Annotated in this window: 49 protein-coding genes and 1 riboswitch; of the genes, 41 read left to right on the top strand and 8 right to left on the bottom strand. The window is 42.1% G+C overall.

Going from position 1 to position 45,744, the window contains the following annotated elements; genetic code table 11:
• Window positions 1–223 precede the first annotated feature (223 nt).
• From ADH49_RS01320 to ADH49_RS01315, 3 genes are all read right to left on the bottom strand, one after another.
• Window positions 224–1,441 carry a transporter gene (locus ADH49_RS01320; protein ID WP_048688376.1) on the bottom strand — a complete coding sequence of 406 codons (1,218 nt, stop codon included), beginning with the start codon at window positions 1,439–1,441 and terminating at the stop codon, window positions 224–226.
• The gene (locus tag ADH49_RS10245; RefSeq protein WP_172605101.1) at window positions 1,438–1,614 is read right to left on the bottom strand and encodes a hypothetical protein; all 177 of its coding nucleotides are present in this window, start codon (window positions 1,612–1,614) and stop codon (window positions 1,438–1,440) included. Before ADH49_RS10245 ends, ADH49_RS01320 begins: the two co-directional genes overlap by 4 nt.
• Before the next feature lie 110 nt (window positions 1,615–1,724).
• Window positions 1,725–2,585 carry a helix-turn-helix domain-containing protein gene (locus tag ADH49_RS01315; protein ID WP_048688373.1) on the bottom strand — a complete coding sequence of 287 codons (861 nt, stop codon included), beginning with the start codon at window positions 2,583–2,585 and terminating at the stop codon, window positions 1,725–1,727.
• Between the two features lie 203 nt (window positions 2,586–2,788).
• Between ADH49_RS01315 and ADH49_RS01310 the strand changes: the two genes are divergently transcribed.
• The 18 genes from ADH49_RS01310 (at window position 2,789) to greA (ending at window position 23,045) form a co-directional block, all read left to right on the top strand.
• A complete protein-coding gene (locus tag ADH49_RS01310) occupies window positions 2,789–3,331 on the top strand; it encodes a YceD family protein (protein WP_048688370.1) in 543 nt (180 codons plus the stop codon).
• 325 nt (window positions 3,332–3,656) lie between these two features.
• Window positions 3,657–5,081: an NADP-dependent phosphogluconate dehydrogenase gene (gene gndA / locus ADH49_RS01305; RefSeq protein WP_048688367.1), complete on the top strand. Its 1,425-nt coding sequence runs from the start codon at window positions 3,657–3,659 to the stop codon at window positions 5,079–5,081.
• A 9-nt stretch (window positions 5,082–5,090) separates the two neighbouring features.
• Window positions 5,091–5,780 (top strand): response regulator transcription factor, encoded by a 690-nt coding sequence (locus ADH49_RS01300; RefSeq protein WP_048688364.1) that lies wholly within the window; start codon window positions 5,091–5,093, stop codon window positions 5,778–5,780.
• Between the two features lie 291 nt (window positions 5,781–6,071).
• A complete protein-coding gene (locus ADH49_RS01295; protein ID WP_048688382.1) occupies window positions 6,072–8,255 on the top strand; it encodes a PTS transporter subunit IIBC in 2,184 nt (727 codons plus the stop codon).
• Between the two features lie 63 nt (window positions 8,256–8,318).
• Window positions 8,319–9,134: an endonuclease/exonuclease/phosphatase family protein gene (locus ADH49_RS01290; RefSeq protein WP_048688360.1), complete on the top strand. Its 816-nt coding sequence runs from the start codon at window positions 8,319–8,321 to the stop codon at window positions 9,132–9,134.
• Between the two features lie 113 nt (window positions 9,135–9,247).
• On the top strand, window positions 9,248–9,721 hold the full coding sequence (nrdR, locus tag ADH49_RS01285; RefSeq protein WP_006595763.1) for a transcriptional regulator NrdR: 474 nt from the start codon (window positions 9,248–9,250) through the stop codon (window positions 9,719–9,721).
• Window positions 9,722–10,894: a DnaD domain protein gene (locus tag ADH49_RS01280; RefSeq protein ID WP_048688357.1), complete on the top strand. Its 1,173-nt coding sequence runs from the start codon at window positions 9,722–9,724 to the stop codon at window positions 10,892–10,894. It abuts the gene before it with no gap.
• Window positions 10,895–11,794, top strand: a complete 900-nt coding sequence (dnaI, locus tag ADH49_RS01275) for a primosomal protein DnaI (RefSeq protein ID WP_048688354.1) — start codon at window positions 10,895–10,897, stop codon at window positions 11,792–11,794. It begins immediately after the preceding gene.
• On the top strand, window positions 11,791–12,507 hold the full coding sequence (locus ADH49_RS01270; protein ID WP_048688351.1) for an NADPH-dependent oxidoreductase: 717 nt from the start codon (window positions 11,791–11,793) through the stop codon (window positions 12,505–12,507). The genes dnaI and ADH49_RS01270 overlap by 4 nt, the downstream gene beginning before the upstream one ends.
• Window positions 12,508–12,523: 16 nt before the next feature.
• A complete protein-coding gene (gene der / locus ADH49_RS01265) occupies window positions 12,524–13,834 on the top strand; it encodes a ribosome biogenesis GTPase Der (RefSeq protein ID WP_006595767.1) in 1,311 nt (436 codons plus the stop codon).
• 6 nt (window positions 13,835–13,840) lie between these two features.
• Window positions 13,841–14,287 (top strand): hypothetical protein, encoded by a 447-nt coding sequence (locus ADH49_RS01260; RefSeq protein ID WP_048688348.1) that lies wholly within the window; start codon window positions 13,841–13,843, stop codon window positions 14,285–14,287.
• Window positions 14,288–14,707: 420 nt separating this feature from the next.
• Complete coding sequence (locus tag ADH49_RS01255) at window positions 14,708–17,803, top strand: DEAD/DEAH box helicase (RefSeq protein ID WP_048688345.1); 3,096 nt, start codon at window positions 14,708–14,710, stop codon at window positions 17,801–17,803.
• A 57-nt stretch (window positions 17,804–17,860) separates the two neighbouring features.
• On the top strand, window positions 17,861–18,529 hold the full coding sequence (locus ADH49_RS01250; protein ID WP_048688342.1) for a hypothetical protein: 669 nt from the start codon (window positions 17,861–17,863) through the stop codon (window positions 18,527–18,529).
• Between the two features lie 14 nt (window positions 18,530–18,543).
• A complete protein-coding gene (gene murC / locus ADH49_RS01245; RefSeq protein ID WP_048688340.1) occupies window positions 18,544–19,878 on the top strand; it encodes a UDP-N-acetylmuramate--L-alanine ligase in 1,335 nt (444 codons plus the stop codon).
• Between the two features lie 9 nt (window positions 19,879–19,887).
• Window positions 19,888–20,316 (top strand): GNAT family N-acetyltransferase, encoded by a 429-nt coding sequence (locus ADH49_RS01240; protein ID WP_048688336.1) that lies wholly within the window; start codon window positions 19,888–19,890, stop codon window positions 20,314–20,316.
• A gap of 12 nt (window positions 20,317–20,328) precedes the next feature.
• Window positions 20,329–20,829: a GNAT family N-acetyltransferase gene (locus ADH49_RS01235; protein WP_048688333.1), complete on the top strand. Its 501-nt coding sequence runs from the start codon at window positions 20,329–20,331 to the stop codon at window positions 20,827–20,829.
• Window positions 20,830–20,903: 74 nt separating this feature from the next.
• Entirely contained in the window at window positions 20,904–22,502 is a 1,599-nt protein-coding gene (mltG, locus tag ADH49_RS01230; protein WP_048688329.1) for an endolytic transglycosylase MltG, read from the top strand.
• Window positions 22,503–22,562: 60 nt separating this feature from the next.
• A complete protein-coding gene (greA, locus tag ADH49_RS01225; protein ID WP_048688326.1) occupies window positions 22,563–23,045 on the top strand; it encodes a transcription elongation factor GreA in 483 nt (160 codons plus the stop codon).
• 76 nt (window positions 23,046–23,121) lie between these two features.
• On the opposite strand, the gene yidC is transcribed toward greA, so the two are convergent.
• Together yidC and ADH49_RS01215 are read right to left on the bottom strand one after the other, a co-directional pair.
• Window positions 23,122–24,060: a membrane protein insertase YidC gene (yidC, locus tag ADH49_RS01220; RefSeq protein ID WP_048688323.1), complete on the bottom strand. Its 939-nt coding sequence runs from the start codon at window positions 24,058–24,060 to the stop codon at window positions 23,122–23,124.
• A 78-nt stretch (window positions 24,061–24,138) separates the two neighbouring features.
• Window positions 24,139–24,417, bottom strand: coding sequence for an acylphosphatase (locus tag ADH49_RS01215; protein WP_023024118.1), 279 nt, complete (start codon window positions 24,415–24,417; stop codon window positions 24,139–24,141).
• Between the two features lie 73 nt (window positions 24,418–24,490).
• On the opposite strand from ADH49_RS01215, the gene ADH49_RS01210 reads away from it, so the two are divergent.
• From ADH49_RS01210 to yidD, 14 genes are all read left to right on the top strand, one after another.
• Complete coding sequence (locus ADH49_RS01210; RefSeq protein WP_048688321.1) at window positions 24,491–25,237, top strand: TrmH family RNA methyltransferase; 747 nt, start codon at window positions 24,491–24,493, stop codon at window positions 25,235–25,237.
• 30 nt (window positions 25,238–25,267) lie between these two features.
• Window positions 25,268–25,756 carry an HDIG domain-containing metalloprotein gene (locus tag ADH49_RS01205; RefSeq protein WP_048688318.1) on the top strand — a complete coding sequence of 163 codons (489 nt, stop codon included), beginning with the start codon at window positions 25,268–25,270 and terminating at the stop codon, window positions 25,754–25,756.
• Window positions 25,757–25,785: 29 nt separating this feature from the next.
• A complete protein-coding gene (locus ADH49_RS01200; RefSeq protein WP_048688379.1) occupies window positions 25,786–26,472 on the top strand; it encodes a Bax inhibitor-1/YccA family protein in 687 nt (228 codons plus the stop codon).
• A gap of 82 nt (window positions 26,473–26,554) precedes the next feature.
• Window positions 26,555–27,805 carry a diaminopimelate decarboxylase gene (locus tag ADH49_RS01195; RefSeq protein WP_048688317.1) on the top strand — a complete coding sequence of 417 codons (1,251 nt, stop codon included), beginning with the start codon at window positions 26,555–26,557 and terminating at the stop codon, window positions 27,803–27,805.
• 56 nt (window positions 27,806–27,861) lie between these two features.
• Window positions 27,862–28,104: a YneF family protein gene (locus ADH49_RS01190; RefSeq protein WP_006595782.1), complete on the top strand. Its 243-nt coding sequence runs from the start codon at window positions 27,862–27,864 to the stop codon at window positions 28,102–28,104.
• Window positions 28,105–28,183: 79 nt separating this feature from the next.
• Window positions 28,184–28,978 carry a glutamate racemase gene (gene racE / locus ADH49_RS01185; RefSeq protein ID WP_048688314.1) on the top strand — a complete coding sequence of 265 codons (795 nt, stop codon included), beginning with the start codon at window positions 28,184–28,186 and terminating at the stop codon, window positions 28,976–28,978.
• The gene (locus ADH49_RS01180) at window positions 28,975–29,943 is read left to right on the top strand and encodes a nucleoside-triphosphate diphosphatase (RefSeq protein ID WP_048688311.1); all 969 of its coding nucleotides are present in this window, start codon (window positions 28,975–28,977) and stop codon (window positions 29,941–29,943) included. Before racE ends, ADH49_RS01180 begins: the two co-directional genes overlap by 4 nt.
• A complete protein-coding gene (locus tag ADH49_RS01175) occupies window positions 29,928–30,449 on the top strand; it encodes a metallophosphoesterase (protein ID WP_048688308.1) in 522 nt (173 codons plus the stop codon). The genes ADH49_RS01180 and ADH49_RS01175 overlap by 16 nt, the downstream gene beginning before the upstream one ends.
• Entirely contained in the window at window positions 30,446–30,907 is a 462-nt protein-coding gene (gene cbpB / locus ADH49_RS01170) for a cyclic-di-AMP-binding protein CbpB (protein ID WP_048688305.1), read from the top strand. The genes ADH49_RS01175 and cbpB overlap by 4 nt, the downstream gene beginning before the upstream one ends.
• Complete coding sequence (gene xerD, locus ADH49_RS01165; RefSeq protein WP_048688302.1) at window positions 30,904–31,635, top strand: site-specific tyrosine recombinase XerD; 732 nt, start codon at window positions 30,904–30,906, stop codon at window positions 31,633–31,635. The genes cbpB and xerD overlap by 4 nt, the downstream gene beginning before the upstream one ends.
• The gene (locus ADH49_RS01160) at window positions 31,635–32,345 is read left to right on the top strand and encodes a segregation/condensation protein A (RefSeq protein WP_048688298.1); all 711 of its coding nucleotides are present in this window, start codon (window positions 31,635–31,637) and stop codon (window positions 32,343–32,345) included. The genes xerD and ADH49_RS01160 overlap by 1 nt, the downstream gene beginning before the upstream one ends.
• Window positions 32,338–32,907: an SMC-Scp complex subunit ScpB gene (gene scpB / locus ADH49_RS01155; protein ID WP_023024095.1), complete on the top strand. Its 570-nt coding sequence runs from the start codon at window positions 32,338–32,340 to the stop codon at window positions 32,905–32,907. The genes ADH49_RS01160 and scpB overlap by 8 nt, the downstream gene beginning before the upstream one ends.
• Window positions 32,897–33,625 carry a pseudouridine synthase gene (locus ADH49_RS01150; RefSeq protein WP_023024093.1) on the top strand — a complete coding sequence of 243 codons (729 nt, stop codon included), beginning with the start codon at window positions 32,897–32,899 and terminating at the stop codon, window positions 33,623–33,625. The genes scpB and ADH49_RS01150 overlap by 11 nt, the downstream gene beginning before the upstream one ends.
• Window positions 33,625–33,879, top strand: a complete 255-nt coding sequence (gene yidD, locus ADH49_RS01145; RefSeq protein WP_048688293.1) for a membrane protein insertion efficiency factor YidD — start codon at window positions 33,625–33,627, stop codon at window positions 33,877–33,879. Before ADH49_RS01150 ends, yidD begins: the two co-directional genes overlap by 1 nt.
• 77 nt (window positions 33,880–33,956) lie before the next feature.
• Here the strand turns inward: yidD and ADH49_RS01140 are convergent, their stop codons facing one another.
• The gene (locus tag ADH49_RS01140; protein WP_048688288.1) at window positions 33,957–35,417 is read right to left on the bottom strand and encodes a TrkH family potassium uptake protein; all 1,461 of its coding nucleotides are present in this window, start codon (window positions 35,415–35,417) and stop codon (window positions 33,957–33,959) included.
• A 3-nt stretch (window positions 35,418–35,420) separates the two neighbouring features.
• The gene (gene trkA, locus ADH49_RS01135) at window positions 35,421–36,776 is read right to left on the bottom strand and encodes a Trk system potassium transporter TrkA (protein WP_048688284.1); all 1,356 of its coding nucleotides are present in this window, start codon (window positions 36,774–36,776) and stop codon (window positions 35,421–35,423) included.
• 300 nt (window positions 36,777–37,076) lie between these two features.
• Between trkA and ADH49_RS01130 the strand changes: the two genes are divergently transcribed.
• The 8 genes from ADH49_RS01130 to ADH49_RS01095 all read left to right on the top strand — a co-directional run bounded on the left by ADH49_RS01130 (window position 37,077) and on the right by ADH49_RS01095 (window position 43,506).
• A complete protein-coding gene (locus ADH49_RS01130) occupies window positions 37,077–37,619 on the top strand; it encodes a tRNA (cytidine(34)-2'-O)-methyltransferase (protein WP_048688281.1) in 543 nt (180 codons plus the stop codon).
• An 85-nt stretch (window positions 37,620–37,704) separates the two neighbouring features.
• Window positions 37,705–37,939, top strand: a riboswitch (FMN riboswitch).
• Window positions 37,940–38,155: 216 nt separating this feature from the next.
• Entirely contained in the window at window positions 38,156–38,713 is a 558-nt protein-coding gene (locus ADH49_RS01125) for an ECF transporter S component (protein WP_048688279.1), read from the top strand.
• Window positions 38,703–39,353: a phosphatase PAP2 family protein gene (locus ADH49_RS01120; protein WP_048688274.1), complete on the top strand. Its 651-nt coding sequence runs from the start codon at window positions 38,703–38,705 to the stop codon at window positions 39,351–39,353. The genes ADH49_RS01125 and ADH49_RS01120 overlap by 11 nt, the downstream gene beginning before the upstream one ends.
• Window positions 39,354–39,356: 3 nt before the next feature.
• Entirely contained in the window at window positions 39,357–39,668 is a 312-nt protein-coding gene (locus ADH49_RS01115) for an MGMT family protein (protein ID WP_048688271.1), read from the top strand.
• A 23-nt stretch (window positions 39,669–39,691) separates the two neighbouring features.
• A complete protein-coding gene (locus ADH49_RS01110; RefSeq protein ID WP_048688267.1) occupies window positions 39,692–40,624 on the top strand; it encodes a TIGR01212 family radical SAM protein in 933 nt (310 codons plus the stop codon).
• 10 nt (window positions 40,625–40,634) lie between these two features.
• Window positions 40,635–41,192, top strand: a complete 558-nt coding sequence (locus tag ADH49_RS01105; RefSeq protein WP_048688264.1) for a class I SAM-dependent methyltransferase — start codon at window positions 40,635–40,637, stop codon at window positions 41,190–41,192.
• Entirely contained in the window at window positions 41,185–41,448 is a 264-nt protein-coding gene (locus ADH49_RS01100; RefSeq protein ID WP_006595800.1) for a hypothetical protein, read from the top strand. Before ADH49_RS01105 ends, ADH49_RS01100 begins: the two co-directional genes overlap by 8 nt.
• A 3-nt stretch (window positions 41,449–41,451) precedes the next feature.
• Window positions 41,452–43,506: a cation:proton antiporter gene (locus tag ADH49_RS01095; RefSeq protein WP_048688260.1), complete on the top strand. Its 2,055-nt coding sequence runs from the start codon at window positions 41,452–41,454 to the stop codon at window positions 43,504–43,506.
• Window positions 43,507–43,589: 83 nt separating this feature from the next.
• Here the strand turns inward: ADH49_RS01095 and ADH49_RS01090 are convergent, their stop codons facing one another.
• Entirely contained in the window at window positions 43,590–44,393 is an 804-nt protein-coding gene (locus ADH49_RS01090; protein WP_048688256.1) for an ABC transporter ATP-binding protein, read from the bottom strand.
• Window positions 44,394–44,449: 56 nt separating this feature from the next.
• Here ADH49_RS01090 and ADH49_RS01085 point away from each other — a divergent pair, with 56 nt between their 5' ends.
• Window positions 44,450–45,577, top strand: a complete 1,128-nt coding sequence (locus ADH49_RS01085; protein ID WP_048688254.1) for an AI-2E family transporter — start codon at window positions 44,450–44,452, stop codon at window positions 45,575–45,577.
• The last annotated feature ends 167 nt before the right edge of the window (window positions 45,578–45,744 follow it).

Genomic DNA, 45,744 nt, shown 5'->3' with positions numbered 1-45,744 from the left:
AGCGAACTTCGAAGAAGTTCCATGACTTAGTTTTGGACCTAAGGTTCCAAAACTCCCGAGTGCTAGAAACAACCTTGTTTCTAGCACTTTTCTCACGGCGGAAAGTTTCAGTAGATGATTGAATAACTATAAAGATAAAAAAGTATTTATCTTTATAGAAGTTAATAGAATTGTATAAAAGATAACTTTGTCTTTACGCTCAATCCACCCAATGGTGGTTTTTTTATTTAGTTGTTAAGAGGAGGGTAGTGAAACCAAGGATGGCATAGATCCCCCAAGCTAGGGGAAGGCTCCAGATAGCTAGACTAGAAAAGAGAGCTGTTCCAATGGGCATGGCAAAGCTGACCATCAGTCCCAAAAAGCTAGAGGTAGACGCTAATTTTTCAGCGGGTAATTTACTCATTAAGAGACTGGAAACTTTTGGGTTGATTTTTGCAACAAGATAACCAAGGAAAGTGATGAGTAGAAGGGAAAGGAAATCCCAGTGCACCAGAATATTTGTGAGCCCAAGCATGGTCAGCCCACCTGCTATCCACAGGAGGATATGGTGGAGTGATTGCTTGGAAAAATAATCATGGGGTGTCAGGCTAGCCCAGACCATGCTTAAAATAGTCACAGCCTCTAAGATCAAGAGCGACTGGCTAAAGCTCAACTGAAAGAAGGGGGAGTGAAGCAGTTGCAAATTGTAGATGCCAGAGATGGATCCCCCTAAAGCATTGATGAGAACCAATGAGAAGAGCAACTTGCCAAAGTGGTGGACCTCCTCATCTGCAAAAATACTTTTGGCGTTCTGGTACATCTCTTGGCATTCGTGTACCAAAGAATTCTTACTTTTGGGCTCAATAACGGGATCATGTGTCAGCTGTTTGTTTCTCATCAGGAGACAGGTAGAAGACAGGAGAAAAGTCACGGCATTGATCGAAGCGACCAGAGCAAAATGTTGATGGCTGATGGCTAGTAACCAAACTCCTAGGGCTTGTCCAGAAATCGAACAGACCATACTAAGTAGTTGGTTGAAGGAATAGGCCTCCATCAAATCCTCGTCGGGGATGTTCTTTTTCATGATGGGGAGTTGTAGGCCCCCGCGATAATCGCTCAAACAATCTGAAACAATGTTTAAGAAGCAAACAATCGAAAAGGCTAGGTAACCCGGAATCTTGGTCATGAGAGCAATAAGGATGAAGAGCATCGCTTGGAGATAGCCGATGCGAATCAACCAGTTAGCTTTTTTCTTCGTGTGGTCAGCCTTCATGCCGACAAAAATGGTAAAGAGGCTGGGAATAAATACAATGAGATTGGCAATGCCAACAGCCAGACTAGGCTGAGGCATGCTGGCAGCAAAGACCACAAAGACCAGATTGTAGATGGCGGCACCAAGGGTATTCAAAAAGCGAGAAAGACTGAGTAAGGCAAAAATTTTATTACGAGCTAAGAGTTTCATAAGCCTTCCTCCTTCACGTGATCAGTTGCTAGGACTTGTTTGATAGATCGAACGATCTGTTTGAAGAGGTCTAGTTTCTCATCATCAGAGAGAAGAAGTTCCTGATCCTTCAGATAAACGCTGGTATGTGAGAGAAGAAAGCGGAGGAAGTAGTTTTTTAGTTTGGTCATCATGGGAAGAACCTTCTTTCTTTGCTTGATGATCCTATTGTAAACCTAAAAAGCAAGAAAAAATTAATGTTGCATATTTTCAACAAAAACTCACGGAGTAGATCTGTGAGTTTTTAGGATTTATTGATCAGTTCTTGCAGGCCCTGTTTGTAGTAGTTGGCACTGTCCTTACAATCCAGAATAGAGAGAACCTGGATGGCCTGTTCCATCTTTTCAAGACCGATTTCTTTTTCTCCCTTTCGATAGAGAAATTCTCCTTTGGCGTAGAGATAAACCGTCCGAAGGTAGGCTTCGTTCTCAGAGTAAAAGTGGTTGTTAATCAGGTGATCAAAATAGGTTGCATCTTCAAATTCATTTGAACTAATGGCGAGAAAAAAGCCATTAAGGAAAATAGAATTGATGGCAGGACGAGAGGAATCTAGGAGAAGCTTGAAGTCCTCCCGTTGGACCAACTCCTCTGTGTATTGTCGATAGAGCTGACTAGAGAAAAGAGGAGAGGTCAGTGAAAATAGGCTTAACTCAAAATTTCCCCAGACCATGACAGAGAAGAGGTAGTCATAGAGGAATTCTAGTTCCTCTTGGCTAGCAGCAAACTCTACCTCAGGATAGTTGCCAAGCATTTGGGCCTTGAGAATAATGCTGGCTAATAAGTCTTCTTTTTTGTGATCTTTCTGATAGGCTAGCTGGTAGCTTTGGTACAAGGCTTGATCATGTTCCAAGCTCATGTTTTCATAGTGCTCTTTCAACAATTTGGGAATAAAAGAGTGCTGATCGATTCCAGCTAGATGGGAAAACTCACTGAGGCTGGTTTTGATTTGTTGAAGGGCCTGAAAAAACCGTTGCGTCGTCAGGTCATTTTCCCCTCTTTCAAATCGAGATAGCATGGAGCGCGAAAATTCGCCACCCGTAGCCTCCTCTAAAGAGATGTGGCGACTTTCACGTATTTGCCGAAAAACTGTTCCGATTTCTTTCATGAATTCTCCTCTATCTAACATTGATCAATGCACTAGCAAGTGACCATCTTTTGTTCAAGAGATGTGGGACCATTGTGTACAACACCAATTTGCCTAGTCTCTGTATTTTTTTATGATTATAACAAATTTTTGAGGAGACATCTTGGTTGAAGGGACAGCTTCATGATATACTAGTAATATCTAGAAGATTTGAGGACAACAGAATGAACTTATTTACACAAGAAATCCGTAAAAATCCTGAAGGACTTGCATTTGATCAAGAGTTGGATTTGTTAAAAGAATTGCAAAAGCGTAATCCAGAAATTCTTGATTTGAAACATGTGACAGCGACAGGTCGAGTAGCTCATGATACAGGTCTTTATGTCTTGGATTACCAGTTGAACTACACCATCGTTTTGGCATCTAGTCGAAGCATGGAACCTGTTGAACTCCAAGAAAGCTACCCTGTGACAGAGGTGTTCGCTGAGGATGTACAGTCTGATGCAGATATCGAAGCTCTTGAGGAAGATCTGATTCTTCCCATTGAAGGGGGCAAGATTGACCTAAGTGAGAGTGTGGCAGACAATATCCTGCTCAATATTCCTCTCAAGGTTCTCACTCCAGAAGAAGAGGCTGGTAAAGGCTTTATCGAAGGCAATGATTGGAAGATCATGACAGAGGAAGAGTACCAAGAAGCTCAAGCGATCAAGAAAGAAGAAAACAGTCCCTTTGCTGGTCTCCAAGGTTTATTTGATGAAGAAAAGTAATCTTTGACAAGAGGCTCGCTGAAGGAAGGTGAAGATAGGTTTCTGGAACAGAAATTGAATGTCCTTTTCTGGCAGTAAGTCAAAGGTAGAAATGATGCAGATCAACAAGTAGTGAAAATTCTTGAAGCCAATGAATGAACTTCTAAAGCAGATGAGTAGAATCGATTGGAAAGTGTCTGAGGATTGTAACTCAGGCACTTTTTGTTTTTTGCTTCAAAGTAGATAGGAGCTATCTTTCTACATGAAGGGGCAGGAGATGATTTTCTACTTTCATTTGATGTCAAAAAATGGTAGAATATAGGCAAACTATAAAGAGGAGTGTCACATGACAAAAGCAAACTTTGGTGTTGTTGGTATGGCCGTAATGGGTCGTAACCTTGCCCTTAATATTGAATCTCGTGGATACACAGTTGCTATCTATAACCGTAGTAAAGAAAAAACAGAAGATGTTGTTGCTTGCCATCCTGAAAAGAACTTCGTGCCAAGCTATGATATCGAGAGTTTCGTAAACTCAATCGAAAAACCACGTCGGATCATGCTCATGGTTCAAGCAGGACCTGGTACTGACGCAACTATCCAAGCCCTTCTTCCACATTTGGACAAAGGCGATATCTTGATCGACGGAGGAAATACGTTCTACAAAGATACAATCCGTCGTAATGAAGAGTTGGCGAACTCAGGTATCAACTTTATCGGTACAGGTGTTTCTGGTGGTGAAAAAGGTGCCCTTGAAGGTCCTTCTATCATGCCTGGTGGACAAAAAGAAGCTTATGAATTGGTAGCAGATGTTCTTGAAGAAATCTCTGCAAAAGCACCAGAAGATGGTAAACCATGTGTGACTTACATCGGTCCTGATGGAGCTGGTCACTACGTGAAAATGGTCCACAACGGTATCGAGTATGGGGACATGCAATTGATCGCAGAAAGCTATGATTTGATGCAACACTTGCTTGGCCTTTCAGCTCAAGACATGGCTGAAATCTTCACTGAGTGGAACAAGGGTGAATTGGACAGCTACTTGATCGAAATCACTGCGGATATCCTTGGACGCAAAGACGACGAAGGTCAAGATGGCCCAATCGTTGACTACATCTTGGATGCTGCAGGAAATAAAGGAACTGGTAAATGGACTAGCCAATCAGCGCTTGACCTTGGTGTGCCATTGTCACTCATTACTGAGTCAGTATTTGCACGTTACATCTCCACTTACAAAGAAGAACGTGTACACGCTAGCAAGGTGCTTCCAAAACCAGCTGCTTTCAAATTTGAAGGAGACAAGGGTGAGTTGATCGAAAAGATCCGCCAAGCCCTTTACTTCTCAAAAATCATCTCATACGCACAAGGTTTTGCGCAGTTGCGTGTCGCTTCTAAAGAAAACAACTGGAACTTGCCATTTGCAGACATCGCATCTATCTGGCGCGATGGCTGTATCATCCGTTCTCGTTTCTTGCAAAAGATCACAGATGCATACAACCGTGATGCAGATCTTGCTAACCTTCTTTTGGACGAGTACTTCTTGGATGTAACAGCTAAGTACCAACAGTCTGTTCGTGACATTGTAGCTCTTGCTGTACAAGCAGGTGTACCAGTACCAACCTTCTCAGCAGCCATCACTTACTTTGATAGCTACCGTTCAGCGGATCTTCCAGCGAACTTGATCCAAGCGCAACGTGACTACTTTGGTGCTCACACATACCAACGTAAGGACAAAGAAGGTACCTTCCACTATTCTTGGTACGACGAAAAATAATTGTAGGTTATGACAAAGCGGATATTACTAGTAGAAAATGAAAAGAATTTAGCGCGCTTTATTGATTTAGAACTTCAAAAAGCAGGATATGTAGTTGATTTGGTAGAACAAGGGGAAATCGCCTTGAAACTCCTGCAGGCTACAGAATATGATTTAATTCTTCTCAATTACGAACTAGAAGATATGAGTGGGGAAGATTTTGCTCAACGCCTGAGTAAGATTCGTCCTGCAGCAGTCTTGATTGTCTTAGATAGTCGTGAGAAAATTTCTGAGCATATGGAGAGTATCCAACGATTTGCAGTGTCTTATGTTATCAAACCATTCGTGATCAGTGATTTAGTTGAGAAAATCATCGCTATTTTTAGAGGCCGTGATTTTATTGACCAACATTGTAATCAGATGAAAGTTCCTACTTCTTATCGGAATTTACGAATTGATTTCGAGAATCATATGGTGTATCGGGGAGAGGAAGTAATTGACTTGACACGTCGTGAGTATGATTTGTTAGCGACTTTGATGGGAAGTAAGCATGTCCTTAGTCGGGAGCAATTGCTGGAGCGTGTCTGGAAGTATGAGAGTACAGCAGAAACCAATATCGTTGATGTCTATATTCGCTATCTTCGTGGAAAAATAGATCTCCCAGGACAAAAGAGCTATATCAAAACTGTCCGAGGTGTCGGCTACCAAATGCAAGAATAACAACATTCCCTTTGATGAGAAATCTCAAAGGGATTTTTTGTTTGTCAAAAAGGAAAAGGAAGGAAGAAGAAATTTTTAAAAATTTTTTTAAAAAAATTTTTAAAAAAATTGTGAAAGAAGCAAACGTTTGCTTATATTATAGGCTTTTCAAGGCCTTTATCTATAAAGATTGTGAATTAAAAATATAGATGTAAGGGCTTTACAAATGAAAAAAAAGTGGTATAATAGTAATCGTGATATGCAAACGTTTTCTTATATTCGGGCATTTCAATTTTATAAGGAGGTCGAATGATGAATAAACAATCATTCAAAAGTCTATTTAGCTTTGAATTTTGGCAAAAATTCGGTAAAGCGTTGATGGTGGTCGTTGCAGTTATGCCGGCGGCAGGTCTGATGATCAGTCTTGGTAAAACGATTGCAATGATTAATCCAGAACTTGGTTTCTTGGTAACTACTGGTGGTGTTCTTGAACAAATCGGTTGGGGAGTTATCGTTAACCTTCACATTCTCTTTGCATTGGCTATCGGTGGTAGCTGGGCAAAAGAACGTGCTGGTGGTGCCTTTGCAGCAGGTCTATCCTTTATCCTGATTAACCGTATCACTGGTGTGATGTTCGGTGTAACAGGAGATATGCTTAAAGATCCAAAAGCACAAGTTCATACTCTTCTTGGTGGATCTATCAAGGTTGCTGATTACTTTACGAGTGTTTTAGAATCACCTGCCTTGAATATGGGAGTTTTCGTTGGTATTATTGCCGGTTTTGTAGGAGCAACAGCCTTTAATAAATACTACAACTACCGCAAGTTACCAGATGCCCTATCATTCTTTAATGGGAAACGGTTTGTTCCATTTGTCGTTATCCTTCGTTCTGTAATTGTGGCTCTTGTCTTGTCATTCTTATGGCCAGTAGTCCAAACAGGAATTAACAACTTTGGTATCTGGATCGCTAACTCAAAAGAGTCAGCACCAATTATTGCACCATTTGCCTTTGGTACTCTAGAACGTCTTTTGCTTCCATTTGGTCTTCACCACATGTTGACCATTCCAATCAACTATACACAATTGGGTGGTACTTATGAAGTGCTTTCTGGTATCTCAAAAGGTTCGACTGTATTCGGTCAAGACCCACTTTGGTTAGCTTGGGTGACTGACTTAGGAAATACAAAAGTTTCTGATCCTGCTACTTACCAATACTTGTTAGATACCTTCACACCTGCTCGTTTCAAAGTGGGACAAATGATCGGTTCATTTGGTATCTTGATGGGGGTTGCTCTTGCTATCTATCGTAATGTAGACCCTGATAAGAAACACAAATACAAAGGGATGATGATTGCGACTGCTCTTGCAACCTTCCTTACAGGGGTTACAGAACCAATCGAGTACATGTTTATGTTTGTAGCTATGCCTCTTTACCTCGTATATGCAGTGGTACAAGGTGCAGCCTTCGCGATGGCAGATATCGTCAATCTACGTGTCCATTCATTTGGATCAATTGAGTTCTTAACTCGTACACCAATGACCATTAAAGCGGGTATTGGTATGGATATCATTAACTTCATCTGGGTAACTGTTCTCTTTGCAGTGATCATGTACTTCATTGCAAACTTCATGATCCAGAAATTTAACTACGCAACTCCTGGACGTAACGGAAACTACGAACAAGCTGAAGGAGATTCAGAAGCATCTGAAACTTCAGGTAAAGTAGCCGCTGCTTCACAAGCAGTTAACGTTATCAACCTTCTTGGTGGACGTGCCAACATCGTAGATGTGGATGCATGTATGACTCGCCTTCGTGTGACTGTTAAAGACGAAACTAAAGTTGGAACAGAAGAACAGTGGAAGGCTGAAGGTGCGATGGGACTTGTCATGAAAGGACAAGGGGTTCAAGCGATTTACGGTCCAAAAGCGGACGTATTGAAATCAGATATCCAAGATTTGTTAGACTCAGGTGAAGTGATTCCTGAAACTCTCCCAAGTCAAAAAGCATCTTCTCAACAAGCAGAAGTCAGCTTTAAAGGGGTGACAGAAGAAGTTCACTCAGTTGCTGAAGGACAAGTCATTGAATTAGAAAAAGTTCAAGATCCAGTCTTCTCACAAAAAATGATGGGTGACGGATTTGCAGTTGAACCAGCAAATGGTCAGATCGTTTCACCAGTAGCTGGTAAGGTGACAAGCGTCTTCCCTACCAAACACGCACTTGGTTTGGTAACAGAATCTGGTCTTGAAGTTCTCGTTCATATCGGTCTTGATACTGTAAGTTTGGAAGGAAAACCTTTCACAGTGAAGGTAGAAGAAGGCCAAACAGTGGCAGCGGGAGATTTATTAGTAGAAGCAGATTTGGATGCTATTCGTGAAGCTGGACGTGCAACGTCAACAGTTGTAGTCTTCACAAATGCTGCAGCTATTCAATCTGTCACTCTTACACAAACTGGTCAACTTCCAGCAGATGCTGTGGTTGCCAAGGTTGAATTATAATCTATGAGAGTCATTCCTTGTATCCATCGGATACAGGGAATTCTCTATTAGGAGAGTAGGATCATGAAATTTTTGACTTTGAACACTCATAGTTGGATGGAAGAAAATCCCCAACAAAAATTTGAGGACTTAGTAGCAGACATTATTGAAAAGCAATACGATCTGATTTGTTTCCAAGAAATCAATCAGGCCATCGAAAGTCCAGCTGTTCCAGTTAATGACTTATATCATCCAACTCCTTCTGCGGAGCCGATCCATCAGGATCACTATGTTCGTTGTTTAGTTGAAAAATTAGAAGAAGAAGGATTAAGCTATCACTGGACTTGGGCTTACAACCATATCGGCTATGACCGTTATCATGAAGGCGTGGCGGTTCTATCACGTACCCCAATCCAGGCAAGCGAACTCTTGGTTTCAGATGTGAATGATCCAACAGATTATCATACACGACGGATTGCCATTGCAGAAACCCAAGTTGATGGGAAAGAAATTGCGGTTGCCAGTGCCCATCTATCTTGGTGGGACAAAGGTTTCCAACAAGAGTGGGCACGTTTAGAAGAGCGTTTCAGCCAATTGCAGAAACCCTTAATCTTAGCCGGAGATTTTAATAATCCAGCTGGTCAAGAGGGTTATGAGGCAATACTAGCGAGTCCGCTAGCTCTTCAAGATAGCTTTATTGAAGCCCGTCAGACCAAGGGGACTTACACAGTAGGTCCTGGAATTGATGGATGGGATGATAATCAGGTACCTTTGCGGATTGATTATGTTTTCACTTCAAAAGAATGGGTTATCGAACGACTAGAAGTTGTGTTTGATGGTTCCAACCAACCTCTTGTCAGCGACCATTATGGTTTGTCAGCTGACTTGTATTTACCATAAGATTCAAATCCCTATGCCTTTAGGAGGCTAGGGATTTTCTTTGTTTCGCTTGCTTTCACTTTAGCCCTAAATATGATAGAATAAAGTATTAAGAAACGATAAGGAGGGTGTCCATGCGGTGTCCAAAATGTGGCGGAAACAAGTCTAGTGTTGTAGATAGTCGCCAGGCAGAAGATGGGAAAACGATTCGTAGAAGAAGAGAATGTGATGAATGTCATCATCGCTTCACCACTTATGAACGAGTAGAAGAGCGGACTCTTGTTGTGGTGAAAAAAGATGGCACCCGGGAACAGTTTTCTAGAGATAAAATATTTAATGGGATTATTCGATCAGCTCAGAAACGTCCCGTATCGAGTGACGAAATTGAGGAAATTGTGGGTCGCATCGAACAAAAGATTCGAAGCCAGAGTGAAAATGAGATCCAGAGTGACTATATTGGATCACTGGTCATGGACGAGTTAGCAGAGTTGGACGAAATTACCTATGTCCGCTTTGCGAGTGTCTATCGTAGTTTCAAGGATGTTGGTGAATTGGAAAGTCTCTTAAAACAGATTACCAAAGGAACGAAGAAGAAAAAGGAAAAATAGATGAAGCCCAATACTTCATTTTCTTTCTTGAAGAATAATTATTTGGCGCCTACAGGAGCCTCCTTTACGCATCTGTATGGACCAATATTAGGTGTTCAAGCAAGTCAATTATATACTTTTCTGCTGAGTCTCTATGATCAGGGGAAAGAAAAACGGCTGATTGCTGTCATTTTAAATCATCTGGATCTAGGTTTCGCTCATTTTCTCGAAAGTCTAGACCGCTTGATTGCCATGAATTTATTAGAGGTTTATGAAACAGAAGAAGGACTTCAGTTCCGATTTGTGCCTCCGCTAGAAGCAGATCAATTTTTTGCCAATGTTGCTTATCAGAAATTGCTGGAGAAAAAAATAGGAGAAGCGGCAGTTCGTGACTTGCTTCCTGAAAAACCAGAGGGCGAAAAACGGAAGGTGAACTTTGCCTCTGTCTTTGGGATTGATGGAGTTTCGACCCATCAGAAGAAAACATCTTCCTTCAGTTTGGAGCACTTTAAACAATTAATGGCGAGGGATGGTCTCCGTTTTGAGAACGAACAAGAAGACCTCTTGGTTCTCTATGCCATCACAGAAGAGAAGAATTGGACTTGGTATGAGACCTATCTCTTGGCCAAGGAGACAGCGGCTAATAGGCTCATTTCGACCAAGCGGATGAGACAGAAACTAACCCAACAACCACAGGAAAAAGGTAAGGATGAGTTCACTCCGCAGGAAAGAGCCATTATCCGGGAAGCTAAAAATAAGTCCAGTCTCCAATTTTTAGCAGGAATTAAAAAAGCGCGTAAGGCTGTCGTTACCCAATCTGAGCGTCAAGTGATTTCTGATTTGGCCCAGTTAGGCCTATTAGATGAAGTCATAAACGTAATCTTGTTGTTGACCTTTAATAAGGTTGCTTCTGCCAATCTTAATGAGAAATATGCCTTAAAAGTTGGGAATGATTTTGCGTATGAGGGAATTAAAACGGCTGAAGAGGCTGTCCTGAAGATCCGCCAGCGCCAAGACTCCCATACACAAAAGGCAAAAGAGAAAGCAACTAAGAATGGACAAGCGACTGGGAAAACTAATGTTCCAAAGTGGAGCCAGCCTAACTATACCAATCAGACCAGCCAGGAAGAACAGGCTGATTTGGAACAACAAAAACGGGCCTTGCTCGAGAAATTAAATCAAGGAGGGGAGTAAATGGAGAGCGTAGGGAAAACCATGTCCCAGATGAATCGATCACAGCAGTTCAATTATGAAGAATTGGTAGCTCAAATTCTCGCCGAACCTGAGATTGCAAACTTTATTCAAAAGGAAGCCTTGTCGGAAGCAGAAATCCGTCGCAGTATTTCCAAATTTAACCAATACATCAGTGAACGGAATCGCTTTGTCCTCGGGGATGCAGATTATATTGCAAGAGGGTATAAGCCTGTATTGGTCATGAATGAGGGCTATGCGGATGTTTCCTATGAAGAGACACCTGAGTTGATTGAGGCACAAAAACAAGCTGCTATCAATAAACGCTTGCAACTGATCAACTTGCCAAGCACCTTGAAGGAAGCTTCCTTAGCGAAAGTCGATTTGGATGATCGGGGACGTTTTGGAGCATTTGAAGAGTTGGCCAATTTTGTTGCTTCCTATCCTCAAGCCCGTAAAGGAATTTTTCTATACGGAGATTTCGGAGTTGGGAAAAGCTATATGATGGCAGCTCTTGCTCATGATTTATCTGAAAAACGTCAGGCTTCCTCCTCCATTCTACATTTCCCAAGCTTTGTCATCGATGTTAAAAATGCCATCAACACAGGGCAAGTTAAAGAGATGTTGGATCAGGTCAAGAAGGCTGAAATCTTGATTCTAGACGATATTGGGGCGGAGCAGATGTCGCCTTGGGTCCGGGATGAAGTCTTGCAAGTGATTTTGCAACACCGGATGCAGGAGATTCTTCCAACCTTCTTTACTTCGAATTTCAATTTAGAAGATTTAGAACGTCATTTTGCTACATCACGGAATGGAGATGAGACTTGGCAAGCCAAACGTGTCATGGAGCGAATTAAGTTCCTTGCTAAAGAAGTCCGCCTAGAGGGAGAAAATCGCCGATGAATACTGTAATTGATTTGATGAAATCTCATTCTTCTGTCCGTCGCTTTAAGGAGGAGGACATCAAAGAGGATGACCTTCAAGCGATCCTAACAGCAGGACAGATGGCTTCCTCTTGGAAGAACTTCCAGTCTTATTCCATTATCTTAGTGAGAAGCCAGGAAAAGAAAGAGGCGCTTTACCAATTCGTCCCTCAGGAGGCGATTCGTCAATGCTCTGTTTTCTTACTCTTTGTAGGAGATCTCAACCGAGCTGAAAAAGGGGTTCGGATGCATACGGATCAATTCCATCCAGAAGGACCAGATAATTTATTGATTACTTCTGTAGATGCTGCCTTGGCAGGTCAGAATACCTTGCTGGCTGCTGAAAGTCTAGGCTACGGAGGAGTCATTATTGGTTTGGTTCGGTATGAAGCAGCTGAAGTGGCGAAACTATTTAACTTACCAGACTACACCTATCCTGTCTTTGGGATGGCTTTAGGAGTGCCAAATCAGAACCATCCTGTGAAGCCCCGCCTTCCTTTGGAAGCTGTTGTCTTCAAAGAAAGTTACCAGGAGCAGACTCCTGAAGTGATTGAAGCCTTTGATCGAGTACAGACTGCCTATGCTGGGGCACGGGCAACGGATACTTGGAGCCAACGTTTGGCTGCCCAATTTGGACAGGAAGAACCAGCTGCTACGGCAGAATTATTAAAGAAACACCAACTAGAAAAATAAGAGAAAAGAGGACACCATGGCTTTACCTACTGTTGCCATTGTAGGACGTCCAAATGTCGGGAAGTCAACGCTCTTTAACCGGATTGCCGGTGAGCGGATTTCCATTGTCGAGGATGTCGAAGGGGTTACTCGGGACCGTATTTATGCAACGGCTGAGTGGCTCAACCATCAATTTAGTATTATTGATACTGGCGGGATTGATGACGTGGACGCACCTTTCATGGAGCAAATCAAGCACCAAGCGGAGATTGCCATGGATGAAGCAGACGTCATTGTCTTTGTCGTATCTGGAAAAGAAGGGATTACCGATGCAGATGAGTATGTGGCTCGGATGCTCTACAAGACCCATAAACCAGTCATTTTAGCAGTCAATAAAGTCGATAATCCAGAGATGCGAACTGACATCTATGATTTCTATGCTCTTGGCTTGGGAGAACCCTTGCCAGTGTCATCTGTGCACGGGATTGGTACAGGGGATGTCTTGGATGCTATTGTTGAAAACCTTCCGACGGATCGGGAGCCAGAAAATCCAGATGTCATTAAGTTCAGCTTGATTGGCCGCCCAAATGTCGGAAAATCTAGTCTGATCAATGCCATCCTTGGGGAAGACCGCGTCATTGCCAGTCCTGTAGCAGGGACTACGCGGGATGCGATTGACACCCATTTCACCGATGCAGAAGGCCAAGAGTACACCATGATTGATACAGCCGGAATGCGAAAATCTGGTAAAGTATATGAAAATACAGAGAAATATTCTGTGATGAGGGCTATGCGGGCTATCGATCGCTCGGATGTGGTCTTGATGGTCTTGAACGCAGAAGAAGGAATCCGCGAGTACGATAAGCGGATTGCCGGATTTGCCCATGAAGCTGGGAAAGGGATGATCATCGTGGTCAATAAGTGGGATACCCTTGAAAAGGATAACCACACAATGAAGCAATGGGAAGATGATATTCGAGATCAATTCCAATACTTATCTTATGCACCTATTATCTTTGTCTCTGCTTTGACCAAACAACGCTTGCACAAGTTACCAGATATGATCAAGCAGATCAGTGAAAGCCAAAATACACGGATTCCTTCAGCTGTCTTAAACGATGTTATTATGGATGCCATCGCCATTAATCCGACCCCGACAGATAAAGGAAAACGTCTAAAAATCTTCTATGCGACTCAGGTTGCTACCAAGCCACCAACCTTTGTGGTCTTTGTCAATGAAGAAGAGCTCATGCATTTCTCTTACCTACGTTTCTTGGAAAATCAAATTCGGAAAGCCTTTGTCTTTGAAGGGACCCCAATCCATTTGATCGCTCGGAAACGGAAGTAGGTGTTTATGAAAATTTTGAAACAAGGACTCATGCTGCTTGTCTCATTCTTTGTATTTCTGGGACTAACAGCTTGTAGCGTTGAAAGAGAAGAGACCTACGAGAAAAAATATACAGATAGTCTTGTTCGAGTGACGATTCGACATAGATCCAATCAAATGATCTCTGAAGAGTTTTGGGCTGATAATTTTAATTTAAATATTGAAGATGATTCTGAATTCGAATATATTAAAAAAGAAATTGTTGATCCTAAAAAAGGAATTTCAGGCTATACAACAGATGTGACTCGTACGAAAGAGAACGGGTTGATGATTCATACTAAGATCATCTACCAAGACTTAGATGTTGAAGCCTTAAATAAAGCCAATGGTGAGAAAAAAACGATTGGAGAACTGGTCGATTATTCCGATCATATCAAGAACCTCAAAAAAGAAGGTTATAAGAGAGTAAAATAAAAGGAACACACTTGGTGTTCCTTTTAGAATCTAAACAAACCATTTTTAACATAAAATAGCTAGCTATATTTCAAATAATGACTTTTATTTTTGGAGTCATTCAAGTAGATCTGAAACTTTCCGCCGTGAGAAAAGTGCTAGAAACAAGATTGTTTCTAGCACTCGGGAGTTTTGGAACCTTAGGTCCAAAACTAAGTCATGGAACTTCCAGGATTGCTGAAATCATCCACTGGATAATTTCACCTAACCTCCGTACTCACCTAAGGGAAGTTTCTAAGAATACCTCTTCTTTAATTTGAATGGAAAAAAGCAGAGTAGGTGATAGTAAAATCAGGCATTGAATTCTTTACAATTCTTTGTCTTTTTTTCTATTTTAGAGGGGATATGATATAATAAAGAGATAAACATAAGGTGGTAAATATGGCAAAATTAATTCCTGGGAAAATCCGTTCAGAAGGAATCCTTCTCTATGAAAACGGGAAAGTTTCCCTACAGGAAATGAAGAATCAGTACCTCTATTTCAGAATTAACAATGACTCCCTCCGTTATAGTCTAGATGATCAAGCAATTTTTTGTAGTTGTGAGTTTTTCCAGAAGAAAAAATACTGTGTGCATTTAGCCGCAGGAGAAGCCTTTTTAAAAAATGATGAAGAAGGGAAGGAACTCTTGCTTGGTTTGGAGCAAGATGCAACAGAAAGTCAAGAAACAAAGGAAAAAGTATCTTTTGGAAGCTTGTTTTTAGATCAAGTCCTACCAAAAATTGAAAGCCAAGAAGTCCGTTTCGGTCTCTCAGCAACCGGTCATGTAGACGACTATTCCGGTCAATTTTTGTGGACCCTTCGTATCTATCGCAGACCGGATGAGAGAACTTATGTGGTGCGGGATGTTGTAGCTTTTTTGCAAGCTATCAGAAAACAGTCCCATTTTGCGATTGGAAAAAGTTATTACGAGCCGATTTCCTATGCAGCCTTTGACCCTGAAAGTCGTGCCTTAATTCGATTCTTAGAAGGCTTGTTATCGGGAGATACGGTGCATGATGCCCTCTTCTTTCCAAATGGGGGTCGTCATCTTTACTTTCCAATGAGTTTCTTTGAAGAAGCTGTGCAATTATTGATGGACCTACCGTCCTTTACCCTTGAAGTCGGACTGGATACCTATCAGGAAGTATTCTTTCAAGAACTCCAGGAAGATTCAGGTTTGTTTTCTTTCCAAGTAGTGGAAATGAAGGAGTTTATCGAACTACAGGTCCAAGTGGCTTCCTATAAAATGGTGGAAGGTCGCTTTCTTTTGGCAAATGGCCATTTTTATCAAATATCACCGCTTCAAAAGATTTTGATTGAGGCTGTGCAGAGTTTACCCCTCTCCAGTGATCAGAAAAGACATGTTCAATTTGATTTGTCTGATCAGACCAAATTAACCTATAGCTTAGAGCAATTCAGGAAAATTGGTGAGGTGAAAGCACCAAGTAATTTCTATATTCACGATTTTCAACCTCACTTTGCTTTTGATTTGTCGGAGCAAGGAGAAGTGCTGCTGGATCTAGTTTTTGTCTACGAGGACCGTATCGTTCGCTCTGAGAAAGAACTTAAGGATCTGCCTTATTCCAGTAATTTTGATAAGGAACGTTTGGTTTTTGAAACCATCTTGACAGCTGGCTTTACCAATCAATTTCAAACAAAACGAGCTCCTCTCCTTCCCAAGCAGATCTATCCCTTCTTTCAGCAGACCCTTCCCTTGTTTGAAGAACTGGGAGAGGTCGAAGTTTCGGATAAGTTGTTAGATCTGTATCAGGTTGAAAAGCCAAAGATTGCCATTCAAACCAGTGGTCGTCTCCTTGAGATTGGTTTTGAATTTGACTCCATTGATCCCTCTGAGGTTGAGCAAGTGATGAGTGCCTTGGTTGAGAAGAATGACTATTATATCAGTCAATCAGGAAAAGTTCTAATCTTTGATGAAGAAACCAAGCGGATCAGTCAGACTTTATTGAATCTTCGTGCAAAGAAGACAAAAACAGGTCAGTTACAAACCAATCGCATTGCAGCCTTCCAGCTCTCCCAGTTATTTGAGTCAGCTGACAATGTCCAATTTTCTGAAGAGTTTCGTCACTTGGCTCATGACTTGATTCATCCAGAACAATTTCCTTTGGGTGAGTTGCAAGTGACAGCTAAACTTCGAGATTATCAGGAAGTCGGAGTCCGCTGGCTATCCATGCTTAATCACTATGGCTTTGGGGGGATTTTGGCAGATGATATGGGACTTGGAAAGACCCTCCAGACCATTGCCTTTCTCTCAAGTGTTGCGACAGCGGATTCTAAGATTTTGATCTTAGCTCCATCTAGTCTAATCTATAATTGGAAAGAGGAGTTCGAAAAGTTTGCTCCACAAATGGAAGTGGAGGTTATCTATGGCCTCAAAGCAAGTCGCGACGAGGTGATTGCATGCAATCCTCAGGTAGCGATTACCAGTTACGCTTCCTTCCGCCAGGACGTAGAGCAATACGAAAAAAATCAGTACCAATACCTCATCTTGGATGAAGCCCAGGTCATGAAAAATTCCCAAACCAAGATTGCTCAATACTTACGGAAATTCGATGTTCCTCATACCTTTGCTTTGTCGGGAACGCCAATAGAAAACCATGTAGAGGAACTCTGGTCGATTTTCCAAATTGTGCTTCCTGGTTTGTTTCCGGGTAAAAAAGAATTTAAACAATTGAGTCCAGAGACTATTTCTCAATACGTCAAGCCCTTTATCATGAGACGGAAAAAAAGTGAAGTCTTGCAGGAGCTTCCAGATTTGATTGAGATGACCTATAAGAATGAATTGGCTGACGATCAAAAAACGATCTATTTAGCCCAGTTGAAGCAAATGCAAGACCGCATTCTAAGCTCTTCTGAAGAGGAACTCAATCGCAGTAAGATGGAAATCTTATCTGGTTTGATGCGTCTTCGTCAGATTTGTGATACTCCATCCCTCTTTTTAGAGGACTATACTGGAGAAAGTGGGAAGCTGGATAGCCTTCGAGAATTGCTAGAGCAGATCAAAGATGGAAACCAACGAGTGTTGATCTTCTCACAATTTAGGGGCATGTTGGATATCATTGAAAAAGAGTTGGATGCTCTGAAGATGACTTCGTTTAAAATCACAGGATCTACGCCAGCTAATGAGCGCCAAGATATGACCAACGCCTTTAACTCCGGTCAAGGGGATGCCTTTCTCATTTCCTTGAAAGCAGGTGGAGTTGGCTTGAATTTGACGGGTGCTGACACGGTTATTTTGGTTGACCTATGGTGGAACCCTGCGGTAGAAGATCAAGCCATTGGCCGTGCCCATCGAATGGGACAAGATAAGAATGTTGAGGTCTACCGGATGATTACTCGAGGGACCATCGAAGAAAAAATTCAAGAGCTCCAGACTAGCAAACGTCATTTAGTTTCTACCATATTAGATGGCACCGAAACGCGCTCCAGCCTTTCTATTGAAGAAATTCGGGAAATTTTGGGTATTTCGGTAGAATAACTTGAAAAATAAAATGAATAGTTTATAATTAATGGAGTGTCGAAAGGAAGAAATAGGATGACGGATAAGCATTTTCCTCAAGTAGCAGATGATGAATTGATGCTAACTCAAATGCCCCATATGAATTTATATGATGATGGGGACTTCATTAGTAATATTCTTGGGGAGTATACAGATAAAAACTATTTAGAATGGGAGCCAATTGCTACTGGAAAGGTAGCAGAGCAACCTTATCAAAAAAATCTACAAAAATCCCTTCAAAAACCATTTGAAGTGCCTAAGTCAAGAAGGCAGCCAATGACTCCTGATTTCAAGGAGCCTGTTGATAAAAAGAGCCCGGCGAATCGCTACGCAGAAGAAGCTCGTGAAGAAGCGCGTGCGGATTTGAAAAAGAAGCGGACGGCTCCGTATTTGACGGCGGATATTGCATCTAAGTCCAATCGTAAGAAATTCACCCCTTCTTTCATGCCAAAAGTGAAGCCAACAGCTCCATTTCGAAAAGAAACCCCAGGTGAATTGATCAAATACGGCGAGAGACTGAAACAAGAGCAATTGATCCTTTTAGAAGGTGCTGAGGAACATCCAGTTCAAGAATCCCACCAAGAAGAGAAACCCCAAAAAAATAATTATGATTTCTTGAAAAAGAGTCAAATCTATAACAAGGATCAACAAAACATTCCAACGAGACTCATTAAACAAGAACTCAATGTGACCAATCTGGACTAGCGAGAGGAGAAACTATGTCAAAAACATTTCATTTTATCGGAATAAAAGGAGCTGGTATGAGTGCCTTGGCACTCATGCTCCATCAGATGGGACACACTGTACAAGGATCTGATGTAGAGAAATATTACTTTACCCAAAGAGGTCTGGAGCAAGCAGGGATTACTATCCTACCATTCAGCGAAGAAAATCTTACTGGAGATCAAATCTTAATCGCTGGGAATGCCTTTAAACCTGAGAACAACGTAGAGATTGCTTATGCAGATGCTCAAGGCTATACCTATCAACGCTACCATGAATTCTTGGGTGAATTTATGCGTGATTTTGTCAGCATGGGAGTAGCAGGAGCTCATGGGAAAACCTCTACTACAGGAATTTTGTCTCATGTTCTGTCTAATATCACAGATACTAGCTATTTGATTGGGGATGGAACTGGTCGTGGTTCGAAAGGTGCTAAGTACTTTGTCTTTGAATCAGACGAGTACGAACGTCACTTTATGCCTTACCACCCAGAGTATTCGATTATCACCAATATTGACTTTGACCATCCTGATTACTTTACTGGCTTAGAAGATGTCTTTAATGCCTTCAATGATTATGCCAAACAAATTTCCAAAGCCTTGTTCATCTATGGTGAAGATCCTGAACTTCGTCGGATCACAGCCAAGGCTCCGATTTACTACTATGGATTTGAAAAAGAAGGTAATGATTTTGTAGCCAGTGATCTCTTGCGTTCTACTACGGGATCAATCTTTAGTGTTCACTTCCGTGGAGAAGATTTGGGACAATTCCAAATCCCATCCTTTGGACGTCACAATATCATGAATGCAACAGCGGTCGTTGGTTTGCTTTATATCGCTGGATTCGATCTTGATTTGGTTCGGGAACACTTAAAAACATTTGGCGGGGTCAAACGTCGCTTTACAGAAAAGATTGTCAACGATACCGTCATCATTGATGACTTTGCCCACCATCCAACTGAGATTATTGCCACTTTGGATGCGGCCCGTCAAAAATACCCAAGTAAGGAAATCGTAGCGGTCTTCCAACCTCATACCTTTACTCGGACGATTGCCCTCTTGGATGAGTTTGCGGATGCCTTGAATCAGGCAGATGCGGTGTACTTGGCACAGATTTATGGATCAGCTCGTGAAGTGGATCATGGGGATGTCAAAGTCGAAGATCTAGAAGCGAAAATTATTAAGAAATCCGGTGTGATTACAGCTGAAAATGTTTCTCCACTCTTGGATCATGACAATGCCGTTTATGTCTTCATGGGAGCAGGAGATATCCAGACCTATGAATATTCATTTGAACGTTTGCTTGGGAACTTGACCAATAACGTTCAATAGGGAGATACCATGCAACCAAGCGTTAGGATTCGGTTTGCTAAAGAAAATGATTGGGATGAGATCGAACAGATCACGTCCCAAAATTTTTCTTTTCAAAGAGCGAATCAGCAAGAACTGAATGGATTTAGAACCCTGGTCTTGGAATTTGAAGGGCAAGTGATTGGAAGTTGCCTGATTCAGATGGAGGAGCAGTTCGAAAATCCCTCTTTAAAATTATTGTGGTTGGAAATTCTTCCAGACTTTAGAAAACAAGGGTTTGGCACCTTGCTACTCGCCACACTCAAGTCTCTTGTAGCTCAAGAATCCTTGTTAGGGATTCATGTGACCTGCCAAGAGGAGTTGATTCCGTATTTTGAAATGAATGATTTTCAACTAGAGATAGGGGATAAGGAAGAAGGAGTGGAGGGCTATCACCTAATGTGGCACCTATCCCTATAGAAAGGAAGAAAAATGAACATTCGTCGTGCAACTATGAAGGATTTAGAAGCCATCGTTGCCATAGAACTGGAAAATTTTAGTCCAGAAGAGGCAATAGATAAGACGGTGCTTGCAAAACATATTGAAACGTTTAATAATAGCTTTTTAGTCGCTGACAAGGATGGCCAACTCCTAGGCTATTTAGAAGGACCAGTTACTCAAAAGCGATATGTTGATGACCGTTCTTTTACGTTGGACGTAAAGGACGAGTCCCATCTATTAAGAGGTTATATTACCCTTACGAGTCTTTCGATTTCTCCGTCTGCACAAGGCTTAGGGGTCGGGAAAGCCCTGCTTGAAGCCATGAAGAATCTTGCCTTAGAAGAAGGACGGGAAGGGGTTAGTTTGACCTGTCATGATTACTTGATTGAGTATTATGAAAGGAACGGCTTTGTAAACGAAGGACGCTCGGACTCTAACTATGCTGGAGAAGTTTGGTACGATTTAGTATGGGAGGTCCCATCAAGTAACTGATCAATAGGATTTGAGGCGCTCAAGCCTCGTTCCTATTGCTTTTCTATCCCTTTTAAGATATAATATTAAGGATTATGACAAGGGAGGTCAAGTATTTGACTGATAACCAACAAGAGAATGAAAAATTATTAAGCTTTAAAGAGCGAATTCTCCGTGATCTTGAAGAAGCCAATAAGCAGATTTTACAGGTTGAAAAAGAATATGACTTACCTGTTCAAGAAATCTCTATTCCAGAAAAAAAAGAAGGCGAGATGGAAGGAACGCTTCCAGAGCTTGTGTCAGAAGAGTCTGAGGTTCAGGAAACCGTAGAGATTCCAGTGGAAGTAGAAAGAGTAGAAGTGCCAGAGGTTACAGAGGTCCCTGCAATTCAGGAAGTAGCCGAAGAGAACCAAGAAGAAACCCTTCTACCAATCGAAGAGCCAACTCGAGAAGCAGAAAGTTCAAGTCAGCCTGTAGCTGTTTCGAGAAAAGAAAAACCGGTATCTAGTGTTTCGCGCAAGGATCGTGACCAACGCGTTCAGAAAAAGAAAAAACAGAATACTATTGCGAAGCGGATTGTCTTGACGGTTTTAGGAATTCTTTTAGTTTTAATAATTGCAACTGGAATTTTTGCAGTGACCTATGTTCAATCTAACTTAAATGCCATGGATGCCAAGGCTACAGAGTTTGTAACCGTTGAAATACCTGCTGGTTCTAGCAATCGTGAAATTGGAACTATTTTGGAGAAAAAAGGCTTGATTAAGAATGGTCAGTTCTTCAACTATTACACCAAGTTCAAGAATTATGGGAACTTCCAATCCGGTTATTTCAATCTACAAAAGAGTATGGATCTCGATACCATTATTCAAAAATTGCAAGAGCAAGGGACTAAAACCCCAGAACCACCAGTTTTAGGAAAAATTACGATTCCTGAGGGTTACACGATTGATCAAATCGCGAAAGTTGTCTCTGTGGATGCAAGCTCCAAATCTGGTGCCAAGACTCCATATACGCAAGAAGAATTCTTAAAAGTCATCCAAGATGATGCTTTTATTGAAAAGATGGTAGCCAAATATCCTAAGTTACTAGCAACCTTGCCGTCCAAAGAAAGTGGCGTACGCTACCGCTTGGAGGGATATCTCTTCCCAGCTACTTATGGCTATGGAAAAGATAGTAAAATGGAAGATCTTGTAGACCAGATGTTAGCTGCAATGGACCAAAATCTTTCAGCCTACTATGACACTATGGAAGCTAAAAATATTGATGTCAATGAGGCATTGACGCTGGCTTCTTTGATTGAAAAAGAAGGTGCTACAGATAAAGACCGCAAGGATATTGCAAGCGTCTTTTATAACCGTTTGAATCAAGATATGCCTCTTCAAAGTAATATTGCCATCTTGTACGCACAAGGCCAATTAGGCAAGAAGACGACACTAAAAGAAGACGCAACGATTGACACCAATATCGATTCACCTTATAATATCTACAAGAATACTGGTTTGATGCCTGGTCCTGTAGATAGTCCAGGGGTATCTGCAATTGAAGCAGCCGTTAACCCAAGCAAGACAGACTACCTCTACTTTGTAGCAAATGTAGAGACTGGGGAAGTCTATTTTGCAAAAACTTATGAGGAACACACTAAAAACGTGGAAGAACACGTGAATAGCAAATTAACAGAAAGCAGCTCAAACTAAGGAGGATGTGGCATGCCACACCTTTTTAGTTCGAAAAAATAATAGAAAAGAGAATGAAATATGGCAGAAAAAACCTATCCAATGACCCTAGCTGAAAAGCAAAAGTTAGAACTAGAATTAGAAGAATTGAAATTAGTTCGTCGTCCAGAAGTTGTAGAGCGGATTAAAATTGCTCGTTCTTACGGAGACCTTTCGGAAAACAGTGAATACGAAGCAGCTAAAGACGAACAGGCTTTTGTTGAAGGGCAAATCTCCAGCCTAGAAACAAAGATTCGTTATGCTGAAATTGTCGACAGCGATGCTGTCGCTGTTGATGAAGTAGCGATCGGAAAAACAGTTACCGTGCAAGAAATTGGCGAAGACGAAGAAGATGTTTACATTATTGTTGGTTCAGCTGGAGCGGATGCTTTTGCTGGTAAGATCTCAAATGAAAGTCCAATCGGTCATGCCTTAATTGGTAACAAAACAGGGGACACTGTGACGATTGAAACTCCAGCAGGAAGCTACCAAGTGAAAATCTTAAATGTTGAAAAAACAGAATAAAAAATGAGAGTGAGTCACTCTCATTTTTTTGTAGTAATGGAAAAGCCGAGATGATATCTCGGCCTTTTTGCTAGTGTTAGTTACGGTTGCGTTGTTTTCCAGCGTTTCGTTTTTTGTTTCCGTTAGTTGGAAGGGAACGTTTAGCGTTGGTTGGATTAGTAGGTGTGATATCTTTTTTTACACGACGTCCATTGGATGCTGGAGCTTTTGGAGGGTTGTTTTTATATTCCTCAGCAACTTGTTTGCGCAATCTTGGACGGATGAGGTAGTTGATGACAAATTGTTGAATAATCTGTACGAAACCACCGACTACCCAGTAGAGAGTGACACCAGCTGGTGCCATCAAAGAGAAGACTGCAATCATAATAGGGCTTACGAGAGCTGTTTTCTTCATAGTTTCTCTTTGGTTTTCATCTTCGATACCATGGAGAGAGAGCATACTTTGAATGTAGTAAAGAACAGCAACAACTAAGGTTAAAGCAAGACTTTTTGAACCGAGACCAATGCCAAGAAAAGAGTCCTTGCTAATACCAGGAGTGTATTGAGCTGCAAAATAAAGGGCAGAGAAGAAAGGCATTTGAATTAACAAAGGCAAACAGCCAATGCCGCCGAATGGGCTGACACCATTTGCTTTTTGAGCATCCATCAATTCAGAGTTGGCCAATAATTTCTCTTCTTGAGTCTCCGCATTTTTGATGCGTTCTTGGATCGGCGCAAAGATTGGTTTGAGGTAGTTCATCTTCTCAGACTGGTAGGTTGCTTTCCAAGATTGATAAATACCTAGAGGGAAGATGATGATTCGAACGATTACGGTTACTAAGATAATCCCCAGTCCAAAGCCAAGGCCAAGATCTGTCGCAAAGAAATTGATGGCTTCCCCCATCGGTTTTCCAATGAGGTTCCAGACGAAACCAGTTGGTTGTTTGGTTGTCTTGTCGATGCTGACACATCCTGTTAAGAGGAGGAGGGCAGACAAGCTGAGAGCAGCAAGTAGATAACGTTTATATTTTTTCACGAGTTATAATCCTTTAATTTTAAATAATACCTTTCTATTCTACTGTTTTTTTATCAAATTAACAATAGTTCTCTGGACTTAATTTGAAATTTTAAAATCTTTGTAGGGTTCGAAGTTTGCCAGATGGACGTCCAGATAAGAAACCTTTGAAAAAGGAGTAGGACCTTTTCGTATTTCTTGGATAAATTTGGCCATGAGGGCATTGTCTTCGCAGGCGGCAAGGATAGTGACCGTTCCATCATCATTGTTCCAGACCCGACCTGTAATGCCTCCAATTTCTAGTGCTAAGCTATAAACTCCCCAACGGAAGCCAACACCTTGAACTCGACCTTGGGCCGTCATTTCAACTTTTTGCATGCTTGTTCTCCTTGTGCTTGAATTCCTACTCAGGACGGAGAAGCTCCTCCTGTGAATGTGGTATAATAGTCTTATGAATATTATAACCTCTAAGTCCAATAATGGGATCAAAAAAGTTAAAAAACTTCATCAAAAAAAATACCGAATTGACTCCTACCTGATCGAAGGCTGGCATCTTTATGAAGAAGCTATCAATCATCAGGCTCCGATTGAACAAGTCTTTGTTCTGGAAGAGTTTGTAGATAAGATCAAAAAAGATACGAAGGTGACCGTCGTAAGTCCTGAGGTTTTAGCGGAAATTGCTGATTCCAAAAGCCCTCAAGGAATCGTGGCAGAAATTAAGATACAGCCAATCCAGCATCTTCAGCTGGCTCAAGGACGGTATTTATTGTTAGAGGATGTTCAAGATCCAGGAAATGTCGGAACCATGATTCGGACTGCTGACGCAGCAGGCTTTGACGGGGTGCTTCTAACCGATCAATCAGCAGATTTGTATAATATGAAAACCTTGCGCTCTATGCAGGGGAGTCATTTTCATCTTCCTGTTATCCGTCTGCCTAAAGAGCAACTCTTAACAGCCATTGAAGAAAGTCAGCTACCCATCTATGCGACCACCTTGTCTCAGGATTCTATTGACTATAAGCAAGTGGAGAAAGTCCCTGCTTTTGTACTGGTCATGGGGAATGAAGGACAAGGTATTAGTGACCAGATGGCTGAGAAGGCAGATCAGCTGGTTCATATCACCATGCCAGGTCAGGCAGAGAGTCTGAATGTCGCTGTTGCTGCAGGGATTTTGATCTTTTCTATGATTGAAGAATAGTGCGTTAGTCAGATAGAGGAGGTGAGACGCATGTATCGACAAGACAAAGAATATATGGCTGAAGTCGGACATTTGATCCAGCATCCCAAGCTTCAAAAATTAAAGGAAATTCCCCACCATATTCATTCCAACCGTTTGGAGCATTCCATTCACGTTAGCTACACCAGCTACCGCATTTCTAAGAAGATGGGCTGGGATACCAAAAGTACAGCAAGGGGAGCTCTCTTACACGATCTTTTTTACTACGATTGGCGGCAGGTCAAATTTAACAAGAGCCATGCCTGGGTACATCCTCGGATAGCTGTCCGAAATGCCAAAAAGATAACAAGCCTCAATAAAAAAGAAGAGGACATCATCCTCAAACATATGTGGGGCTTGACGCTTGCTCCACCTCGCTACAAAGAATCTTTCCTCGTGACCATGGTCGATAAATACTGGGCGTTCAAAGAAGCCTCAGAACCAATAAGAAAAAAGTGGTCAAAGAGGAGACTTTTCCATCGAAAAATGTTAAAATCATAATAATTTAAGTTTGAAAGGAATGATTGATGATGAATCAACAAACCGTTATCCACGAACAAAGTGGTCTTAATAGCTTTTATAGCAAAATTTATTCTTTAGTCGGAGTTGGAGTTGGAGTTTCTGCTGTCGTCTCAGCATTGATGATGACCATTTTCCAAGAAACCTTCATGTATATTCTAACTCAGGCTCCTATGGTCTACTATATTGCCATTGCTGTTGAATTGATTTTGGTCCTGGTCGCTTCTAGACAATCTGTGAAAAACAATCCCATGGCCTTGCCTCTCTTTTTAACTTATTCAGCTCTGAATGGCTTTACCTTGAGTTTTATCATTGCACGCTATGCTCAAGCGACAGTTTATAAAGCCTTCGTCGTTAGTGCCTTGATGTTCTTCATCATGTCAGCCATTGGTCGTGTGACCAAAAAAGACTTGTCTGGAATGGGACGAGCATTTATGGGAGCCTTGATTGGTATTATCATTGCTTCAATTGCGAACATCTTCTTACAAAGCTCTGGTATGGATTATGTCCTTAGCATTCTTTGTGTTATCATCTTTGCAGGTTTGACTGCTTGGGATAACCAAAAGATTCGTTATGTCTATGAACAATCCAATGGTCAGCCAACCAATGGATGGGTTGTTGCTTTGGCTTTAGAACTCTATCTTGATTTCATCAACTTGTTCATCAATATCTTACGTATTTTTGGACGCAACGATTAATAGAAAGAGCCGGGGAACCGGCTTTTTTTGTTGGAAAACTTGTGATATACTAAAGAAAATTGATAGAAAAGAGAATCTTCACATGAAACGTCCATTTATTAGCAGAGAAAAATTAAAACAAATTATGGGAACCTATCCAACTCCCTTTCACCTATATGATGAAGCTGGGATCCGGCAGACAGCTCGTGCTCTCCATCAAGCCTTTTCTTGGAATCCAGGCTTTAAGGAGTATTTTGCTATCAAAGCGACCCCTAATCCAGCCATCCTAAAAATCCTCAAAGAGGAAGGCTGTGGCGTGGACTGTGCCAGTTATGTAGAATTGCTGATGGCACAAAAATTAGGGTTTACAGGCCAAGAAATTATGTTTTCTTCCAACAATACACCGGCTGAAGAGATGGTCTTTGCCCGTCAGCTAGGAGCGACTATCAACTTGGATGCTTACGAAGATGTAGCCTTTCTACAATCTGTTGCGACACTACCGGAGGTCATCTCTTGCCGCTATAATCCAGGAGGGGTGTTTGAACTGGGAACGGATATCATGGACCATCCTGAAGAGGCTAAGTTCGGCATGACCAAGGAGCAATTAATCCAAGCATTTACGGAGTTGAAAGATTTAGGAGTCAAACGATTTGGGATCCATGCCCTCTTAGCTTCGAATACCGTCTCCAATGATTACTATCCAGAATTGGCTAAGCAATTATTCCAGTTGGCAGTAGAAGTGGTTGAAAAGACAGGGGTTACCTTGGACTTTGTCAATCTCTCTGGTGGGGTTGGAGTGAACTACAAACCAGAAGACCAACCAAATGATATTGCCGTGATTGGGGAGGGTGTTCGTAAGGCTTACGAGGACATTTTAGTTCCAGCAGGCTTGGATCAAGTGAAAATCTATACAGAATTAGGCCGCTTTATGCTAGCACCACATGGCCTATTGATCACCCATGTCACCCATAAGAAACAGACTTATCGGACCTATCTAGGAGTAGATGCTTCGGCTGTCAACCTCCTCCGTCCCGCTATGTACGGGGCCTACCACCATATTACTAATCTCGATCGTCCAGATGGAGAGACAGAAGTAGTAGATATTGTTGGTAGTTTGTGTGAAAATAATGACAAGTTTGCCAAGAACCGGGAATTTCCTGTTTCTGAGATTGGGGATCTTTTGGTCATCCATGATACGGGAGCGCATGGTTATTCCATGGGCTATCAGTACAATGCCAAGCTCCGCTCTGCGGAGATTTTATTAGAAGAATCGGGCCAAACTCGTCTCATTCGACGGGCCGAAAAACCAGAGGATTACTTTGCAACATTGTATGGCTTTGACTTTGAAAAATAGGGCCTTTTTGGTATAATAGAAAATGTGTAAATATTGAATTTAGGAGAAAAACACTTATGTCTACATTTTTGACAATTTTATTGATTATCCTTGCTTTCTTTGGTGGAATGTTGGCTGGTATGTACCTACTTCGCAAGCAGTTTGAAAAAGAATTTGCATCAAACCCACGTTTGAATGTTGAAGCGGTTCGTACATTATTGGGAGCTAGTGGTCAACGTCCAAGTGAAGCGAAGGTGCAACAAGTTTACCGTCAAATTCTGAATCAACAAAAAGCATCTTTGAATACGAAGAAGAAATAAAAGCAAAACAGATGACACAATAAAATAAGTAGGGGGACTTTAAGATTTTTCTTGGTCCCTTGTTTTGAAAGGAAGGCAGATGGACAATCGACCAATTGGTTTTTTGGATTCGGGTGTCGGAGGGTTAACCGTTGTTCGCGAATTGATGCGGCAACTTCCCCATGAAGAGGTGGTCTATATTGGTGATTCCGCTAGAGCACCTTATGGCCCGAGACCAGCAGATCAAATTCGTGACTATACTTGGGAGATGGTTCGTTTTCTCCTAACGAAAAATGTGAAGATGATTGTTTTGGCCTGTAATACGGCGACAGCTGTTGTATGGGAAGAGGTGAAAGAAACCTTGGATATCCCTGTTTTAGGAGTGATTTTGCCAGGAGCTTCCGCAGCGATCAAGGCGACAAAAAGCAAACGAATTGGAGTCATTGGGACCCCAATGACGGTCGCCTCAGATATTTATCGGAAAAAAATTCAAAGCCTGTCACCAGAAATGGCAGTAGAGAGTTTAGCATGTCCGAAATTTGTCCCTCTGGTTGAATCCAACGAGTTGCAGTCCAGTGTTACAAAAAAAGTTGTCTATGAAACATTGAAACCTTTGGCTGGAAAAGTGGATACACTGGTATTGGGATGTACCCATTATCCTCTCCTTCGCCCCATTATTCAAAATGTCATGGGACCAGAGGTTCAATTAATTGATAGCGGTGCTGAGTGTGTCCGGGATATCTCGGTCTTGCTCAACTACTTTGAGATTAATCGCAGTCGTCAACTGGAGGACTGCCACCATCAGTTTTATACAACGGCCAATGCAGCCAGTTTTGCAGCGATTGCCAAGACTTGGTTGCATCAAGTTGTTCATGTGGAGCATGTAGAATTATGAACCAAAAGATATATGAATACAAAGATGCCTTAAATTGGTTTCTAGCTGAATGGGGAGATCGGAGTGACTATAACGAATATAGTGAAGTCTCTTCAGAAGCTTCTGAGCTTGTTGACTTAGTAGAATCACTAGTTGGAGACACAGACTTGGGCTTTCCCCTAAATGTAACGGTTGTTCGTTACGCCTCTAGTTTGCAGTTTTTGACCTTCCTCTTTCAAATCGTTGAGGAAACACTAGGTCGCAAAATTGAAATCGTGCAGCGTCAAGGAGCTCTTCTCATTGTAGAAGGAGAGCAATTGCTCTCTGTTTATCTACCAAAAAATGGTCTTCCACTTGCAGATTTTTTGGGCCAGGAAGGTCTTAAGGATCGCTTGCTAATCGCTACTCGGAATGAAGGAAAAACCAAAGAGTTTCGTCAGATCTTTGAACAAATGGGTTTTGAAGTCGAGAATCTCAATGACTATCCAGATCTTCCAGAAGTCGCTGAAACAGGAATGACTTTCGAAGAAAATGCTCGCCTAAAAGCTGAGACAATTTCACAGCTAACAGGGAAAATGGTGTTGGCAGATGATTCAGGACTCATGGTCGATATCCTTGGGGGCTTACCAGGTGTCTGGTCTGCTCGCTTTGCAGGTGTGGGAGCGACCGACTTAGAGAACAATGCCAAGCTCTTACATGAGTTGGCGATGGTCTTTGAATTGAAGGATCGGTCAGCAAAATTTCATACAACCTTAGTGGTTGCCAGTCCTGGTAAGGAGAGCCTTGTTGTGGAGGCAGATTGGCCAGGATATATCAATTTTGAACCAAAAGGTGAGAACGGGTTTGGCTATGATCCCCTCTTTTTAGTAGGAGAAACAGGTAAGACATCTGCTCAACTAACTCTAGAGGAGAAAAATCAACAATCGCATCGTGCTTTAGCCGTGAAGAAATTAGTGGAGGTATTCCCAGCATGGCAGAACAAGTAATTATCGTCATGAGCGATTCTCATGGAGATCGTCAGATCGTAGAAGAGATCAAAAACCACTATAAAGGAAAGGTCGATGCCATTTTTCACAACGGGGATTCTGAGTTAGAAAGTACCGACCCTGTATGGGAAGGCATTCATGTTGTCAAAGGGAACATGGACTTTTATGGGGAGTACCCTGAACGTCTGGTGACGCAATTGGGTCCTACTCGGATTATTCAAACCCATGGTCATCTTTTCCAAATTAATTTTAGTTTTCAAAAGTTAGATTTGTGGGCCCAGGAAGAAGATGCAGATATCTGCCTCTATGGCCATCTGCATATTCCGGATGCTTGGAAGGAAGGGCGTACCCTTTTTCTGAACCCTGGGTCAGTCAGTTTACCGAGGGGGCCCATTCAAGAGTGCCTCTATGCTAAAGTGGAAATTGATGCAGATTCCTATCGAGTTGAATTTTTAAATCGGAAACATGAGGTCTATGAACCTCTTACAAAGGAGTTTGATCGATGATCGCCAAGGAATTTGAGGAGTTTATTCTCCGAGAAGAAAAGACTTTTTTGACTCCAGCGCGCAATTTGGCTGTCTTGATTGATACGCATAATGTGGATCATGCCATCTTGGTGCTGAGTCAAATTAGCTACACTCGCGTTCCTGTTGTGACCGATCAAATGAAATACGTAGGGACGATTTCTTTAACAGATATTCTTTCTTACCAAATGAAACATGATTATTCTGATGAAGTCTTTTCATCCATGGACATCGTTCATATGACAAAAACGGATGGGGAGAGCCTTGGAAAAGACTATACTGTGACGGAAGTCTTGCATAAATTGGTAGAGGAATCCTTTCTACCGGTTGTTTCAGAGGATGGAGTCTTTGAAGGAATCATCACTCGAAAATCCATTTTAAAAGCCATCAACTCCCTCATGCACAATTTCTCACACGAATATGAGATGAGGAAAAAATGAAAGAATACATAGCTAGTTTTATCAAAGAAAAAGACTTAAGTGAAAATTCACAGACGGCTTATTCTTATGATTTGGATCAGTTCGTGGATACTGTTCATAACCATGTCTCAGATACCAATCTTCGAATTTATCAAGCTTCGATTAAAGATTTTAAACCAGCTGTTCAAAAACGGAAGCTTTCAGCCGTCAACCAATTTTTGTTTTATCTTTATCAACATCAAGTTATTGAGGATTACCATCGCTTAGTTCTTCCAAAAGTCTCTGTGCCGAAAAGCCACGATCAAGAACTATTGGACTTATCCCTCTTGTGGGAAGGGTCAGAGCTATCCCAAGGTCGCTTGATTGCTCTATTGATTGTCGAGATGGGCTTGTTGCCTAGTGAAATTCTTCAGTTGAAAATCGTTGATATCGAGCTCGATTTTCAGGTTTTACGCGTAGGAAAAGAAGGACAAAAACGGGTCTTGCGTATTCCGGATGCTCTTCTAGGAGAGTTGACGGATTTGATGACGGGGACTTATTTATTTGATAACAAGGGCAAGGCCTACTCGCGTCAGTGGGGCTTCCGTCAATTAGAGTCCTTCCTATTGGAAAAAGGGTTTGAGAATCTTTCGGCACAATCCTTACGGGAACAATACATTTTAAAACAAAGAGAACAGGGGATGGATCTGTTTAGCATCGCCCGCGAGCTCGGTTTAAAAACTCTTGTTACCTTAGAAAAGTATAAGTAATGGATATTAAAATAAAGGATTTTGAAGGTCCCTTGGATCTTCTCTTACACCTCGTTTCAAAATACCAAATGGATATTTATGAGGTTCCTCTGATTGAGGTGATCGAGCAGTACTTGGCCTATCTAACGACCCTTCAAGCCATGCGGCTTGAGGTTGCTGGTGAATACATGCTGATGGCCAGTCAGTTGACCTTAATTAAGAGTCGGCGTCTCCTTCCAAAAATTGCGGAGCAAGCAACGGATGAAGAAGATTTGGAGCAGGATCTCCTATCTCAAATCGAAGAGTACCGGAAGTTTAAACTATTGGGTGAAAAGATGGCCCTTCAACACGAGGAGAGAGCCCAGTACTTTTCAAAACCCAAAACGGAATTAGTCTATGATGATGCTGAATTGGTCCATGACAAGACCACGATAGATCTTTTCTTGGCCTTTTCAAAATTGCTAACGAAAAAGAAGGAAGAATTTCGACAAAATCATACGACCATTGTTCGAGACGAGTATAAAATTGAAGACTTGATGAATGTTGTTCGTCAGTTGTGTCAACCTGGTAAGAGAATCTTGCTACAAGATATTTTTGAGGAAGCCAAGGATGTGAATGAACTAATTACAGTCTTTTTGGCGACATTGGAATTAATTAAAGTACAAGAAGTTGAGGCTCTTCAGGAAGAACCATTTGGAGATATTATTTTAGTAGGATTAAAGAATGAGTAAAATTGCAGAGATGGAGGCCCTCTTGTTTGTTGCAGGAGAAGATGGTTTGACGGTGAGACAGATTGCCGATCTCTTATCCCTTCCTCCCACAGGGGTGATTCAAAGTTTAGAAAAATTGGCCCAGAAATATGAGCAGGATCAAGATTCTAGTATGGCCTTATTAGAGACAGCGTCAACCTATAAATTAGTGACCAAGTCCCAATATGCAGAGCTGTTACGTGAGTATTCAAAGTCACCAATGAATCAAAGCCTCTCTCGTGCCGCCTTGGAAACTCTCTCCATCATTGCCTATAAACAGCCGATTACTCGGATTGAAGTCGATGATATTCGAGGGGTGAACTCTAGTGGGGCTATTTCAAAATTACTTTCTTTTGAGTTGATTCGAGAAGATGGGAAGAAAGAAGTCATTGGGAGACCCAATCTCTATGTGACGACAGATTACTTTTTGGATTACATGGGGATAAACCATCTAGACGAGCTACCAATTGTTGAAGAGACTGAGTTAATCGGTCAAGAAAGCCAATTATTTACAGAAAGAACTGAGGAAATTGATGAGAATTAACAAATATATTGCTCATGCTGGTGTCGCAAGCCGCCGCAAAGCAGAGGAATTGATTAAGCAAGGCCTTGTCACTGTAAATGGCCAAGTGGTCCGTGAATTGGCGACGACGATCAAGTCTGGAGACAAGGTAGAAGTAGAAGGTCAACCAATATACAACGAGGAGAAGGTATACTACCTCTTAAATAAACCAAGAGGGGTCATCTCCAGTGTATCAGACGATAAAGGGAGACCAACTGTTATTGATTTGTTACCGCAAGTCAAGGAACGGATTTATCCTGTCGGTCGTTTGGACTGGGATACTTCTGGTGTCCTGATTTTGACCAATGATGGTGATTTTACGGATGAAATGATCCACCCGCGTAATGAGATTGATAAGGTTTATGTTGCGCGCGTGAAGGGATTGGCGAACAAAGAAAACTTGCGTCCCTTGACTCGTGGTGTGACCATCGATGGCAAAAAGACCAAGCCAGCAACCTATGAGATTCTTAAAGTTGACCCAGAAAAGAATCGCTCAGTTGTCCAATTGACCATCCATGAAGGACGCAATCACCAAGTCAAAAAGATGTTTGAAGCCGTTGGCCTCTTGGTGGATAAATTGTCCCGGACCCAATTTGGAAATCTAGACGTTTCTGGACTTCGTCCTGGTGAATACCGCCGTCTCAATAAAAAAGAAATTAGCCAATTGCATACCCTTGCAGTGACAAAGACGAAAAAATAATGAAGAAATGTGCGATTGGCCTTGTTCGTCTCTATCAACGCCTTCTTTCTCCCCTCTTTCCACCTTCCTGTCGCTATAGTCCTACCTGTTCCAACTATATGATCCAGGCAATTGAACGGCATGGTTTAAAAGGGATTCTGATGGGGCTTGCCCGGATTCTTCGTTGCCATCCCTGGAGCAAGACTGGAGTAGATCCAGTTCCAGATCATTTCAGTCTGAGAAGCCACCTAGAAGAAGAGAAAAGCGAAAATTAAGTTAGAGCAAACTTCTATAAGAAGTCATACTCAGAGCAAAGAAAAAAGTTTTGGAAATTCTCCAAAACTTTTTGTTTTTAGCGATCTGACCAGGTGCGAGGCATAAAGAGTAGTAACATCGGGTAGATCTCTAACCGTCCTGCAATCATGGCAATTGATAGTAAGAATTTAGAGATGGGGCTAAAGATAGCGAAGGTATCCGTTGTCCCAATCATCGGTCCGATATTGTTAAAGCAACTAAAGACTGCACTGACAACCGTCATAAAATTGTTGCTGTCAAAGCTGACAACCGCAATGAGGGCGATCGTAATCAAGGTATAGACTACGAAATATTTTAAGATTTTGTGCTGGGTGTCCTTATCCAAGGCAGTGCCATTCACATGTAGGGTCATCACCCGGTTGGGTGAGAGAGTCGAACGAATTTGATTCTTCCCGATCCGAGCTAGAATTAAGCAGCGAATCACTTTTAGTCCACCGGCCGTTGATCCTGCGGATCCACCAACCACCATGAGCATGAGAAGGAGGAACTGAGAAAAGAGCGGCCAATCAACAGTATTGCCAAAACCAAATCCAGTCGTGGTAATGACATTGGAGACTTGGAAAAAGGACATTTCAAAACTATCTGCAAAATTATGATAGAGATGGAAAATGTTGCAGGCAATCAGAAGGGAAGAAACCCCGACAATCATCAGGTAGGTGCGAAGTTCTTCATCACCGAAGAAGGCTTTGAACTTGCGAAGCATGATGTAGTAATAAAGGTTAAAATTGACCCCAAAGACCAAGACTCCAAAGCTGACCAAATAGGTGATGAGGGTCGAATGGTAGTGAGCAATCCCGTCATTGAAGACGGTGAACCCACCAGTACCAGCAGTCCCCATAGCAATGATAAAGCTATCATAAAGAGGCATGCCAGCACAGAAGTAGATCACGACGAAGAGGAAGAAGAGGGCCAAATAGAGGTAATAAAGGATTTGAGCTGTGTTCTTCAATTTGGATACAATTTTACCAAATACGGGACCAGGCACTTCTGCTTTCATCACTTCGAGGTGGCTGTTCTTGTTATTGTCCATAATAGCTAGGGCAAAGACCAGCACCCCCATCCCTCCGATTAAGTGAGTGAAACTACGCCAGAAAAGAAGGGAAGGACTGAGGACGGAGACGTCATTTAAAATGGTTGCCCCTGTAGTCGTAAAACCAGAGCTAACTTCGAAAAATGCATCAATGATGTTTGGGATTTGTCCTGAAAAGACAAAAGGAAGAGCACCAAAGAAGGACCAGAGGATCCAACACAAAGCCACAATCAGAACGCCTTCCTTGGCATAGATGTGAAAATCTTTGGGTTTGAAAAAGGAACCAATCCCTCCCAATACAAGGAGGATGGCAATGGTTGCAAATAGGGAGATAAAGACAGTCGGGCTATCCTTGACAACAAAATCGTTCTTTAGATTGAGAAGTGCAACCACAATCGGCACACAGAGCAACATGGCTTCAATCAAAAGGAGTTTTGCTAAAAGGTAGCGAATCATACTTTTGTTCATGGCTTACCCCTCTAACAAATCATAGATTTTAGTGATGTTGCTGATTAGGGTAGTAACGATAATGCGATCCCCTATCAAAAGATGGTCATCCCCAGTTGGGAAAATAGCTTTCCCGTTTCGAATAATGGCTGCGATGAGAACACCTTTTTTCAATTTCAGTTGTGCCAAAGGTTTGCCCGTCATTTTGTTTTCTTCGCGAATCTGGAATTGAAGGGTCTCGATTTGACCGTTGGCGACGTGGTGCAAGGCTTCAAGATTTGAATAGCGGGCATTATAGCGACCACGAATGAAGTGCATGATGGTATCCACCGCAATTCCTTTGGGTGTCACAATACTTGAAAAATCTTGCCGATCAATAATTTCCAGTAGGCTGGTTCGGTTGACCTTGGTAATATTCTTTTGAACACCTACACTATTTAGGAACATAGAAGCGATAATGTTTTCTTCATCGACCCCTGTTAGAGTCGCCACAGCATCAAAGTTACCGGCGCGCTCTTCCATTAGAATATCTTTTGATGTCCCATCTCCCTGGATAACATATAGATCAGGGAATTCTTGACTAAACCATTCTGCCCGTTTTTGATCGATTTCAATGACTTTTAAGTCGATCTTCCGTTTGCTATTTTCCAAAATATTTAGGAGATAGTAGGAAATCTTGCCAGCTCCGATCAGAAGCAGGCTTTTAACAACTTGCGGTCGAATGCTATTGTGGAAGTCTACGATCTCCACTCGATTTCCAGTCATAAAAATCTTATCAAAGGCTTGTAAAGTGAAGTCGCCATCTGGAATCGTTAACTGACCTTGCCGTTCGATAGCACAGATAATGATGTTTCCGTATTTCTTTCTGAATTGAGAAAGAGTCATCTGGCAGAGCGGGCTTTCCTCCTTGATTTTGAACTCCATGAAGGCCACTCGCCCACCAGCGAAGTGCTCAACAGATAAGGCATTTGGGAAGTCAATGCTATTAGCAATGTAGCGGGCAGCAAGAAGCTCAGGATTGACAACTAGAGAGAAGCCGAGAATATTTTTCTCTTTAAAATAGGAATTTGAGTATTCCGGATTGCGGACCCGGACAATGGTTTCTTTGGCTCCCATTTTTTTGGCTAAGACGGCAGATACCATATTGACTTCGTCTTGCTCTGTTAGGGCGACAAAGATGTCACAGTCGGCTACATCTGCTTGTTCGAGAATCTTAAAGTTGGCACCATTTCCAACAATACCAATGATATCGTAGCGTTTGGTAATATGATTAACGACGGCTTCATCTTGTTCAATCAAGATGACATCGTGATTTTCTGCGACGAGGGAACGACAGAGCGCTGTTCCGACTTTACCGCCTCCAACTACAATAATTTTCATGAATATTTCCTCCAAAGTATGATTCTATCTTACTCTATTTTCAAAAAAAAATCACCTCTTAATGGTGGAAATAGGGCATAAAGAGCCAGATTCTCTAAACTACATGAAAGAGAATGTAAAAAAGTGAAATTTTTTTGTCGAAATAGTTGACAGGAGGCATGAAAGTGGTATACTGATACAGTAACCTCATTGATTTACCTCAAACCTGTTGTGAGTTAAGTTAATGAAGTCGTAACCACGCTGTTTGCTGAGCTTGACTCCGGGCAGTGTGGCTATTTTTTTGCCAGAAATGAGATCGTGATGAATATTGAAGAATTAGCTTATACAGAAACCAAATCGAAAAACCATGTAGTTCTCTATCAACCTCAAATTCCCCAAAACACAGGGAACATCGCTCGTACTTGTGCAGCTACCAATGCCCCCCTTCACATCATTCGGCCCATGGCTTTTCCTATCGATGATCGGAAGATGAAACGTGCGGGACTGGATTATTGGGATAAGTTAGATGTTCGCTTTTACGACAGCTTGGATGAATTTATGGAGGCTGCAGCTGGAGGAAAGGTCCACCTGGTTTCAAAATTTGCTGACCAGACCTATTCAGATGTAGATTACAATGATGATGCAGAACATTATTTCATTTTTGGTCGTGAGGACAAAGGCTTACCGGAGGATTTTATGCGGCTTCATGCTGAAAAGGCGATTCGGATTCCGATGAATGATGAGCATGTTCGAAGCTTGAATGTCTCCAATACAGTTTGTATGATTGTCTACGAAGCCCTCAGACAACAGGAGTTTGCAGGCTTAGAGCTGGTCCATCAGTATGAGGGAGATAAGTTGAAGTAGGAAGAGGCTCTTTGCAAAAGGAGTTTCGTTGTAACTTTTGATATTACAAAACACTTGCAATAGCAGGTGTTTTTTGTTATGATTAAGGAGTCTTCAGGGCAGGGTGTAATTCCCGACCGGCGGTGACTTTTACTAGGAAACGTTCTTTTCCTTTTCTACTTTGTTGCCAAGCTTTGCCTAACTAGAAGTTATGCCTAGAGCTTGTCGCCTCGTCTAAAAGAAAAATATCCATTTCCATACTCTAAAAGAAGTCCGCGAGCGCAAGCTGATGTGGTGTGATTCCACAACCGACAGTATAGTCTGGATGGGAGAAGACGAGAGAGGAACAAACCTGTTCTTTTTGACGATGGACTTGATGGAAATTTTGTTGATTTTATAAGAAATCAGTCTTTGTGCTTTTTTCTTGTAGCATCAGGGCTTTTTTAATCAAGTACCAAGGAACTGTTTAAGTTTTCTTTAAAACGATTGAAATAGAATAAGGTTAAGGGAATCTTTCCAACTTCTTCTAATTTTAGTAAAAATTGGAGGAACCTGTGATGACAAATACTCGTAAACTGACCCTAGTGGCTGTTTTATCTGCACTTTCTTTTCTATTGATGTTTTATCAACTATCAATAGGGATTGATTTTTTAAAGGTTGACTTTAGTACGATCCCAATCTTACTCGCCTTAGTTCTATTAGATTTGAAGAGCTCAGTTGTGGTGGTTTTGATTCGATCTGTTCTCAAGTTGGTTTTGAATGGTCGAGGAGCTGAGACCTTGGTTGGCTTACCGATTAATATCATTGGTGTCTTAGTCTTTGTCTTAGCATTTGCAGTCATTTGGAATAAGAAGAAAAGCCAGGTTCGGTTTGTAATTGCTAGTCTAGTTGGGACCATTGGTTTAACCATTTCCATGCTGCTGGTCAATTACTATTATGCCATCCCTCTCTATGCCAAATTTGTTGGTTTTGACATCGCAAAGATGGTCGGAGTTGAAAAGTATCTTCTCAGTATGGTTGTTCCCTTTAATCTAATAGAAGGACTGATTTGGGCTGTAACCTTCTGGATGGTATATACCGTCGTACAGCCCCTACTTAAAATCTATGAAAAATAAACAATCTCATTTTTTAAAGGGCTCTTTTGCCCTTTTGTTATTTATGATTCTGGGCTATGTAGTCAAATTTTATCCGGAAAATTTAGTCGGAATCGATCAACCGATTCAATCGGCTATTCGCGGGGATTTACCAGCCTATTTGACAGCCTTCTTTACCCGTGTAACAGTGCTGATGAACACACCCGTTGTTGCATCCTGGGTTGGCGTCATTGTCCTCTTCTTTGTCTGGAAGAAATGGTATACGGAGGCCCTCCTCCTCACCGGGAGTTTGGTTACAACTGGATTACTCGTGGTAATCCTGAAACACATCTATTTACGCCCACGACCAGCACTTCAACATTTGGTCCAAGAAGGGGGCTATTCTTTTCCAAGTGGCCACTCCTTGGCAGCCACCCTGGTCTTCGGTAGTTTGATCATTGTGGTAGGGCAACGGATGACCTCTCAAGTTGGGAAAGTCCTAGCTCAGCTTGCCCTCTTCCTTTGTATGGCGACCATCGTTGTATCTCGTGTCTATGTTGGGGTTCATTACCCGACAGACGTCACAGGAAGTATGCTTTTGGGATTTGGTCTTTTGCAAATGGTCTTTCCTTATTACGACCGTTTGCGTTTTGAATGGCGCTTTAAGAGTAAGCAGAAGTAAAGCATGAACGATTTATTTGAAGAAAAGGTCCTAAAAGTCGTTGCTCAGATTCCCCTGGGATGTGTGGCCACCTATGGTCAAATTGCCCAACTCATTGGCTATCCTCGCCATGCTCGCCAGGTCGGCAAGGTCTTGGCCACTTCTACTAAAGCTGTGACCTATCCCTGTCATCGGGTCGTGACCTCTACTGGTCGCCTGGCTCCTGATTGGGAAGAGCAAGGCACGCTTCTCTGGGCAGAAGGGGTGGAATGCAAATCCAACGGTTGTGTGGATCTTAAGAAATACAAATGGAAAGCAGAGGAGACTCAACTTTGAGTTCACTCTGCTTTTTTGCTATAATGAGGGGTATGAAATCCTATACGACCTTAAATGATTATTACCGAACCTTATTTGGAGAAAAGACCTTTAAAGTCCCAATCGATGCGGGCTTTGACTGTCCCAATCGTGATGGAACTGTTGCTCGTGGGGGCTGTACTTTTTGTACAGTTTCTGGCTCTGGGGACGCCATCGTAGCACCAGACGCCCCTATTCGGGATCAGTTTTACAAAGAAATTGATTTTATGCACCGCAAATGGCCCGATGTCAAAAAGTATTTGGTCTATTTTCAAAATTTCACTAATACGCATGAATCCGTCGATGTCATTCGGGAGCGCTATGAGCAAGCCATCAATGAACCGGGTGTCGTAGGGATTAACATCGGGACACGACCAGACTGCTTGCCGGATGAAACGTTGGCCTATCTAGCAGAATTGACAGAGCGCATGCATGTGACTATTGAGCTGGGTTTGCAGACGACCTATGAAACGACATCTGAATTGATCAACCGAGCCCATAGCTATGAACTCTATGTGGAAACGGTGAAGCGGATTCGCCAACAGGTCCCTAAGGCAGAGATTGTTTCACACTTAATCAACGGTCTTCCTGGGGAGACGCATGAGATGATGGTGGAGAATGTCCGCCGTTGTGTAACAGACAACGATATCCAGGGCATTAAATTGCATCTGCTCCATCTCATGACCAATACCCGGATGCAACGAGACTACCATGAAGGGCGATTGCAATTGATGAGTCAGGAAGAATACGTGTCGGTCATCTGTGACCAACTAGAGATCATTCCCAAGGAGATCGTCATCCACCGGATTACAGGAGATGCTCCACGCGAAATGTTGATAGGACCGATGTGGAGTCTCAATAAGTGGGAAGTACTGAATGCCATTGAAGCTGAGATGCGTCGTCGTGGAAGTGTTCAAGGCTGTAAAGTAGGAAAATAGGAGGAGTAGCATGTTGCGACCATTAGAGATGGCCCATGATTTTCTTAGGGAGATCATTACAGATCAAGATACTGTGGTTGATGCGACCATGGGAAATGGGCATGATACCCTTTTCTTGGCGAAATTAGCCAAAGAAGTCTATGCATTTGATATTCAAGAACAGGCCTTGGTCCATACGCAAAAGCGCTTGGAAGAAGCAGGACTTTCCAATGCCCATCTTCTTTTAAAGGGGCATGAAGAAGTAGATCACTATGTAAACCAGGTCAAGGCGGCTATCTTCAACTTAGGCTATCTTCCTTCAGCAGACAAGTCGATTATTACCCAGCCTAAAACAACGATTCAAGCCATTGATAAACTCTGTCACCGCTTGATCAAGGGAGGGCGAATAGCCATTATGATCTATTATGGTCATGAGGGTGGGGACCTAGAAAAAGATGCTGTCTTGGAGTTTGTCTCCCAACTTCCTCAACAAGAATTTACGGTCACTACTTACCGGACCCTGAACCAGATCAACCATCCCCCATTTTTGGTCATGATCGAAAAATTAGAAAGTTACCGTCATGGATAAAGAATTTTTAAAAAATAAAATTGATGCTCTTCGCCACGATTTTGTGGAGTCCACCTCTCATGAACGTGCCGTTGGTTTTTTAGATGAAGCACGGATGAGCAAAAAGATGATCAAAATCAAGAAGAAGCTGGTTTCTCTTGAAATGGAACGTTGCCAGAAGAAAATTGAGCACAAGGATCTGACAAAGATTGATCAAAAGATCCAAGAACAAAAGCAACTCTTTGAGGACTGTTGTAACCAACGATCAGGAGGATAAGGGATGGAGATTCTTGTATACGCCATTGTCTTTTCCTTGATCCTGATTGTCTCCAATGCGACCAATAAGTTGATTCCGACTTTACCCCTCCCTTTGATCCAGATATTATTGGGGATTGGGATTGGCTTTCTCTTACCCAATTCGGAGTACCACTTAGATACCGAGCTATTTTTGGCCTTGGTTATTGGACCATTGCTCTTTCGAGAAGCAGAAGAAGCAGACATTACCTCGATTCTGAAGCACTGGCGCATTATCGCCTTTTTAATCTTCCCGGTTATTTTTATTTCGACCCTTAGCTTGGGGTGGTTGGCCCATCTCTTGTGGTTAGGAATTCCACTAGCAGCCTGTATGGCAGTAGGGGCAGCGCTCGGGCCGACTGATTTGGTGGCTTTTGCCTCCCTTTCGGAACGCTTTACCTTTCCAAAACGAATCTCCAATATTCTAAAAGGAGAGGGCTTGCTCAACGATGCTTCAGGCTTGGTGGCCTTTCGTGTGGCCCTAGCTGCATGGACCACTGGAGTCTTTTCCTTGGGCCAAGCTAGTTGGGACTTGGTCATCTCTATTTTAGGAGGGTTTGCGGTCGGGATTGTGACAGCTGCTGTCAACCGTGGGCTTCAAAAATTACTGCTCAGTGTTCGGGCAACGGATATTGCCAGTGAACTCATTTTAGAATTGAGTCTCCCCTTACTGACCTTCTTTATCGCAGAAGAGATCCATGTATCAGGGATTATTGCGGTTGTCGTGGCTGGGATCCTAAAGGCTAGTCGTTTTAAGAAAATTACCCTACTAGAAGCCAAGGTGGATACGGTCACGCATACGGTATGGAATACAGTCAATTTTGTCCTCAATGGGTCTGTCTTTGTCCTCTTGGGGATGGAGCTGGAGATGATTTCTGAGCCAATTTTGAGGACTCCCTTTTACAACAATCTGCTCTTGATTGTGACTGTTCTCTTATTGACGGGGCTCTTGTTCCTGATTCGCTTTTTGATGGTGTATGGATTTTACTGGTATAGGGGTTTCCGATTGAAAAAATCCATTGATAAGTATCTAAAAGATGCCCTCTTGTTGACCTTTTCAGGGGTCAAAGGAACAGTGTCCATCGCGACCATTCTCTTGATACCGACGCATCTAGAAGCAGAATATCCAGTTCTCTTGTTTTTAGTAGCAGGGGTCACCTTGTGTAGTTTCTTAATCGGACTTCTCGTCCTACCAAAACTATCCGAGGACAAAGAGGAATCCAATGATCATTTGATGCATATTGCTATCTTGAATGATGTCGTCATGCTATTGGAGAAAGACTTGACGGTGACCAAGCAGAAGGGACCTCTCTATGCTGCGATTGATAATTATCATGGGCGGATAGAAAATATGATTCTCAGTCAGGAGGATAAAGCGACCCAAAGAGACTGGGAACAACTAAAACTCCTTATACTCAGTATTGAGAATGATGGTTTGGAACAGGCTTATGAAGAAGGAAAGATTCGAGATAGAAGTTACCATGTCTATCAACGTTATCTTCGGGCCATGGAGCAGAAGGTCAACCGCAATCTATCATCGCGCCTGACCTATTATTTCTTGGTGCTCTTCCGCCTGCTCCGCCTGCTGTTGCACGAGCTTGTGACCTTTGGTTCCGGTATTCGGGCATGGAAAAACGGAGAGAATTACAAGCTTGAAGCCATCGACTATGACCAGATTGCTGCCTTGTATCTGGCCAATACGGAAATCATTATCGAGAGTTTGGAAAACCTAAAAGGGATTTATCGGAGTACCTTGATTTCCTTCCTTCAAGAATCTCGTCTGCGAGAAACATCGTTGATTACCAGTGGTGCTTTTGTAGAGCGGGTTATCAATCGCATCAAGCCTAATAATATTGACGAGATGCTAAGAGGCTATTACTTAGAAAGAAAATTGATTTTCGAATATGAGGAGCAGCACTTGATTTCGGCCAAGTATGCGCGTCGCATGCGCCAAAATGTCAACGAATTGGAAAACTATTCCTTAAGAGAAAGTGCCAATACTCTTCCTTATGACATGATCAATTATGCTCGGAATCGGTAAAAGTGAGTTTCCGCCTTAATAAAAGAAAAGAGATTGGCGACGCTTGTCCCAATCTCTTTGTTTTGTATCTTAGTAGGTTCTTTTTAATGCTCTGGCTGGATATAATAGCGTTCTTCCCCGATTGGAATCAGCTGGACCTTTCCTCCATAGAAAGCTGATAGCGTTTCTTGAGTGAGAATTTCCTCCTTAGGCCCTTGGGCAAAACTTTGTCCCTCCTTGAGGAGAAGGACATGGCTAAAGGACTTGGTGATTTCCTCTGCATGGTGGGTGACAAAGAGAATGGTCGGCGCCTTTTCCATCTGCTTGATCTGTTGGATCAGCTGAAAGATCGCTTCCCGAGCAAATAAGTCAAGCCCACTGGAGGCTTCGTCAAAGATGAGAAGATCGGGTTCTTCCATGAGACTTCGGGCAATAAGAATCGTCTGTTTTTCCCCTTGAGAGAGGGTCCGGTATTTTCGCCCAATCAAAGAAGCAGCACCGATGCGACGCAGCATGGATCGTGCTTCCTCGAGTTCTTTTTCTCCATAAGCTGTATAGAGAATGCTACTCTTGTATTTCCCTGTGAGGACGATTTCTTCTGGGGATAGAGATTCAGGGATGCGCTCAGAAATAAAGGAACTGACCACCCCGATTCGCTTGCGGAGCTCCGGAATGCCCCCTTGTCCAAATTGTGTTCCAAGGACAGAAACCTCCCCTTCCGTTTTCCAATATTCCGCCATTAGGAGACGGAGTAGGGTCGATTTGCCAGCACCATTCAGTCCAAGGATGGCCCAGGTTTCCTCCTTATTGACGGTCCAATTCAAACGGGAAAGGAGATTTTTTTCTTCTTTTCTGAGAGTGACGTCTTTCAGTTCAATTAAGCTTTCTTTCATCTTTTTAACCTTCATAAAAATATTCTCTATTTTACCATAAATATGATAAAATAGCAGATAGGAGGAAAGGGATGTTTCATAAAAGTAAATTATTTTTCTGGACGTGTGAAGTCCTATTATTAACGATTATATTCTATATTTGGGGAAGTATGGGAAGTCTGATCTCTCCCTTTGTATCCGTTCTGAATACCATTATTCTTCCATTTTTGATTGCTGGTTTCTTGTACTATATCACCAATCCAATCGTAGAGTTTTTGGAAAAGAAATTTCATCTGAATCGAATTTGGGGCATTCTATTAACTCTGGTAACCCTTTTTGGATTGATTATTTATGGGATTGTTTATATCCTGCCTATTTTGATCAACCAGTTGACAAGCTTGATTAATTCAACCCAAGGTTTGTATTGGGAAGTGCAAAGTTTTGTGACGAAGTTATCGAAAAATCCGGCCTTTCAGAGTATCAATATTCAATCAACCATTCAGCAGTTAAACCTGTCTTATGTGGATATTCTACAAAATATCTTAAACAGTGTGACCAATAGTTTAGGTAGTGTGGTGTCAACGATTGTCAATACACTCTTCATTTTGGTGATGACACCGATATTCTTGGTATACTTCTTGATTGATGGGAAAAAACTGCTACCGATGTTAGAGCGGACTATCCTAAAAAATGACCGGCGTAATATTACCTCTCTCTTAGTGAGTCTCAACCAAACAGTTTCTCGCTATATTAGTGGGATTTCTATCGATGCTTTAATCATCGGGACTTTAGCCTTTATTGGCTACAGTTTTATCGGTTTGAAGTATGCCTTGGTCTTTGCCATTTTCTCAGCCTTGGCCAACCTCATTCCCTATATTGGACCGACGATTGGCTTGATTCCTATGGTGGTTACCTATGCCTTCACGGATTTCAATATGATGATCAAAGCGGTTATCTTCATGCTCATCGTCCAACAGATTGACGGAAATATCCTCTACCCTCGGATTGTGGGAGGAGTGATGAAGGTGCATCCCATTACCATCATGGTCCTCTTGCTCTTATCCAGTAACATCTATGGTGTGATTGGGATGGTTGTGGCGATTCCGGTTTATTCGATCGGTAAAGAGATCGTGAAATTCCTCGCGGCCTTGTATGAAAATCATAAAAAGACAAAGGAACAGCGCAAGCAAGAAGAGTTTGGAATCATCAATAAATCCTAACAGAATAAATTAGAAGGGAATGGGTGACCATTCCTTTCAAATTGAAGATAAAGTCTTCTAAAAAAACTTTCCTTAGGTGAGTAGGGACGTCAGCGAACTTCGTCGAAGTTCCATGACTAATTATTGAGCCTAAGGTCTCAATAATTCCGAGTGCCTGAAACATAATT

The organism is Streptococcus sp. 400_SSPC (assembly GCF_001072745.1).
GTDB lineage: Bacteria > Bacillota > Bacilli > Lactobacillales > Streptococcaceae > Streptococcus > Streptococcus xiaochunlingii.
This window is presented reverse-complemented; position numbering and strand designations above follow the sequence as displayed.

What these genes read in the sequence shown, in the direction of transcription:
- ADH49_RS01095 (WP_048688260.1), top strand. Translation starts at nt 41,452, where the DNA reads ATGGAGATTCTTGTATACGCCATTGTCTTTTCCTTGATCCTGATTGTC.
- ADH49_RS01105 (WP_048688264.1), top strand. Translation starts at nt 40,635, where the DNA reads ATGTTGCGACCATTAGAGATGGCCCATGATTTTCTTAGGGAGATCATT.
- scpB (WP_023024095.1), top strand. Translation starts at nt 32,338, where the DNA reads ATGAGTAAAATTGCAGAGATGGAGGCCCTCTTGTTTGTTGCAGGAGAA.
- ADH49_RS01190 (WP_006595782.1), top strand. Translation starts at nt 27,862, where the DNA reads ATGTCTACATTTTTGACAATTTTATTGATTATCCTTGCTTTCTTTGGT.
- ADH49_RS01315 (WP_048688373.1), bottom strand. Translation starts at nt 2,585, where the DNA reads ATGAAAGAAATCGGAACAGTTTTTCGGCAAATACGTGAAAGTCGCCAC.
- ADH49_RS01090 (WP_048688256.1), bottom strand. Translation starts at nt 44,393, where the DNA reads ATGAAGGTTAAAAAGATGAAAGAAAGCTTAATTGAACTGAAAGACGTC.
- ADH49_RS01200 (WP_048688379.1), top strand. Translation starts at nt 25,786, where the DNA reads ATGAATCAACAAACCGTTATCCACGAACAAAGTGGTCTTAATAGCTTT.
- ADH49_RS01205 (WP_048688318.1), top strand. Translation starts at nt 25,268, where the DNA reads ATGTATCGACAAGACAAAGAATATATGGCTGAAGTCGGACATTTGATC.
- ADH49_RS01270 (WP_048688351.1), top strand. Translation starts at nt 11,791, where the DNA reads ATGAATACTGTAATTGATTTGATGAAATCTCATTCTTCTGTCCGTCGC.
- ADH49_RS10245 (WP_172605101.1), bottom strand. Translation starts at nt 1,614, where the DNA reads ATGATGACCAAACTAAAAAACTACTTCCTCCGCTTTCTTCTCTCACAT.
- murC (WP_048688340.1), top strand. Translation starts at nt 18,544, where the DNA reads ATGTCAAAAACATTTCATTTTATCGGAATAAAAGGAGCTGGTATGAGT.
- ADH49_RS01150 (WP_023024093.1), top strand. Translation starts at nt 32,897, where the DNA reads ATGAGAATTAACAAATATATTGCTCATGCTGGTGTCGCAAGCCGCCGC.
- greA (WP_048688326.1), top strand. Translation starts at nt 22,563, where the DNA reads ATGGCAGAAAAAACCTATCCAATGACCCTAGCTGAAAAGCAAAAGTTA.
- ADH49_RS01125 (WP_048688279.1), top strand. Translation starts at nt 38,156, where the DNA reads ATGACAAATACTCGTAAACTGACCCTAGTGGCTGTTTTATCTGCACTT.
- ADH49_RS01120 (WP_048688274.1), top strand. Translation starts at nt 38,703, where the DNA reads ATGAAAAATAAACAATCTCATTTTTTAAAGGGCTCTTTTGCCCTTTTG.
- ADH49_RS01290 (WP_048688360.1), top strand. Translation starts at nt 8,319, where the DNA reads ATGAAATTTTTGACTTTGAACACTCATAGTTGGATGGAAGAAAATCCC.
- ADH49_RS01215 (WP_023024118.1), bottom strand. Translation starts at nt 24,417, where the DNA reads ATGCAAAAAGTTGAAATGACGGCCCAAGGTCGAGTTCAAGGTGTTGGC.
- ADH49_RS01310 (WP_048688370.1), top strand. Translation starts at nt 2,789, where the DNA reads ATGAACTTATTTACACAAGAAATCCGTAAAAATCCTGAAGGACTTGCA.
- trkA (WP_048688284.1), bottom strand. Translation starts at nt 36,776, where the DNA reads ATGAAAATTATTGTAGTTGGAGGCGGTAAAGTCGGAACAGCGCTCTGT.
- nrdR (WP_006595763.1), top strand. Translation starts at nt 9,248, where the DNA reads ATGCGGTGTCCAAAATGTGGCGGAAACAAGTCTAGTGTTGTAGATAGT.
- ADH49_RS01295 (WP_048688382.1), top strand. Translation starts at nt 6,072, where the DNA reads ATGAATAAACAATCATTCAAAAGTCTATTTAGCTTTGAATTTTGGCAA.
- mltG (WP_048688329.1), top strand. Translation starts at nt 20,904, where the DNA reads ATGACAAGGGAGGTCAAGTATTTGACTGATAACCAACAAGAGAATGAA.
- ADH49_RS01235 (WP_048688333.1), top strand. Translation starts at nt 20,329, where the DNA reads ATGAACATTCGTCGTGCAACTATGAAGGATTTAGAAGCCATCGTTGCC.
- ADH49_RS01240 (WP_048688336.1), top strand. Translation starts at nt 19,888, where the DNA reads ATGCAACCAAGCGTTAGGATTCGGTTTGCTAAAGAAAATGATTGGGAT.
- racE (WP_048688314.1), top strand. Translation starts at nt 28,184, where the DNA reads ATGGACAATCGACCAATTGGTTTTTTGGATTCGGGTGTCGGAGGGTTA.
- ADH49_RS01175 (WP_048688308.1), top strand. Translation starts at nt 29,928, where the DNA reads ATGGCAGAACAAGTAATTATCGTCATGAGCGATTCTCATGGAGATCGT.
- cbpB (WP_048688305.1), top strand. Translation starts at nt 30,446, where the DNA reads ATGATCGCCAAGGAATTTGAGGAGTTTATTCTCCGAGAAGAAAAGACT.
- ADH49_RS01280 (WP_048688357.1), top strand. Translation starts at nt 9,722, where the DNA reads ATGAAGCCCAATACTTCATTTTCTTTCTTGAAGAATAATTATTTGGCG.
- xerD (WP_048688302.1), top strand. Translation starts at nt 30,904, where the DNA reads ATGAAAGAATACATAGCTAGTTTTATCAAAGAAAAAGACTTAAGTGAA.
- ADH49_RS01130 (WP_048688281.1), top strand. Translation starts at nt 37,077, where the DNA reads ATGAATATTGAAGAATTAGCTTATACAGAAACCAAATCGAAAAACCAT.
- ADH49_RS01260 (WP_048688348.1), top strand. Translation starts at nt 13,841, where the DNA reads ATGAAAATTTTGAAACAAGGACTCATGCTGCTTGTCTCATTCTTTGTA.
- dnaI (WP_048688354.1), top strand. Translation starts at nt 10,895, where the DNA reads ATGGAGAGCGTAGGGAAAACCATGTCCCAGATGAATCGATCACAGCAG.
- gndA (WP_048688367.1), top strand. Translation starts at nt 3,657, where the DNA reads ATGACAAAAGCAAACTTTGGTGTTGTTGGTATGGCCGTAATGGGTCGT.
- ADH49_RS01100 (WP_006595800.1), top strand. Translation starts at nt 41,185, where the DNA reads ATGGATAAAGAATTTTTAAAAAATAAAATTGATGCTCTTCGCCACGAT.
- ADH49_RS01320 (WP_048688376.1), bottom strand. Translation starts at nt 1,441, where the DNA reads ATGAAACTCTTAGCTCGTAATAAAATTTTTGCCTTACTCAGTCTTTCT.
- ADH49_RS01250 (WP_048688342.1), top strand. Translation starts at nt 17,861, where the DNA reads ATGACGGATAAGCATTTTCCTCAAGTAGCAGATGATGAATTGATGCTA.
- ADH49_RS01115 (WP_048688271.1), top strand. Translation starts at nt 39,357, where the DNA reads ATGAACGATTTATTTGAAGAAAAGGTCCTAAAAGTCGTTGCTCAGATT.
- ADH49_RS01195 (WP_048688317.1), top strand. Translation starts at nt 26,555, where the DNA reads ATGAAACGTCCATTTATTAGCAGAGAAAAATTAAAACAAATTATGGGA.
- ADH49_RS01300 (WP_048688364.1), top strand. Translation starts at nt 5,091, where the DNA reads ATGACAAAGCGGATATTACTAGTAGAAAATGAAAAGAATTTAGCGCGC.
- ADH49_RS01210 (WP_048688321.1), top strand. Translation starts at nt 24,491, where the DNA reads ATGAATATTATAACCTCTAAGTCCAATAATGGGATCAAAAAAGTTAAA.
- ADH49_RS01110 (WP_048688267.1), top strand. Translation starts at nt 39,692, where the DNA reads ATGAGGGGTATGAAATCCTATACGACCTTAAATGATTATTACCGAACC.
- ADH49_RS01160 (WP_048688298.1), top strand. Translation starts at nt 31,635, where the DNA reads ATGGATATTAAAATAAAGGATTTTGAAGGTCCCTTGGATCTTCTCTTA.
- ADH49_RS01085 (WP_048688254.1), top strand. Translation starts at nt 44,450, where the DNA reads ATGTTTCATAAAAGTAAATTATTTTTCTGGACGTGTGAAGTCCTATTA.
- ADH49_RS01180 (WP_048688311.1), top strand. Translation starts at nt 28,975, where the DNA reads ATGAACCAAAAGATATATGAATACAAAGATGCCTTAAATTGGTTTCTA.
- yidD (WP_048688293.1), top strand. Translation starts at nt 33,625, where the DNA reads ATGAAGAAATGTGCGATTGGCCTTGTTCGTCTCTATCAACGCCTTCTT.
- der (WP_006595767.1), top strand. Translation starts at nt 12,524, where the DNA reads ATGGCTTTACCTACTGTTGCCATTGTAGGACGTCCAAATGTCGGGAAG.
- ADH49_RS01140 (WP_048688288.1), bottom strand. Translation starts at nt 35,417, where the DNA reads ATGAACAAAAGTATGATTCGCTACCTTTTAGCAAAACTCCTTTTGATT.
- ADH49_RS01255 (WP_048688345.1), top strand. Translation starts at nt 14,708, where the DNA reads ATGGCAAAATTAATTCCTGGGAAAATCCGTTCAGAAGGAATCCTTCTC.